This window comes from Cylindrospermopsis sp. CR12 (assembly GCF_001432185.1).
GTDB lineage: Bacteria > Cyanobacteriota > Cyanobacteriia > Cyanobacteriales > Nostocaceae > Raphidiopsis > Raphidiopsis raciborskii.
On the sequence record NZ_LMVE01000011.1, the window covers coordinates 1 to 57671 of the forward strand.

Consider the following 57671-nt stretch of genomic DNA (forward strand, 5'->3'; position numbering starts at 1 on the left):
ATTTTTGCGGTCAAACCATTAACATTTAGCTGTGCAGGAACGGTAAATAGTAGCTTTGTGAAAATGAGTGATTTTATTAAAGACTATAAACCAGCGGGAATTCAAGAAATAGAAATTTCTGTGACAGAACCCATGGACTATAGGAAGTTATTTACAGCTATTCCCCTAGTAGCCAAATTACCTATGTATATCAACCATATAGCCACAATTAGCTTAGAGGAGCAGTTTTTGAGATTGGAGTACCAAGGACCAGAGAAAGGATTTAAAGTTTTTCAGGGAGTGCTTAATAGTTTTTTAAATAATCCCCAGGTGAAAGCAGATCTACTATTGAAATTGGAGTTTAAATTTTTGTCACCAATTATGGTAGAAGGGGGAGAAATAAGAGATCTTAAAAAAGCGCTGGAACGGAATCCAGTAGACAATTTGAACTTAGTTGCCAAAGTTACCTATTAAGAGTTTTCACATGCAGGAATTTCAGTTGCGAATAGTGCCCACGGATAATAATAACTTTGCTGTTGAGTTATATCAATGTGCCTATAAAAAAGCAGGAGAAAAGAAACGTCCTGCTGCTAAACGAATTGGCAGGTTAAAAAGTAGTATATTAGTACAGGTTCGGGAGATGGTTTATGATTGTTTGAAAGCGAATAACTACGATCCAAAGACTTTAACCCATAATAGACAAGCTCATTATGTATTAAACGAGGAAACGGGAGTGAACCTAGCTTTATTATTTCAGACTATACAACCGCTTTCAAAAGTAGAAAGAATAAGTAATATTGCTCAGGGAATACAAGCTATGAGTTATGAAGAATCTCATTATTGGTTTGCTAAAGTTAGTAATGGGAAACGTAGCCAAGCTTTAAGAGCTATTAGGGTTTTGTTGGGTGACTAGATTACAAGTAAATCGAGCGATTGCGCAGCACTCGCAACCTGGAGACAGGGAATTCATTCCCTGTCTCCTCCTACGGTTTGAATCCTTCCGTGGGTCCACCAAATGTTTTCCAAGCTGGTAAACCCCCGGAAATAATCCCTACATTCCTAAATCCAGCTGACTCCAAAATATTAGCTCCTTGGGTGGCGTGCATATCATTTTCACCGTAAACGTAAATTTGACGGTCTTGATGTATACTGGATTTAGCACGTTCGGCTAAATTTCCCAAAGGGATGGAAATCGCTCCGGTTATTCGATGATGATTATAGGTGGGGCGATCGCGCAGGTCAACAATTGTTAATGCGGGCTGTCCCCATCGCAAACGGGCTATCAATTCACTAGCTTCAGCAGTTAAATTACTCATAAGCTGGCTTTGCTTATAACTTTAAACGCAATCTATCAGAAATAATTTTCTAGTTCTGTTTTTTTTGCTATTAATTGAAATTCCTCTAATTGTCAGTTACACTATCTATGATTCAATCTTTGCCAACGGAAGTAGTTTATTTAATCACAGCGGGAGAAGTAATTGATAGTCTAAGTGCTGTCGTTAGGGAGTTGGTGGAGAATTCCCTGGATGCAGGTGCAACACGCATAGTTATTTCCCTGTATCCAGAACAATGGCGAGTACGCGTCACAGATAATGGTTTGGGAATGAGTCTGGAGGATTTAGAACAAGCTGCGATCGCCCATAGTACAAGCAAAATTCACCATGCTGCTGATTTATGGAAAATTAAAACTTTGGGGTTTCGTGGTCAAGCACTACATAGCTTAACTACCTTGGGGGAACTGGAAATTTTCAGTCGCTGTGCAGGAGAAAACCAAGGATGGCGGGTGGTTTACAATAAAAATGGCAATGTGACTAAAACGGAAGTAGTGGCGATCGCACCTGGTACTGTAGTAACGGTGGATAATTTGTTTGGTAACTATGCTGAACGTCGACAAGGATTACCAAATAAAAATCAGCAGTTAAAAAAAGTCCAAGCAACAATCCAGCAAATTGCTTTGTGTCATCCCCAGGTAACCTATCAGGTATGGCAAGATAAAACGGAATGGTTTACAATTTACCCAGCACCTGCTGTGGAAAGAATAATCCCGCAAATTCTCAATCAAGTTAAGCCAGGTGATCTAAAAGGAATAAATTTAACAATACCAGAATTAGACTCGACAATTAACTTAGTAGTGGGCTTACCCGATCGGTGTCATCGACACAAACCTGACTGGGTGAAAATAGCCATTAATGGTAGAATAGTCAAGTCACCAGAGCTAGAAGAGGCGGTTTTTGGAGCATTTTATAAAACCCTACCACGCGATCGCTATCCAGTTTGTTTTGTACATTTGACTATCCAACCGGATCAAATTAACTGGAATCGCAACCCTGCCAAAAACGAAATTTACCTGAACAAAATGACTTATTGGCAACAAAAAGTTACCGAGAGTATTGATCAAGCACTTAGCATTGCTAGTTCTACTATCAAAGAGTCGGTGCAGACAGGTAGGATAACCAATTTATTCAAATTGGCTGAAACCAAGGGTGATTATAATTTTTCCCATTCCAACCCAGAAGAGAACAAAGGATCAAATTTAATAGACTTAAAAGTAATTGGTCAAGCAAGTAACACCTATATTGTTGCCGAATATTCAGAAGGTATGTGGTTAATAGAGCAACATATAGCCCATGAAAGAGTGATATACGAAAGACTCTGTGATCAATGGCAAATTGTACCTGTAGAATCTCCTATTGTACTTTATCAATTATCTACCGAACAGGTCAAACAACTGGAAAAAATTAATTTAGATATTGAATGTTTTGGAGAAAACCTATGGGCGGTACGCAGTGTACCGGAGATGTTAAAAAATAGAGAAGACTGTGGAGAAGCATTGTTAGAATTGAGCATGGGGGGAAACTTAGAAGCTGCCAAAGTTGCAGTTGCTTGTCGAACTGCGATTCGCAATGGTACACCTATGACCTTAGTGGAAATGGAACAATTGATATATGATTGGCAACGCACCCGTAATCCCCGCACCTGTCCCCACGGTAGACCCATTTGTTTAACATTAGAGGAGTCAGCTTTGGCCAGGTTTTTCCGTCGTCATTGGGTGGTGGGTAAGAGTCATGGGATTTAAAGAAACCGGATTGAAGGGTGTTCTGATTTTTTAAAAACTATAAATAAGGTTATAAATAAAATTATAAATAATTAATAATGGTAAATGATAAGTTTCCTGTCTATTGAAAATCCTCATAGAAAAAATTAGAATAAGTGGGTGGTTGGAATTAAATATAAGATGAACGTAGGTTGGGTTGAAGTATAAAACCCATCCTACAAATAATTGTGCCTCCCTACTTATGGCAGATAAATAAACTTATCCATGAAAAAGATAGCACTTATGAATAACAATCAGTATTATCTTTATGTTAGTAAACATGAAAGTCCAATTCCATGGAATATATATGATGCTAAACCACCCATAGAATTTGCTCTAACTGGTTATTTTGGGCAGATATTTCAGAAGATAGAAGAAAGTTGTTTGCTCAGTGGTCTGATTTTTTATATCACCTGGAGTGAAATTGACGAACTACCATCATACGGAAGCAATGTTGTGGTTTTTGTTTTAGGAGATGAATGGTATCGTATACCCAACTATGCTCATAAAGTCAGAGCGGTATTTAAGTGTATAGGAACCCAGACTATTCTAGGGTGTAATCCTTTTTTAGAACCTTCTCGTTTGAACTTACTGACATTAATTCAGTTTTTAAGAATTCTATTTGTTGGTATACCCGGATGGATAAATTACTGTTGGCATAAATCTAAACATTGGTTATTAGGTCAAGAAAAAATTCCGCCAATTTATGATGTTCCCCTAGGGTATAATAACTCAGAGTATTTGCCCATTAAAAATTTGCAAGAACGGATTTATGACACCTATTTTTCGGGGAGTATAATGCACAGAAAATACGGAATAATGTCAGTCAAGTTCTGGTTAGGAACCCCTAAAATCTTGTCTCGAGAATTGATGTTATCAACCCTGAAAAAGTTGCGAGATAACCATCCTAAACTGAAAATAGAATTATCCATGACAGGTGGTTACCACGAAAGAAGTAAACAAGATGAACAAAGTTATAGTCAACTGATAATGGATACAAAAATCTGTGTTGTCCCTAGGGGAACATCCTGGGAAACAACCCGTTTGTTTGAGGGGATGAAATATGGTTGTGTGTTGGTAACAGAAGCATTACCTGACCGCTGGTATTTAAAAGGAGTGCCAACAATTCAAATTAAAAATTGGCGACAATTACCCCAGGTCTTAAAAGAGCTATTAGATAATCAAGATTTGATGCAAGAAATGCACCATAAGTCATTAACTTTTTGGCAAGATAAATGCTGTGAGACTGTGGTAGCAGATTATATAATTGGTAAATTAACTCCCGGGGAAAACCTTAACTTTACCAAATTCTCAAAATATTAATAAATAACCAACAAAAAACAAAAGAATCAACTCTAATTCTGTGCTAAATTTGATATAACTGGAGCGTTAGCTCAAATATAATGAAAATACACTTCTACCAAGTGTGAAAACCCACGGTGCCAAAATAAGGGCGTTAAACTGCTTTAACGCTCACTCGCTTCATTTATTGGTTAATCAGGATGATCACAAAATCTGCCAGTTCAAAATACATCACAAACTGATTTGTATTTGGTGTGAGGAATAGTAGAAATGTCTAATAATTTTGTGTGGAAATCCATGGTAGTTAGTCCTGCGGTTTTAGGAGTAGCGCTGTTAGCATCTGGAACAGCGATCGCTTCTACCACAGAAGCTCCCCAATCTTCTTCAGAACTAGCTCAATTTACCCCTGTTTCTCAATTTTCCGATGTTCAACCTACAGACTGGGCGTTTCAAGCATTACAGTCCCTGGTAGAACGTTATGGTTGTGTTTCTGGTTATCCAAATGGTACCTTTCGTGGTAAAAGGGCATTAAGCCGTTATGAGTTTGCTGCAGCATTAAATTCCTGTTTAGGGAGAGTAAATGAATTAATCGCTACAGCAACAGCAGATATGGTGACTAAACAAGATTTAGTTACTATACAGCGATTGCAAGAGGAGTTTTCCGCTGAACTGGCAACTTTACGTAGTCGTGTAGATACTGTGGAAGAGCGTACTGCGCAGTTAGAAGCTAATCAATTCTCCACCACCACTAAATTAAAAGGTGAGGCAATTTTCGTCCTCACTGATTCTTCAGGAAATGATTCTGTTCCTGGAGAGACAGTTTTGCAAAATCGAGTCCGTTTGAACCTGCAAAGCAGTTTTACCGGTAAAGACGTGTTAGATACCCGTTTAACTGCGGGTAATGCCCAGGGATTTGGCAATACGGGGGAAACTAAACAAACCTTTGAAATTGGCAAAACTAATCCAGGTAATAACGTTGAACTGGATCAACTCACCTATCAAACACCTTTAGGTAGGGCGCGGATTTATCTAGCAGCTACAGGTGGTCAACATAGTGATTATGTAAAAGTTAATAATCCCTATTTTTCTGATAAAAATGATGATGGTAGTCTAAGTACATTTACGGCTGAAAACCCCATTTATCGGATTGGAGGTGGTTCGGGTGTTGCGGTAAATATACCTCTGGGTGAAGGTGGTAGTGGGGTTAAATCCAGCTCCGTGAGTATAGGATACTTAGCCTCGGGAAACAGAACCTCTGGCGCGGAAAACCCTGCTAGTGGAGGTGGTTTGTTTGATGGTAACTATGCAGCTCTGGGTCAGTTAAACTTCAACTTGAGTAATCGTTTAGCCTTGGCTGCTACTTACGTACATGGTTATCATGGGGTGGGTAGTACCCTATTCGACTCGGGACGGGATAATGGTGCAGTGGTGGGTACTCCTCAAGCCAATAGTTTGGGTCGCAGTGCCCTAACTGGTTCCCAAATTAGCGCTTCCTCCAGTAATTCCTACGGACTGTCCGCAGCTTTCCACCCCACTAATAAATTAGCCATTACTGGTTTTATTTCCTACCATGATATCACTGGCTTTGGGGTGAATGATGATTATGAAGCGTGGAGTTATGGCATGGGTGTAGCACTACCTGATATGGGTAAAAAAGGGAACGTTTTGGGAATTTTTGGCGGAGCCCAACCCTACTCCTTTAGTAATGATGGTGGTGTAGGAAATCGGAATATTCCCTACCAAATTGAAGGTTTCTATAGGTATCAGGTTTCTGACCACATCTCCGTTACTCCTGGTTTAGTTTGGCTACCTGCAATTGGTCAAAACGATAATCAACCAGATACTTTTATTGGTACGCTAAGAACAAAGTTTTCTTTCTAAATCATTTATTAGCATTAAGATTAGAACCCGTCCCCAGGCGGGTTTTTTTATGACCTTGACTTGTAAGATTTCCCCGATTCTCCATGGAACAAGTGGAGTACAATAAGAATAAGCAAGTGTAAAGTTCAGTAATTTTCTTGTTTTGTTCCTTTATTGTAAAAATTTCATCCCGTGGAACTATCCTGTAAATCTGAATACGCAATTCTGGCGTTATTAGAAATGGCCACCCATTACCAAAATGGTGAACCGATGCAAATTCGACAAATCGCTAACCAACAAAACATACCAGACCGGTATTTAGAACAGTTACTGGCTACTTTGAGACGCGGAGGTATTATTAAAAGCCAACGAGGGTCTAAAGGTGGTTATCTCTTGGCGCGAGAACCACGAAAAATCACTCTTCTTGATATTTTGGAATGTTTAGAAGGTTTAGATATCAAGATAGCAGAAGATAATACCAACCCGAAAACTGCCCCCAAAACTGCTGATAGTGGGATTATTGATGAGATTTGGAAAGAAGCTCGTCAAGCTGCCAATTTAGTCCTGGAAAAATACTCCCTGGAAGATCTTTGTGAAAAAAGAACCCTCAGAAGACAGTTAGATATCATGTACTATATTTGATTTAAAGGAAGGAAAATGATGCAGATTGCTAAAAACATTACGGAACTAATTGGTAGAACTCCTTTAGTGCAGTTAAACCATATTCCCCAAGCGGAAGGTTGTTATGCACAAATTGTGGTTAAGTTGGAAAGTATGAACCCCTCAGCATCCGTCAAGGATCGTATTGGTGTTAGTATGATCAATGATGCGGAAAAAGAAGGTTTAATTACCCCTGGTAAAACAGTATTGGTGGAGCCAACATCTGGTAATACGGGTATCGCCTTAGCTATGGCAGCTTCCGCAAGAGGATATAAGTTAATTTTAACAATGCCAGAAACCATGAGTGCGGAAAGGCGGGCAATGTTAAGGGCTTATGGCGCTCAGTTGGAACTCACACCAGGTATTGAAGGAATGAGTGGCGCTATTCGTAAGGCCCAAGAAATTGTGGAAAAAACCACACACTCATATATGTTGCAGCAATTCCGTAACCCCTCTAATCCTAAAATACACTGGGAAACAACAGCTCAAGAAATCTGGCAAGATACTGATGGTCAGGTTGATATGGTTATCTCCGGTGTGGGAACCGGAGGTACTATTACTGGTGTCGCTGAGTTCATTAAGTCAAAAAAACCCAGTTTCCAAGCGATCGCAGTGGAACCAGCAAATAGTCCAGTATTATCTGGTGGTAAACCTGGGCCCCATAAAATTCAGGGAATTGGAGCTGGTTTTATTCCTCAAGTATTAAAGGTAGAATTAATTGATGAGGTAATTGCTGTAACTGATGAAGAGGCGATCGCCTTTAGTCGGAGGTTAGCTAGGGAGGAGGGTTTATTATCTGGAATTTCTAGTGGAGCTGCTTTATGTGCAGCGGTTCGTGTGGCCCAACGTCCGGAAAATCAAGGGCGTTTAATCGTCATGATTCAACCTAGTTTTGGGGAAAGATACCTAAGCACACCCCTATTCCAAGATCTGGAAATCAGCTAATCTATTGTTAGGGGAAGGGGACAAAAAGTCAGAAAACCATAACAAATACCGTAAGGAATCAAATTACCACCAGATAAAAAAATCCGCCACCAGATCGCTCAATCATGCATGATTCGAATCATTATCAAACACTACAAATAAACAATAAGGCGACTGCTGCTGAAATAAAAAAAGCGTATCGCCGACTAGTCAAGATGTTCCACCCTGATAGTAATCAGGATACTGCTGACCACGAAGAGATTATTAAGATTAATGCAGCTTATGAAGTTTTAAGTGATGTTGAGCAGAGGGTAAAATATGATGAACAAATAGGGAACACATCACACCCACGCACTGGAAATAGGGAAAATCCACGCCAAACTAAAAAACCAGGGGGAAAAGAAGCAGATGAAAAGGTAGAAGAGTGGTTAAAGTTAGTTTATCAACCAATTAATCGTTGGCTTTGTAGTATAGTGTCTTCCCTAGAGCAGCAACTAGAAGATTTAGCAGCGGATCCCTTTGACGAACAATTAATAGATGAATTTCAAGCATATTTAGATACTTGTCGAGACAAGTTAAAAAAAGCGCAAACTGCCTTTCGTTCTTTACCTAATCCTCCCAGTTTGGCCACATCTGCTGCTCATCTTTATTATGCTCTAAATCAGGTTAGTGACGGATTAGAAGAATTGGCATATTTTCCCCTGAGTTATGATGATCGTTATTTGCATACTGGTAAGGAGATGTTTAGAATTGCTAAACATCTACTTGACTTCTCCCCAGGTTCAAACACCAGGGAGAAGTGAAAAATAAAGGCAAAAATTAAGTTCGTACCGCTTCTGGCCAAAGTTCTCGCAAGCAAGGGGGTAGTATTCTTACCACATCTTCAATTTCCCCACGGGAGATCCTTTGGGCAATAATTTTAAAAACAGCACGCACCAAAACTTCTGGGTCAATGTCAGCATTAACATTGCGGAAATAGTCACGAATGTGCTGGAGAAAAGCATCCTTAGTTCTATCCTTGGGTAATTTTGCACCAGGTCGCCAATTTTCATAATAAAATCCACCTAAAAGAATAGGTAATTGGGCCCCCAAATGAGCAGCTTCCTCCACTGTCAGGCGATCGCGCAGAGCATGTAAAGTAGCTCGTAAACCTTGAAAAACTTGGTGTTTATTTTCCCAACCCAACTCTTTTGCTAAATCATTGATCCAAGGAATTGTTTTGTGTAAAGTTGCATCAAAGGTATCTAATCCAGTTATAGTCATGATAATTGCTCCGATTTAACTGATGTTTACCAACTCACTTAGGATTGCGAATCCATGACTTGATCAACTCTAGTCCATGAACTGAAATTTTAAAGGGATTGATATTTTTCAACTTCTAGCCAAAGTCGTATATTCTTGCTTCGTATAATTGTATGTAAGTAAAGTCTGATTAACTTTTTACCAGAAAATTAATAAATTGTAAATTTGTACACTTTTTTCTCGTAAAATTCCATACTAATATCTGTTGTCTAAAGATTAAACCCAAAATTTATCAATAGTTATGACTACACAATTTAACCGGAGAAAATTCCTCATCTATGGTTCTGCTGCTCTTGGTAGCTCGGTATTACTTAAAGCTTGTGCTAATAATACACAAACAACTACACCCGCTGATTCCTCCGCAGGTGGTAACACCATCAAGGTAGGGATTTTACACTCTTTAAGTGGTACAATGGCCATCAGTGAAAAAAGTGTGGTAGACGCAGAAAACCTAGCAATTAAGGAAATTAACGCTCAGGGGGGAGTATTAGGTAAACAGATTGAAGCCATTACGGAAGATGGCGCTTCTAACTGGGATACTTTCAGAGAAAAAGCTACTAAACTAATTGAACAAGATAAGGTAGCTGTAGTATTTGGTTGCTGGACCTCTGCTAGTCGTAAAAACGTCAAGCCAGTGTTTGAAGAAAAAGATCACATGCTGTGGTATCCTGTACAGTATGAGGGTCAGGAATGTTCTAAAAACATTTTTTATACCGGAGCAGCTCCCAATCAACAGATCGAACCTTCTGTGGACTGGTTGTTGAAAAACAAGGGTAAGGAATTCTTTCTAGTTGGCTCAGATTACGTTTTTCCCCGCACTGCTAACACAATAATTAAAGCTCAATTAGAAGCACTTGGTGGTAAAACAGTTGGTGAAGATTATTTACCCCTGGGTAATGTGGAAGTTACTCCTATCATTGCCAAAATTAAACAGGCCCTACCCAAAGGTGGAGTAATTTATAATACCTTAAACGGGGATAGTAATGTGGCATTTTTTAAACAATTAAAAGGTGCGGGTTTGACCCCAGAGAAGTATCCATCTATGTCCGTGAGTATTGCGGAAGAAGAGGTTAAGGCCATTGGAGTGGAATACTTAAAAGGACATTATGCAGCTTGGAATTACTTCCAAACTGTAGATACACCAGCCAACAAAAAGTTTGTAGAGGCTTTCAAGAAGGAATATGGTGCAGATAGGGTACTTAATGATCCTATGGAAGCTGCTTACATTGCCGTCTACCTTTGGAAACAGGCGGTAGAAAAAGCTGGAAGTACGGATTTAGTCAAGGTGCGCCAAGCTGCTTATGGTCAAACCATAGATGCACCCGAAGGTAAAGTGACCATGAATGGTAACCATCATATATCCAAGATTGTGCGTATTGGTGAAGTTAGAGATGATGGCTTGTTTAATATTATTTATTCTACCCCTGCACCGGTAGAACCTATTCCCTGGAATCAATATGTGAAAGAGACCAAGGGATTTGCTTGCGACTGGTCAGATCCTGCCAAAGGTGGCAAGTACAAACAAACCTAGTCTGATTAAATTAAAGCTTGTGTAAGGGTTCGTGGTTACAAGTGTGGGTTAAGCATTCCCCCTTAGACCTAATTAAGTTTTCATGGGTCATTTTAAAAATGACTCATGAATTTTTTGAGGATAAATAGGTGTTAACAGGATTTTTAGAAGCAATATTTAATGGAATTAGCATTGGGGCGGTACTATTAGTTGCAGCGCTAGGACTTTCCATTATTTTTGGACTGATGGGCGTGATTAACATGGCCCATGGAGAATTGATGATGCTGGGAGCTTATACTACTTTTGTAGTACAGCTTGGTTGTAAACAGTTAGGTGGTATTTGGTTTGATAGTTATATTTTCCTGGCTTTAATTATTGCCTTTTTAGTCACTGCTTTAGTAGGTTTAGTCTTGGAGCGGGGGGTGATATCCCATCTTTATGGTAGACCCTTAGAAACCCTTTTGGCTACTTGGGGAGTAAGTTTAATTTTTCAGCAGTTTGTCCGCAGTGTAAATTCAGTGCTAGTGATTGGTATCCTCTCATTTTGCGTACTATTCTTTGGGGGGGTAAGAATTTTAAATTCGCGTCAGCGGTTCCCCCAATTTGGTTACAGAGTGAAGGGAATGATCTTAGTTTTATCCTTGGGAATTGCCATGAGTTTGGGACAGTTATTTAGTCAACAGTCCTCCATGGTTCAACCTTGGTTTGGGGCTCAAAACGTTGATGTGACCGCCCCTAGTTGGTTACAATCCGGTGTATCTTTGGCCGGTGTGCAGTTACCCTTTGCTCGCTTGTTTATTATCTGTTTAACGGGAATTTGCGTAGCAGCAATTTATTTATTCTTACAGCGTTCCCCCTGGGGTTTAAGAATTAGAGCTGTGACTCAAAATCGTGCTATGAGTTCTTGTTTGGGTATACCTACGCAAAAAGTTGATGCTCTTACCTTTGCCCTGGGATCCGGATTAGCTGGTATAGCTGGTTGTGCTATTAGCTTACTTGGTTCCGTGGGTCCGAATACCGGACAGAATTATATTATAGATACCTTCATGGTAGTGGTTGTGGGGGGGGTTGGTAACTTAGTAGGTACGATTGTAGCTGCTTTGGCTATTGGTACTGCTAACTTTATTGTGGGATCGGGAACTCTAGCTTTTTTATCTTCTGGTGTTCAACCCTTGGTGGATTTTTTCAATTTTTTTGCCACTACTAGTATGGCAAAAGTGATGGTTTTTGCACTGATTATTGGTTTTTTGCAGTGGAAACCAGCGGGAATTTTCCCCCAAAAAGGTCGGAATATTGATGTTTAACCAAGGTCAGAAGATGATGAAAGATCAGGCTAAAAAGTCTATTTTGGTGGAAATTGCTGTAGTAATGGCGATCGCATTATTGCTACTTGTAATTATGCCACTTGTGTTGACAGAATTTCGCCTAAATTTACTAGGGCGATTTTTATCCCTAGCGATTGTGGGTTTGGGGTTGGATTTGATTTGGGGTTACACAGGTTTACTCAGTTTAGGCCATGGCATTTTTTTTGGTTTAGGTGGTTATGCCATAGCCATGTACTTAAAACTGCAAGTTCCCTCCGGTGAATTACCTGATTTTATGGGATTATATGGGGTAACAGAATTACCTTGGTTTTGGCATCCCTTTTACTCCTTCGGTTTTGCTGTAATTGCAGTAATTTTGATTCCAGGTTTATTAGCAGGGGTTTTGGGTTATTTAGTCTTCCGGAATCGCATTAAGGGTGTGTATTTTTCCATTCTGACACAAGCAGCGGTGATCATATTTTTTAACTTTTTCAACGGACAACAGAAGCTATTTAATGGTACTAATGGTTTAACGGCGTTTAAAACCCTGTTAGGTATAAATTTGACTGATAGAGGAATGCAACTTGTTTTGTATAGCCTAACAATTATATTTTTAATATTTACCTATGGTCTATGTCGTTGGTTAACCACTGGTAGATTTGGAAGATTGTTAATGGCAATTCGAGATGATGAAACTCGCGTCAGATTTTGTGGATATGATCCTACAGAGTATAAAGTTTTGGTATTTGCAGTTTCCGGTGCGATCGCGGGGATAGCAGGAGCATTCTACGCCATTCAAAGTGGTTCTGTGTCACCGAGAGCAATGGATATTGGATTCTCTATTGAAATGGTAATTTGGGTAGCGGTGGGGGGAAGAGGAACCCTAACTGGTGCGATTTTAGGAACTTTACTAGTTAACTATGCACGAACCTTTTTAAGTGAACAATTTGCGGAAATCTGGTTATTTTTTCAAGGTGCGCTGTTTTTGGTGGTAGTTACAGTTCTCCCAGATGGAATGATGGGATGGTTAAAAACTCAAACCCTAGCCTTTGTGAATAGGTCAAGCAAAGTTATTACATATCCAAGTTTAGAACAGGATGCAGAAGTAGAACATGAACGCAAAAATCTTGGAAACTGAAAATGTAACCGTGAGTTTTGATGGATTTAAGGCCATAAATCGCCTGAATTTCACCATGGAAAAGGGGGAATTGCGAGTGGTGATTGGTCCTAATGGTGCGGGTAAAACCACTTTTCTCGATGTGATTACTGGTAAGGTTAAACCAACCCAGGGTCGAGTTTTATTTAAGGGTAGAAATCTACGTAATTTGAGTGAACATGAAATTGCTCGCCTAGGAATTGGACGCAAGTTCCAAACGCCCAGAATTTACTTAAATCTCACTCCTCGGGAAAATCTAGAACTCACTAGCAATAGACAGAAAAGCGTTTTTTTTACCCTATTTGGCAGTCCTCATTTTCGTGAACAACAAACTATTAAAGAGTTATTGGTAACTATCGGGTTAACTTCTAAAGCTGATATTCCTGCTGGATTGCTTTCCCACGGTGAAAAACAAAGATTGGAAATTGGCATGTTAGTTGCTCAATCCCCTGATTTATTATTGGTGGATGAACCTGTAGCAGGTTTAACAGATGAAGAAACCTACAATATTGGGGAATTATTGTTAACACTTTCTCAAGATCACTCTATTTTGGTCATTGAACACGATATGGAATTTGTCAGGCAAATTGCTCGCAAAGTCACCGTATTACATGAAGGTTCCGTATTATGTGAAGGGGATTTCAAACAAGTGCAAAATGACCCCCGTGTCATTGAAGTATATTTGGGACAGCAACAGGAATAGAGAATTTATGTTACAAATCTCCAATCTCAATGTTTATTACGGTGAAAGTTATATTTTGCGCAATGTTGATTTAAAAATTGCGTCAGGAGAAATGGTTTGCATTATTGGACGTAATGGTGTGGGTAAAACCACCTTACTCAAAACCATTATGGGATTACTAAATCCTAGAGATGGTCAAATCCACTTTGCTGGTAATATGATTAACAATCAGTCACCAGATCAACGGGCAAAAATGGGTATTGGTTATGTCCCCCAAGGTAGGGAAATTATCCCCCGACTCACAGTAAAGGAAAATCTTTTACTGGGTTTGGAAGCTAGGAGAAAAAGACCAAAAAAAATGGAGATCTCTGACGAAATTTTCAGCTTGTTTCCTGTTCTAGCAACCATGCTTCATCGTCAAGGTGGTGATTTAAGTGGTGGACAACAACAACAATTAGCGATCGCTCGCGCTCTCATGGGGGATCCCCAATTACTGCTCTTAGATGAACCAACGGAGGGTATTCAACCCTCTATAGTATTGGAAATTGAGTCCGCAGTGCGTCGGATTGTGGAAACTAGGGGAGTTTCTGTTCTGTTGGTGGAACAGCACTTACATTTTGTTCGTCAAGCTGATTACTATTATGCTATGCAAAAAGGTGGAATTGTAGCTTCTGGACCTACCAATGAATTGAGCCAGGATGTAATTCAAAGCTTTTTGGCAGTTTAACAAACTACTGATCAATGCTGATCATACTCTAGGGAACTGAGGAAACCCGTAGGGGGTACTTCCCTGATGAGTATGGGAAATAGCAGCTTCCATAAAACCTTTAAACAGGGGGTGGGGGTGACTAGGACGAGATTGAAATTCCGGATGGAACTGACAAGCAATGAAAAATGGGTGCTGGGGATATTCCACAATTTCCACCAGACGTCCATCCGGGGAAGTACCACTAATCACATAACCGGAATTCAACAGGTGATTACGATAAAGGTTGTTGAACTCATAGCGGTGACGATGACGTTCATAAATCACCTCCTCTTGATATAAATCAAAAGCTAGGGTATTTGGCTGGACATGACAGGGATATAATCCTAATCTCATAGTACCGCCTAAATCGATTACGTCTTGTTGCTCCGGTAAAAGATTAATTACTGGATAATCAGTTTTAGGATCAAACTCAGCACTATTGGCACCTACTAAACCCTCTACATTCCGTGCCCATTCAATTATTGAACACTGCATACCCAAACATAATCCTAAAAACGGAATTTGTTGGTTTCTAGCATATTCAATGGCACTAATTTTGCCATCCACACCCCGAATGCCAAAACCCCCAGGGACAATTATACCATCTACTCCCAAAAGATAATTATCTGGTGGTTCTACTTCTAGTATTTCCGAATTGACCCATCTTAAACGTAAATCCCCATAAGTGGCGATCGCTGCATGACGTAGGGATTCTACTACAGATAGATAAGCATCTCCTAAACGTACGTATTTACCAACTATGGCAATTTCTACAGGAGATTGGGGATGAGACATACGCTCTACCATGGTTTCCCAGTGGGTTAAATCCGGTTCTCGCTGTTCCATTTGTAATAGGTCTAGGGTTTGTTGAGCTAGTCCTTCTTTTTCTAAAATTAGGGGTACTTCATAAATACTACTAGCATCTTGACAGGTAATTACACACTCCACAGGAACATCACAAAACTCTGAGAGTTTTTGTTTTAAACCCACCGGAATTGGGCGATCGCATCTACAAACTAAAATATCTGGTTGAATACCAATAGATCGTAATTCCTTAACAGAATGTTGGGTAGGTTTAGTTTTCATTTCTCCTGCTGAAGCAATCCATGGCAAAAGTGTCACGTGCATGTACAAAACATTTTGTTTGCCCACTTCTTTGCGTAATTGGCGGATAGCTTCTAAAAACGGTAGGGACTCAATATCACCCACCGTGCCACCAATTTCAGTAATTACCGCTGCAGGATTTGTTTCTTTAGCAACTCTAATTACCCGTTCTTTAATTTCATTAGTAATATGGGGAATTACCTGAACAGTGCCACCATTATAGTCTCCACGACGTTCCTTATTAATTACAGACTGATAAATCAAACCAGTAGTAACACTGTTTAGGCGAGACATAGAAGTATCCGTAAATCGTTCGTAATGGCCCAAGTCCAAATCTGTTTCAGCACCATCTTGGGTCACAAAGACCTCCCCGTGTTGAAATGGGCTCATTGTTCCTGGATCCACATTAATGTAGGGGTCAAGTTTAAGAATAGAGACAGAATAATCTCGAGATTTCAGCAATCTTCCCAAACTTGCTGCTACAATTCCCTTACCAATACTGGAAACAACGCCCCCAGTTACAAAGATAAACTTAGTCATAGTATTTTCAATAAATCTTGTGTGTTTGCCGTGAAAAAGGTCATAGGAATAATAATATTCGGTTGTTTGCTTACCTCCTCTGTTACTGTGGCTCAGAACTCACTTCTAGTAGTTTTTCCACCGAAAAATCACCAAACCAGTACAGAAAAAATATTTTTTATCGGTACAGCACCACCCCAAGGGGAGGTAGTAATTAATGGTCGGAAGGTTAAACGCAGTCAATCTGGACATTTTTCTCCTAGCTTCCCCCTGCAATTAGGAGAAAACCTGTTCAAAATCCGTTACCAAAATCAGGAGCAGGAGATTAGGGTGACCAGGGTTTCCACCCAACCACAACTACCAACAGGTTTAGGTTTTGCTCGGGATTCTCTCCAACCTGGAGTTGATCTAGCTAGACTCCCAGGAGAACTAATTTGTTTTAGCGCCATTGCACCTCCTCAAGCTACTGTGTTTGTCAAGTTAGGGGAGCAGATGGTTTCTTTGAAACCACAACCGTTACAGGCTAATTTACCCGCCAATTCCAGCGTGCTAACCGGAAGAAACCAACCCACTGGCTATATTCCTAACAAATACCAGGGTTGTACAACAGTCACCAGTGTTGCTGATTTAGGACAACCCCAATTTAGTTTGACATTAAATAATCAAACCATATCTCAAACTGCTCCTGGCAAAATTCAGATTCTTCATCCTGCTCAGTTATCTGTTGCAGAAGTCACATCAGAATCATGCGTAACTCGCACGGGTCCGAGTACGGATTATTCTCGAATGACTCCCTTACCCAAGGGTACAAGAGTAATGATTACAGGTCAGGAAGGTGATTGGTTCAGATTAGATTATGGGGTTTGGGTTAATAGGAAGGAAATCCAAATTATACCCGGAGCAGCACCGCTAAAAACTATTATTCGCAGTGTGGGATATAGTCAATTGCCCAAAATGACCGAGATACGATTTCCCCTACAAGTACCTGTACCCCTGAAAGTTCAACAAGGCGATCGCACTTTTACTCTTACTCTTTACAACACTACTGCTCAGACTGATACTATTCGACTAGACGATGATCCTTTAATTTCTCGTCTGGATTGGCAACAGGTCACACCAGATCAGGTAAATTACACTTTTAACCTTAAAAAGTTGCAACAGTGGGGATATAAGTTAAGATATGAGAATAGTACTTTAGTTTTAACTTTACGTCACCAACCAACTATTGCTTTAGCAAGACGGTTACCATTATCAGGTATAAAAATAGTAATAGATCCTGGTCACGGTGGTAAAGAGTCCGGTGCTATTGGTCCCACAGGATATGCGGAAAAAGATGTAAACCTACTAGTCTCTAAACTACTGCGAGATGAATTGGTCAAGCGCGGTGCTGTTGTAGTTATGACCAGAGAAGATGATCGAGAAGTATCTTTAGTAGAAAGACAAGAGATCATCAGTAGGGAAGAACCCGCGATCGCCTTGTCCATACATTATAATTCCTTACCTGATAATGGTGATGCAGAAAACACTAGAGGTTTTGGTAGCTTTTGGTATCATCCCCAATCGCACAGTTTAGCAGTGTTCTTGCATAATTATGTTGTCAGTCAACTCAAACAACCATCCTATGGGGTATTTTGGAATAATCTAGCTTTAACTCGTCCTAGTCATGCACCAGCGGTTCTATTAGAATTAGGTTTTATGAGCAACCCTCAAGACTTTGAGGAGATAGTCAACCCCCAGACACAGAAAAAGATGGCGAAAACCCTAGCGGAGGGTGTAACTAAGTGGTTGAAATCACAAGAGAAAAAGTAGAATTTCCAGATGTCATCAAGTTACCATAATTGCTATAATGATGGTAGTCTTTCAACCACTCAATTATGGGATTTACAATCACCGAAACACAAAAACAGTACAAGACCTATTCCCTCTCGGACAGTGATGCTGATTCCCATCTGGAGGTAGTCCCAGAAAGAGGTGGTATTGTGACCCAATGGTCATTAAAGGATCGCGAAATTTTCTACTTGGACAAAGAAAGATTTACCCATCCTGACCTCAGTGTGCGAGGTGGGTTACCAATTTTATTTCCCCTTTGTGGTAATCTACCCGATAACACTTACAGCCACAACGGGAAACAATATACACTCAAGCAACATGGTTTCGCCCGGGAATTACCCTGGGAAGTAACCAGTAATGCTACAGAAAATGGAGCAAGTCTTAGTTTAGTCCTAAACAGTAGCGATGCAACCCGTACCGTCTACCCCTTTGACTTTCGAGTAACTTTTACTTATACGCTAAGAGCCAATTCTTTGACGGTTGATCAAGTTTATCACAATCTCTCAGATGAGACAATGCCTTTTTCAACTGGATTTCATCCCTACTTTCAGTGTGGAAATAAATCTCTGCTAGAGTTTGACATTCCCTCTGGACAATATCTGGATCAAAAAACCAAGCAAATTTACTCCTTTGCGGGCAAATTTGACCTTGAACAGGAGGAACTGGATTTTGCCTTTGGGGATTTGCGCAGTCAATCAGCCAAGGTCAAAGATCACGACCGTAAATTAGAATTAAGCCTCGAATATGATCCAACCTATGTGGTGCTGGTCTTCTGGACCGTGCGGGGTAAAGACTTTTATTGTCTAGAACCCTGGACTGCTGGACGTAACTCCCTCAACACCGGGGAAAATCTTACCCTTTTGGCTCCCCACACTAGCAAAACCACTTCTATAAAATTGACCGCAAATTTTCTCTAACAAGTCCTTGACAGAGTGACGAGAGGTTGGTATATTGAAAAAGTTGCAAAAAACGAAAGGGTCACTAACTCAACGGTAGAGTACTCGGCTTTTAACCGATTAGTTCCGGGTTCGAATCCCGGGTGACCCATACAGTTGTACAATTTGGTTGTCCCAGTTATTTACCATACAAAAATGTGGCAAAAAATTAAAAAAATAAAATTCATCCTGGTTCTTACTTTGGCTATTACTTTCATCACTATTTACCCTGATATGGCCATAGCTGCTGGATTTAGGAGTTTTGTGGACACGGAGGATGGTTATCAATTTTCCTATCCTAATGGTTGGTTACAAGTGAAAGTGGCTAACGGTCCTGATGTGGTGTTTCATGATTTAATAGAAGTCTCTGAAAATGTATCCGTGGTCATTAGTCCCGTTCCTCAAGGTAAGAGTTTAACAGAACTGGGAACCCCAACAGAAGTAGGATATAAACTGGGTAAATCTGCTCTTGCTCCCGAAGGTTCTGGACGTTCAGCAGAATTAGTCAATGTGGCACAAAAGGAAATTAATGGTAATAATTACTACTTTCTAGAGTATGCTGTTAAACTGGGCAATGGTCAATCAAGACACAATGTAGCCAGTGTGGCGGTTAGCCGTGGTAAATTGTTTACATTTAATGCTTCCGTACCAGAAAGACGTTGGCGAAAATTACAACGAACCATTGATGAGGTTGTCAGTTCTTTTCAGGTGTATTAGTGGATTAGCAAATGTCCCGGGTCAGGAGTGTGATCCGCCTAAGAACACAACTCCTGAAATTAACTGGTGAAGTATTGAAATTATAAATTAAATCATGAACTGAATCATGAACATTCCCGAATTTGTGCTTGCGTCTGCTTCTCCTGCTCGTCATCGCTTACTACAAACCGTGGGGATTGAACCAATCATTTATCCCAGTGATTTTGATGAGTCACAAGTACAACTGAGTAACCCGCAGGAATTAGTCAATAAACTGGCTCAATGTAAAGCTGAAACTGTTTCCCCGCGTTTTCCTGCTGCTTTGATCATGGGGTGCGATTCCGTATTAGCTATGGATAATCAGATTTACGGTAAACCAGAAAATGTGGAGGTAGCGATATCTCGTTGGCGCTTAATGCAGGGGAATTGGGGTGATTTGTATACGGGTCACGTGTTAATGGATAACCTACAGAAAAAGACCATTATTAAGTGTCAAATAACTAGAGTTTATTTTGCGACAATGACTGACCATGCTATTATCAACTATGTGAGAACCGGTGAGCCACTAAAATGTGCTGGTGGTTTTGCTTTAGAAGGTTTTGGCAGTTTATTTGTAGAAAAAATTATGGGTTGCCATAGTAATGTAATTGGACTAAGTTTACCCTTACTAAGGCAAATGTTAGGGGAACTGGGTTATGAGGTAACAGATTTTTGGCAATAGGATATACTAATAAAAAAATAAAAACAAGATACAGAACAATATGTCCTCTCAACCTTCTCTACGGGAAAAACAACATCCTTTAATTCAGCAACTAGCTAATACAATCGAAGAAGTTTGGCATGAACACCTCCAGTTATCACCCTATGAGTTACCTGAGGATTTGGGGTATGTGGAAGGTAGATTAGAAGGGGAAAAACTGGTAATTGAAAATCGCTGTTACCAGACTGTTCACTTCCGCAAAATGCACTTAGAACTAGCGAGAGTTGGCAATATCTTAGATATCTTACACTGTGTGATGTTCCCTCGCAAGGAGTATGATATACCCATGTTTGGTTGTGATTTAGTGGGAGGTAGGGGTCAAATTAGTGCAGCTATAGCAGATCTTTCTCCTGTAAATTTGGAGAGAACCCTACCGGAAAATTATCATCATCAATTAGGCAATTTAACCCCAGTTAATTTTTCCCAACCCCGGGATTTACCTGAATGGGGGAATATATTTTCAGATTTCTGTCTGTTTATTCGTCCTAGCTCTTTAGAGGAAGAATTGTTGTTTTTAAATAGAGTGAGAGAGTTTTTAAAAATCCATTGCAGTCAAGCAATTATCTCCGTTCCCGTCCCAGCAGAAAAGATTCCCTCAATTATTGCGGGACAACATAACTATTGTACAAAACAACAACAAAATGATAAGACTCGACGGGTCTTAGAAAAAGCTTTTGGTGAACAGTGGGCGGAAAACTACATGACTACTGTATTATTCGATTTGCCTTAAAGATCCCAGTCTTTGATTTACTAACTCTATAGCTAATTCTATAGCTGCTTGCATACTGCTTCCATCAGCAATACCTTTACCAACAATATCAAAAGCGGTTCCATGATCTGGTGAAGTTCTGACAAATGGTAACCCGATAGTGGTATTAACAGCTCGGTCAAAAGCCATTAATTTAACTGGAATTAAACCCTGATCATGATAAAGAGCTAAGTAGCCATCAGCAGGATTTGTAACTAAAGAATGACCGTACCAGGCCTGACCGGGTTTTACCCACATTGTGTCCGGTGGTATTGGTCCTTCCAATTGTAAATGTGGTCGTTTTTCCCTTTCTCTTTGTAACCAGGGAATCAACCAGTCTATTTCTTCTGTCCCTAACTGTCCCATTTCTCCACTGTGGGGATTTAAACCCGCAACCACTATTTTACCTGTTTTAATCCCAAAGTCTGTTGCTAAACACTCCTCGAGTAAATCTAACTTTCCCGTTAATAACTCTGGTGTTAGGGTTTGACATACTTGGTTTATGGGAATGTGGGTGGTAGCTAATAATGTTCTTAAAGTCCAACCAGTAAAGGGCGATCGCCCGACAAATAGCATACCAAAACGGTCTATACCTGATCTTTGAGCCAGAAGTTCGGTTTGTCCGGGATAATGGTGCCCAGCTGCTTTCCAAGCGGATTTAGCAATAGGAGCGGTAACAATCCCATCAAATTCACCTGCTAAAGTTTGAGCGATCGCCCGTTCCATATAAGCAAAACTAGCTGCACCACTAGCTTGATTACCCACTCCAGGGATAATGTCTGTGAGACTGGGTAGATCCAGGTTAATAATATCCAATTGACGGGGATTGGGTAAAAGTGGGTCAGTCTTTTCTGTCAGAGAGGTTAAATTTTCATAGGTCCTGGTCAGTAAATCACGATTGCCAACCACTACTAAATGGCAGTTTTTATGGAGTTGGGGATTGGCCAGAGCTTTTAAAATCACCTCGGAACCGATACCAGCTGGATCACCCTGAGTGATTGCTAAACGGGGAATGGAATGGGTTTTAGTCATTGTTCAAACCAGTTATGAAACCAGTTATTGTTGATATGGTAATTGTAAGCCAGATTACGTTTTTAAATAAATAAAAAATGTAGACTTTATTTAAATAATTTATTTAACCTTTATTTGATGGAGCGTAAAACCATAAGGAGTGAAAAATGGCATGAAAAAAATTTAAGTTATTGGAGGAACAGTTTTTAAATACATTTGAAAAAATATGGCACAGTTAAAGGCAAATTTCGGAAGATTTGTCACAAATCTACATTTGAGAATTTAGGCCACTCTTATTTGCACAAATCATAACTTAAACAAAAAGGCAAGATAGCATGTCAAGAGTGAGCGAAAAGCCAAAGTTAACAGAACAAATTCTGGAATCACCAATTTGGTTAAAAATTGCTCTGGCAATGCCAGTAGCTATTGCAGCTGGATTTTTAGCAACAGCAAGAATCGAACAATTAAAAAAACTAGCATCTCCCACATCTATCTCCCAAACGCCCAATACAATTACTGCTGTAGGTAGACTAGAACCACGGGGAGAAGTAATCAAAATAGCTGCACCTAACTCAGGACTTTCTGCAGGTTCTCGAGTTCAGGAACTGTTGGTAAAAGAGGGAGAAAAAGTACAAAAAGGACAGATAATTGCAATTTTAGATAGTCGAGATTCTAACATGGCCGCTGTGGAAGAAGCAAGAGCCAAATTACAGGAGTCTCGCGCTAATTTAGCGCAGGTCAAATCCTCCTCACCAAGAGATATTCAAACCCAGAACGCGGTGATTTATAGGTTGCAAGCACAATTACAGGGAGAAGAAAAAACCCAACAAGCTACCATTGCTAGAATTGCTGCTGAATTGAGTGGGCAAAAACTTGTCCAATCTGCAACGGTTAAAAGATTAGAAGCAGAATTGATTGGACAAAGGGATATACTGAGAGCTTCTGTTGAGCGTGTACGTGCAGAACAGCGTAATGCTCAAGTTGATGCTGGACGCTATGATTTTTTATATAAACAAGGTGCTATTTCTCAACAAGAAAGGGATAGAAGAAGTGTCAATGCTATAACTACTACCCAGCAGTTACGGGAGAGTCAAGCTAGTTTAAAACAGGGAATAGCAACATTACAGCAGCAAATATCTGAAGCTAGAGCTAACCAAATGAGAACTATTGCTACTTTACAACAGCAATTATTGGAGGCTATTGCTACCCGTAATCAAACCTTGTCCACATTACAAAGACAAATTGACGAAGAAAGGTCTAGATTAAACAAACTACTAGATGTTAGTCCTATGGATTTACAAATCGCACGGGCTCAAGTTAGTAGTGCCATTGCCTTAATTAAAAAAGCACAATCAGATTTACAACTGAGTTATGTAAAAGCACCAACTAGGGGAGAAATTCTCAAGATCCATACCAAATCAGGAGAGGTAATGAATCTTAATGGGATTGCGGAAATTGGACAAACTGATCAAATGTTTGTGGTGGCTGAAATTCCGGAGGATAGTATCGGTAGGGTTAGTATGGGACAGCTGGTTACTGTCACTAGTGATAATGGTGCATTTAGTGGGCAAATTCCAGGAAATATCACGGAAATTGGCAGAAAAATCGGTAAAAAGGATGTGTTAAATACAGATCCAGCAGCGGATATTGATGCTAGGGTGGTGGAAGTGAAAATTTCTCTTTCTCCTCAAGATAGTCAACGAGTTTCTGGGTTAACTAATGCCAAGGTAATGGTGGAAATTAATACGGATCAATCCAGTCGAAAAAAATAGAGTAGTCATTCTACCAATCACTTCATCATTTTTCACAATGTTACAGAAAATACCTCTATCTTGGCTACAACTAACAAGAGAAAAAACTCGCCTAGCTGTGGCTTTATCAGGTATTGCTTTTGCTGATATTTTGATGTTTATGCAGTTAGGTTTTCGAGATGCATTATATTATAGTAATGTGAGAATGCACAGCAGTTTAAAGGGTGATATTGTGATTATTAACAATCAATCTAATGCTGTGTTGGCCATGAAACCTTTTTCCTCGCGACGGCTATATAAGGCTTTAGATGCACCCAGTGTTTCGTCTGTTCATCCTATCTATTTAGATTATACTAGCTGGAAAAATCCAGTTACTGGTCGTTCCCGCAGTATTCTGACTTTTGGATTTAATCCAGAATATAATGTTTTTGATTTACCAGGAGTCTCTAACAATATTGATAAATTAAAACTTCCTGATGTGGTATTATTTGACCGTTCTTCCAGAGTAGAATATGGTCCAATTGCTAGTGATTTCGACCAGGGTAAAACTGTTACAGCAGAGATTAAAAGACGACGGGTTCAAGTAGTGGGATTATTTACTTTGGGTGCATCCTTTGGAGCAGATGGTAATTTAATTACTAGTGATGTGAATTTCTTGAGGATATTTCGTAATCGTCAACTGGGATTAATTGATATTGGGTTAGTCCGCATTAAACCAGGAGCAGATGTTAATCAAGTTGCCACCTATTTGCGAGGCTATTTACCACCAGATGTGAATGTTTTAACTAAGCAGGAATTTATAGATTTTGAAAGAAACTATTGGGCAACTAGTACTGCTATCGGGTTTATTTTTACTTTGGGGACAATCATGGGATTTATTGTGGGAACTGTGATTGTTTATCAAATTCTTTATACGGAGGTAACAGATCATCTATCAGAATATGCCACTCTTAAAGCTATAGGTTACACCCAAAACTATCTATTAAGTGTGATTTTACAAGAGGCTTTCATGTTGGCAATTTTAGGCTATGTCCCTGGCTTTTTTTCCGTTCTATTCCTTTACCAGGTCGCTAAAAATGCCACACTTTTACCAGTAATGATGAGCTACGGTCGAGCAATCATGGTATTGATATTAACTATTATTATGTGTTTTATTTCCGGAGCTATTGCCATTAGAAAGTTACGCTCGGCCGATCCAGCAGATATTTTTTAAAAACTCTCCACAACATCACTCATTAATATTAGGAGTCATATATGAATTATAAGAAACCAGTAATCTCTGTTAAAAATCTTAACCACTACTATGGTAAGGGAATCCTCAAAAGGCAAATTCTCTTTGATATCAATCTGGATGTATATTCGGGAGAAATTGTCATTATGACTGGTCCTTCAGGTTCAGGTAAAACTACTTTATTAAGTCTCATTGGTGGTTTACGCTCGGTTCAAGAGGGTAGTCTCAAGTTTTTGGGCAAGGAATTATTGGCAGCTCGTCAAGATCAATTGGTACAAATTAGACGCAATATCGGGTACATTTTTCAAGCACACAATTTATTGGGTTTCTTAACTGCTAGACAAAATGTGCAAATGGCAGTGGAATTAAATGACAATATTTCTCCACTCCAGGCTATGAAAAAATCAACTACCATGCTGGAAGCAGTTGGTCTGGGTTCACGAATTAACTATTATCCCGATAATTTATCGGGGGGGCAAAAACAAAGAATTGCTATCGCCCGTGCTTTAGTCAATCATCCCCCCCTCGTTTTGGCTGATGAACCTACAGCGGCGCTAGATAAACAGTCCGGACGTGATGTGGTAGAAATTATGCAGCGCTTGGCTAAGGAACAAGGTACTGCTATTCTACTGGTTACCCATGATAATCGCATCCTCGATATAGCTGATCGCATTCTAGAAATGGAAGATGGTTTATTGACCCGCGACTCCTCCACCATAACTTAATGAATGATCCTCCTTAACTTCTATTACCAAATCTACTGGCAATGATTTTGGGGGTGATTTTATTAAGAGCTCCATAAATAATTCTGGATGTAATGATCGCCAAAAATACTTGACAAATTCTTCTATTTGTGCATCATTCATACCTGAAAAACCCGCAGCAATCATTTTATGTTCTGCTTCTTTACGCCACTTTAAAGAAAATCTGTAATCAGTTGGTTTAACTATTATTAAACTATCTATTTTTTCCCACAGGGGTACATAAGCTCCTAACTGCTGGTTCCTAGAACGGGCAAAAGCCTGATCTTCTGGGGTGATAATCGGTGCTGGTGCATTAGTAAATGTTTCTGGGTCTATGGGTAACACCCCCACAAACCAACCTTCAAATAACACTATATCAACTTGATCTATTATTTCTGGGGTAGTGCGATCGCCTATTCCACAAAGGGCGGATTTATCAAAACGGGGAACTGTCACGGGAAACTTGTTTTGGAGAATCTGATCCAGTAGGCTTAAACCTAGGTGAATATCGTGGGTTCCTGGTGGACCTCGCCAAATCAATCGGGGGTCTTGCTCTCTTAACTTCACGCGATCGCTGTGAGTTTTATATAAATCATCCAATGATAGACTTAAACTAGAGTATCCCAAGTGTCGGAGAACCAGGTTGAGGATCTGGCACATTGTGGTTTTACCCGTGCCCTGGGGACCTAAAATCCCCTGAATCATAGGCCTCCCTAAACTTTTTCTGCTCGAGGCAATTTTTACCCCCAGGGGTAGCCATAAGTCCCATAATGCCTGTAACATGGTTTGGGTGGGTATTTGCAGGTTATTTTCGCACAGTTGCTTAAAATCCGGAAAAACACACCTAAGAAGAGATAATCGCTCTTCCACAACCTGGTTTACATTCTCAGGGGTAATGCCAAATAGCTTTGCCCCAGCTTCCCATGTCCTAACTTCTTGTGCTAAAACTTGCCAATGTTCCCTTTCACCCGCAAGTAAACTTGCCAGTGAGACTTGACTGAGCCAACTGTTGCTCATAACTGACACTCACGAACTTACTCAAAACAACTTTCTACCCTAGGAACCTAATTTGAAGGCCTCTAAAAACAGACTATATATTAAACCAATCTTGAGCCAATTGAGGGATTCGACCCAAATGGCTCGTTGGGAAAAAAACCCACGACTATAGAACAATCTGCTGGCAACTTCCGTCAGTAAAACCAAGACAGCAGCGGCCCATATATCCAGTTGAGCTTGTTGTCCTGCGGTGGTGGAAACTACTGATCCCAAAAAAAAACCAAATAGCCAACTAATCAACAACAGACATAATCGTCGCCAAGGGTTCATGAACCATTGTGCCACATTTGTGGCAATGGTATCTAACAAATTGTTAAGACGAGTATTCTGCATATAGATTGGGGGATGAATGAAATGGGACAAGAGTTAATTATCTAATGTCTAACTGCTATTCGCAAACTATTGCTGAAAACTATGATTATCAAATCCCCCGCACATCTTAAATTCACAGTTATAACTTTTACATTAATTATGCTAGGGCTACTGGGGGGATGTTTAGGACTGACTGTGTCCTTTGATTCCCAACCCTCCGATAGTATATCGCAAGCACCAGAGAAATCACCACTTTTGGAAAATGATACAGCTACACCAAGTCCCCAGTTCCAGCAGGTTGAACCTAAGACAATTAGTGACCGAACACTGGAAAAGAGCAAATTTGGCAATTTACGCATCAGTAATAAGACATATCAACCAATTCGTTTAGCCTTGTTGTTACGACATTCCCCATCCTCTCCTTCAGGGAAAAAAGGTTTAATTCCTGCTCATTGGGACTTTGCTCCCCAAGAAGGTAGTCAGGGAGGTTTAATACTGTCCTTACCAGATGGTAGTTTGAAGTTGGAAAAAGGGGATATTTTGGTAGCTTTTGCTCAAGATGGCTCACGACGTTATTGGGGACCGTATATTGTGGGGGAAACCTCTGATCCATTATGGGATCCCAAAACTGGAGAATGGCAATTAACACTTGTCCCTTAATTAACTCAATTCATTTTTAGTTTGTATTTGCGGGTCGTGACTTTATGAGGCTAAAATCAATTAATTTATCTCCTATAAGATACTGGTTTCAAAACGTGGGCGATAATTCCATATTGATAACAATTTTTACCCTAATCTGGTTGTTAGGAATTAATTTTATTGCGTTTATATGGAACCTGGGAAGTGTGGGACTAATAGATGAAACTGAGCCATTGTTTGCTGAAGCATCCCGACAAATGTTGATCACTGGAGATTGGATCACACCTTTTTTCGATGGTCAAACACGGTTTGATAAGCCAGCTTTAATTTATTGGTTCCAGGCGATCGCTTATAAGATTATGGGTGTCAATGAATGGGCAGTACGCATACCCTCAGCTTTAGCTGCTATTAGTGTCACGGTTATGGCTTTTTATGTGGTAAAGTGGCACTTGACCGAAAAAGACCGATTAGACCAAACAACGAACCTCCCTCGTCGTTATTTTATAGCCACCCTGACATCGGGTATGATAGCTCTCAACCCAGAAATGATTGTTTGGGGAAGGGTAGGGGTTTCAGATATGCTACTCACTGGTGGTATTGCTTGTTCTTTACTCAGTTTTTTTGTGGGTTATGCCCAGAATTCTCCCCCCTCCCGCTGGCCTAATCCATGGTATGTCACCAGTTATGTTTTGATGGGTGCAGCGGTTCTCACCAAAGGACCTGTGGGTATAGTTCTCCCTGGATTTATTCTCATTGCCTTTGCTTTATATCTAGGCAAGTTTAAACAACTATGGCAAGAAGCTCAACCAGTCCTTGGCATATTCATTGTTGTAATCATTAATGCCCCTTGGTATGTTTTAGTAACTTGGCGCAATGGATGGAACTTCATTAATACCTTCTTTGGCTATCACAACATAGAACGTTTCACAGAAGTGGTGAACGGTCATTCAGCTCCTTGGTATTTTTATTTCCTGGTGGTGTTATTTGGTTTTCTACCCTACTCTGTATTTCTCCCAGCAGCTTTAATCAAATTCATGGGGTGGAAATTTTGGCAGAACTCCTGGCGCTCTTACATAATATCACAAGAACGTTCTCAACACTTGGGTTTGTTTGCCTGTTTTTGGTTCCTGGGTGTATTTATCTTCTTCACCATTGCTACCACAAAACTTCCTAGTTATGTATTACCCCTTATGCCAGCTGCAGGTATTCTTATAGGTTTGTTTAGTAGCGATTTATTTACTCATAAACCAACTGATAAATCTTTTCGTCTCAGCAGTTGGGCAAATGTGGCTTTTTCGTTAACCATTGCGATCGCTTTACTTCATGTTTTACAACTTTTGGGTACAGATTCAGCTGCTCCTGAATTTTATCAACAACTGCAACATTCAGGTTTGACTAACCTGGGGGGGTGGATTTGGTTGATTGCGGCTATTGCGGTTGCCTGTTTAAACTTAATTCGTAGTTATAGAATAGTTCTTCCCACCAATATTCTGGCATTTGTAATATTCCTAGCACTTGTGCTTATGCCCGCATTATTTATGATGGATGAACAACGTCAAGCTCCTTTGAGACAATTATCTGCACTTGCTGTATCTGAAATAAAACCCCATGAGGAATTAGTCATGGTAGGTTTTCAAAAACCAACCGTAAGTTTTTATTCCCGAAAAGCAGTCACCTACCTTGAGGATGCACAGGAAGCGTTGGATTACATTCGCACCCAAAGTGTCACTACTAAAAATTCACATTCCTTACTGCTTTTATTGGAACACCAAGAATTCATGACCATGAGTTTACCACTAGAAAATTATAAACCTATGGGTAAAAAAGGTGCTTACCATCTAATTCGTGTACCTTTACCACCCATAAAAAAGAGTCATTCTCTTTCTAAGGCTTGATTAATTTCACCTAATAAGTCTTCCATGGAAATAGAACGAGGTAATAGCTGAGTAGCAACACCCTGATTAACCTTGCCCAACCTTCCCAATAAATTCACATTAATATCACTCGTCCTTTTATCAAGCACTAAAATTGGAGGTAACTTCACCTGCAAATTTGCAAGGGAATTTAATACATTTTCTATTTCCTGAGTTGCTGTAGCTTCCCCAATACAGAGTAATATCAAATCAACACTCTGATGAATGATTTGTTGCACTAACTCCCGCCAACAGTTACCTATCCCCGCCTTAAAACCAGCAGTTTGTAAATATTGAATCAGTGCTTGAAACCATTCTCCACCCACTTGAACCTTACTTGTAGAGTTTTGCTTTGCCACCAATTTCTGTGACTGCATCATATGCTTTAAAGAATATTGGGGAGAGTCTGATCTCTGAATGTTACTTACTCTACTATGAGCGTGTTTACTGTTCACATCGGGTAAATCACTTAACATGGTTATATCCACTACTAATATATTTGGAGGACAACCAATACCAGAGGCAATTTCCAATACGGATACTAAATGATCTAAATTATGACCATGTATCGTTTCTTTGCCCATAGGTGTCAAGCAAGGAAAGACTCCCAACCCAGGTATTTGAGATGCTGCTAGGGTAGTAGCTGCATCACAGGTAACTAGAGGTATTTTGGCCAATCTGGGATATTGAGGTAACTGCTGTAAATACTTCTGCGCATTGACATTATCAGTATCTAACAAAATCACATCAAACTGCCATACCCTGGCCAAAATTTCCGCCTGTTCTAAATCATCCACTTCTATTACCCGATGCTCTGTTAAAGAGGGATGGGGATTGGATTCCAGTTCTGCACTAACTAGTCTAAGGATTTTTAAGGTTTTTTGTGTGGGTAAGGGTTCCTCCGACGGAGAATCTATCTTCTCTGATTTTGCTACCATACACCATCTTTCTACTATGGGAACCATAGCCGAATATTCCACTGGTAAGCTCAAAAAATCATCCGCTCTATTTAAGTAAGCCTGTTCTTTTTCTGCACCTGTAGCCGTAATAATTACGGGAATGTGTCGAGTCGCACTGTCTGATTTTAGCAGAGTTAGCACGTCCCAACCAGAAAGTAGAGGTAGTAGAGGATTTAAAAATATAGTCTTCGGTTGTAATCGTCTTGCTTTTTCCAGCGCTTCAGTTCCAGAACGAGCAATTACTACCCGATATCCCAAACTTTTCAGGTGTTGGGTAATTTCCTCTATATATCTACTGACTGCTTCCACAATCAAAATTAAACGCTGGGAAGATATTAATTGAGGTGTTTCCCCATTTCCCCCCGATGTGTCTGTAAAACTTGTTTTTGGCGGGGAGGGTGGCAATAACAAGGTAAATTGACTACCTTTACCTTCACGAGATAAAAAACTTACATCTCCTCCGTGTAACCGCGCCAATGCCCGGGTGAGGACTAATCCTAACCCAGTACCCTCAAACTGGCGATTTAGAGGGTTTTCTAACTGTTGGAATTTTTGGAAGATTAAATGTTGTTGGTGGTCAGGAATACCAATTCCCGTATCCCATACTGTAAAAGCAATCCATCCTTCCCATCTATTTACTCGCAGTCCCACTTTCCCAAAACTTTCGGTGAATTTGAAGGCATTGCCCAGCAAATGCACTAACATCTGTCTTAACCTTAGTTCATCCGCCACTATTTCTTTTAGTCCTGGTTCAATGCTCAAGCTAAATTCATGACTGGGCAATGATTCACCCTTTCTTCCTGTTTGATTATGTACCGATCTGGCTTCTACCAAAGCGCGATCGCACACTTCCTGAATTCGTACTGGTGATGGTGTGAGTTCCATCTGTCCAGTTTCCATGCGTGTCAAATCTAAAATATCATTCACCACACTCATCAAATGACGACCACTTTGATGAATGAGTCCTGCATAGCGAGCTTGTCTTTCGTTTAATTCTCCTAAATTCTTATCCACTAAAAGTCTTGACAAACCCAAAACTGCTGTTAGGGGAGTTTTCAACTCATGGCTAATACAAGCTAGGAATTCATCTTTTAACCGGTTAAGTTGAATTAAATCCGCATTTTTAGCAGCTAATTCCTTAAAAAGTTGTTGTTGTTCGGTTACATCTGTGGCCAAGACTAACCATAGGTCCTTGGTTAAAAGTTGTGAATTTTCCTTTGTTAATGTCAATTGTGATTCCGGACCCCAGATTTTCAGTTCTCGACTATCTAGGGGGATTTTAGCAAACTGCCAAATTCGTTCCTGGCCATTTTGCACCTCTACCACACAGATACAAGTACCCTGTTGAGAGTCTAGATAGCAGTAATTGGGGGAATCATTGGCTTTACTGTAGGATTCCTCTATTGTGTTTAAATCTGGTTGATAATCTTGTGTATGTTTTAAATTAAGTTTATTTATCTCTAAAGGTTTTTCTATAGAGAAACTAGATTTTACATATTCACTGATACGGGTGTGATTATGAATAGGTTGTGGAACTTGCATTTTAACTGCTGTTAAAATGCTTTCCACCTGCATTCTAATCCCTTCAGGATCCTTCAAAACTCCCAATTGTTCCCACCAAGCAGGATTTTTAGTTAGGATCTCACCGTTTCCGGTTTGCAACATCAAGGGCCAAGGTAATCGCTCTAACAATTGAACAAAAGGATTTCTTTGCCAGGGGCGAGTTGTTTTCCTCTGAATATCATCAGTTTTCTGGGGAGGATTGTCTTCCTTAATAACCTTACTATGACTAGTAAAAAAAGCTAATAGGCGTTTACTGTCAAGTAAACCCAAGAACTTCCCATCTGAGTCAACTAAGGCCCAGTCTAAACTTGAGTTCTTTTGATGTTTTGGATACCGTAACAACAGGCCCAGTTTATTTAGGGAATTGGATGCTACAATAGTCTCTAGTGGGGAAATAAGATTAGAATGGCAGATAGAGATAGGTTGTTCCAGATTTAAAAGTGTTTTTTCACCAGTGGTCAACAATTTACCCATTAATTTAGTGGTAGACAACATTCCCAGGGGAGAATGTTGGGAATTGAGCACCACTAGACGGTCACACTGCTCCTTGGCAAAAATTTCCATAACTACTGCTAGAGTAGTTGTTTCGGAGCAGGTAGGTACAGTTGCCAGAAAATCATAAAGTGGGCATTCTAGCATTAACATAAGCCTTGGGGGTCTTTTTTGCTGTAGTTAGTATCCACAGGCACTTTGACCGGGTCACTGACTGCCAACACACTAATGTCATAGGAACTGCGTCAGCAACGGTCATGGCTAAAACAATTATTACTCCAAATATTGGTTTTAGAACCTTGAGGAATTATAATGATTAATATTGAGACAATACTTCAATTTTGTTTATTTATCTTATCAGTGTGGTAATCTAATGACTATGAGCTGGCGATTTCATTTGGGAGAAAAGTGCGGCTATGGTTATCTCCATATTAACCAAATATACAAGCAAACCAACATAAATGATATTAGTTATATTATTCCTATATCCTGCACTGGAAAAACTCCTCTATAGTTTAGTTACACACTATGATAATCTAATCAACACTCTTATAAATCTAACACCGGGTTCATTTATAAGCGTATCCATGAGTAATGTCTCTATAAATAATAGATCAGGCATATCAGGATTAGAACTACCTGGAACTTACTTATTAAATTATACTAAAGAAAAAAGATACCTAGGTCTTGATTACAAAGAAGGTTACACACTTGTTCTGGCTTGTGAAAACTCACACACAAATCAACAGTTTCAAGACATGACCGATGGAGAAAGACAGGAGCTATTAAAAAAGCTAAAGTTGGATTACGGGAGGATTTTGCTCAACTATTTTAGTGTGGACCAGAATTTAAAAACAACAATTGACCAGTTTATCAGTACCCTATTTTGTGCTAATATTCCTGTGCCTCAGGTTATAGAAATTCACATGGAGCTGATTGACGAATTTTCTAAACAGCTAAAATTAGAGGGGAGGAGTGATGAAACCTTACTAGACTATAGACTAACACTCATAGATGTACTAGCCAATTTGTGTGAGGTTTATCGATGTTCAACTTCTAGGATAACCTGATGAATAAAACCAAAAAGACTTATGTATTAAAGCTATATGTAGCTGGTAACACGCCCAACTCTGTGAGAGCATTAAGCACATTAAAAAACATATTAGAGAAAGAATTTGAAGGAGTCTATGCTTTAAAAGTGATAGACGTTCTCAAGAGTCCACAATTAGCAGAGGAAGATAAAATTCTAGCCACACCCACACTGTCAAAGATTTTACCACCGCCGGTGCGCAAGATCATTGGAGATCTGTCTGATCGGGAGAGGGTGTTAATAGGTCTAGACTTACTCTATGAAGAGCTGAGCGAGGAGGAGTGGGATAACATAGATGATCACAAAATTGAGGAAATAAACTAGTCCGTATGGGACAATTAACCATTTAAGATCAAGTATACAATTGGCAATGAGCGACCAGGAGAAACAAGAACAAAAAGAACAGCCAACCCCTACCAGCGCTGGAGTAGAGAAAATTCGCACTATGATAGAGGGGTTTGATGATATTAGCCATGGTGGGTTACCAATTGGCAGAACCACTCTGTTAAGCGGTACTTCTGGAACCGGAAAGACCCTATTATCATTACAATTTCTCTATAATGGCATTACCCACTTTGATGAACCGGGAGTATTTGTTACCTTTGAGGAGTCTCCCAGTGACATTATCAAAAACGCCCACATTTTTGGCTGGAACCTGCAGAAACTGATTGAACAGGGAAAACTGTTTATTCTGGATGCTTCCCCAGATCCTGAAGGACAGGACATAGTGGGGAACTTCGACCTTTCAGCTTTGATTGAACGATTACAGTATGCCATTCGTAAATACAAAGCTAACCGGGTTTCTATAGACTCAATCACCGCCGTATTTCAACAGTATGAAGCCATAGGGGTAGTAAGAAGAGAAATATTTCGGTTAGTAGCCCGTCTAAAACAGCTGAATGTCACCACAATTATTACTACAGAAAGGGGTGAAGAATATGGACCAGTAGCTTCCTTTGGGGTGGAAGAATTTGTGTCTGATAACGTAGTGATTGTTCGTAACGTTTTGGAGGGAGAACGCCGCCGACGGACCATTGAGATTCTCAAACTGCGCGGTACAACCCACATGAAAGGTGAATATCCCTTTACGATTACCAATGCGGGGGTGAATATATTCCCCTTGGGAGCAATGCGGTTAACACAAAGATCTTCTAACGTTCGGGTTTCTTCAGGGGTTAATACCCTAGATGAAATGTGTGGGGGAGGTTTCTTCAAAGACTCAATTATTTTAGCTACTGGGGCTACTGGTACTGGAAAAACCCTCCTGGTAAGTAAATTTATCCAGGATGGCTGTGTTAGCGGTGAAAGAGCCATACTATTTGCCTATGAAGAGTCTCGAGCCCAACTGTCGCGTAACGCTTATTCTTGGGGGATTGACTTTGAAGAGTTGGAACGCCAGGGTTTATTAAAAATAATTTGTACCTACCCCGAATCTACCGGTTTAGAGGATCACTTACAAATTATTAAATCAGAGATTGCCGACTTCAAGCCAGCTCGTATTGCTATTGACTCTCTTTCAGCCTTAGCTAGGGGTGTAAGTAATAATGCCTTCCGCCAATTTGTCATTGGTGTAACTGGCTATGCTAAACAAGAAGAAATCACCGGTTTCTTCACTAATACCAGTGACCAGTTTATGGGATCTCACTCGATCACCGATTCTCACATTTCTACTATTACCGACACAATTATTATGTTACAATATGTAGAAATCCATGGGGAAATGTCCCGGGCAATAAATGTATTTAAAATGCGTGGTTCTTGGCATGATAAGGGAATTAGAGAATACAACATTACAGCAGATGGACCCAATATTAAAGATTCCTTTAGGAATTACGAGAGAATCGTCAGTGGGGCACCTACCCGAGTTAGTATAGATGAGAAAGCAGAACTTTCTCGCATTGTTAAACGGTTCGAAGATAAATAAACTGTGAAATGCCAAAATGAAGTTATGTTTGGTATAGTAGCATGTTATTTGTTTCCTTGGTTATGATGCTATATTCTGTGGGAAGACAACTTTTTTTGCTCGCAGATGGTTCTTTGTGTGAGGGGATGCGGTGAAAGGACAGCAATTATTTCATAGTTTCTTGCCCGGTGTGACAGCAGCAGTATTAACAACTCAGCCTGCTTGGGCTGGAACCTTCAAGGCTAATGATTTGAAACTGGTTTCTTCTCCTGTTGTATCGACTGCGACGAATCCTAAAGTTTCTGTTGTGGAAAACAACTGGCAGCTGGCTGCAACTACGGTTGATCATGCACCACTTTTTGACTATCAGCTTGATTTTGGTCAAGCTGTTTTACCGGAACTGCCTAGTTCTAGTCCACTCCCGGTGGTAAATGGTGCTAATGTACCATCGCCAACCAAGCTCAAAACAGTTTTGTCCTTATCCCCTGTTAACCCCAAGGTGATATCAGGGAAAACTTATAATCAGGTAGCTCAGATAACATTACCTCAGGACAATCCTTCGGGAATAGCACAAACTAATTCCCAATCTGTGAACCCTACATCGGATTCTCCTCAGACGATTTTGGAACGTTTTAAACCTAACCCCAACTTTTTGGATGTACCTCAAGATTCTCAAGGAGTTAAGGTGCAGACAACAGAGGCAATTAGTTTAGAACAGGCTTTGGAATTGGCCAAGCAGAATAATAATGATTTACAAGTGGCTGTTTTGCAGTTACAACGTAGTCAATCCTCTTTAAGGGAGGCACAAGCTGCTTTGTTGCCTAGCTTGAATGTACTCGGTGGTGTGACCAGAAGTCGTAGTTCCAGTGCTACTCTCCAGGAAAGACAAACCGCTAAACGCCTCAATATACCCTCTGAAAATCCAGACGCTACCTCCGTATTTGATTCTCAGGCAGAACTACGGTATGACTTATACACATCAGGTAGAAGAACGGCAGCTATTAAGGAAGCCGAAGAACAAGTGCGTCTCCAACAATTTGAGGTGGAAAGGCAATCGGAAGAAATTCGTTTAAATGTTGCTACGGAGTATTATGGCTTGCAACAGTCAGATGAGAGCGTGAGAATTGCTCGCTCCGCAGTGGAAAATTCCCAAGCCAGCTTACGGGATGCTCAAGCATTAGAGCGAGCAGGTGTGGGAACCAAATTTGATGTGTTGCGATCGCAGGTTAATTTAGCCAATTCTCAACAAGAACTGACAGATGCCCTATCCCAGCAGGCTATAGCTCGTCGTCGTTTGTCCCTGAGATTGAACTTACCTCAGTCTGTGAGTATTACCGCTTCGGATCCGGTGCAGTTAGCGGGATTATGGAAAAGCAGTTTAGAAGATAGTATTGTTCTAGCTTATGAAAACCGTGCCGAACTGCAGCAAAAATTGGCAGAGAGGAATATTAGAGAACAACAAAGAAAACAAGCCTTAGCCACACTAGGTCCGCAAATTAGCTTCATTGCCAGATATGACTTATTAGATCAATTTAACGACGGAGTGGCGATTAACGATGGTTATTCTGTGGGATTGCGAGCCAGCATGAACCTATATGATGGTGGTGCTTCCCGGGCCAGAGCAGCTAGGGCTAAAACTGAAATAGCCATTGCGGAGACTGAATTTGCTGAAAGGCGTAATCAGGTTCGTTTTCAAGTGGAGGAAGCCTATTCCAGTCACCTAGCCAATTTGGAAAACGTGCAAACTGCTGCTACTGCTCTAGATCAAGCTAAGGAATCCCTGAGACTGGCTAGACTACGTTTCCAAGCTGGTGTGGGAACTCAAACCGATGTTATCAATGCCCAAAGTGAACTTACCCGTTCGGAGGCTAATCGTGTTCGGGCTATTTTGAATTACAATTTAGCTCTAACCAGATTACAGAGATATGTCACCTCTAGGGCGGTTCAAAAGTCTTGATCCATGGGGGATTTCAGGAAATGGGGAAAATTGTGTTTTCATGAATTTTATATGAATTATCTTGTTGCTGTGCTACCAGATCGTATCCAGGCCGAATCGGCCTACTTGAGTTTAGAAAAGGAGGGTATTACTAGCTCCATTTTGGGTAGGGGATATAAAACTGCTGATGAGTTTGGGTTAATAGATCCCAATGAAGAGGCTAAAAAACAAGTTAAACTCATGGCATTTTGGTTAATACCATTTGGCTTTTTTGCTGGGTTTACATTTAGTTTAATTACTGGCTTAGACACGTTTATCTGGGCTGGGGAAATTGGTAATCATATAATTGGGGGTTTACTGGGCGCTGCTAGTGGTGCTATGGGTAGTGTGTTTGTGGGAGGTGGTGTAGGTTTGATTTTTGGTGGTGGTGATGCTTTACCCTATCGCAACCGGTTATCCGCTGGGAAATACCTAATTGTAGTTCAAGGTTCAGAAGCTCTGACTCGCCAAGCTACACGCATTCTCCGTCAGTATGATCCAGAGAATATTCAAGGTTATGCAGATAATGGTTAGTAAAGCAGCTTAAAAACTAGTCAAACCCCACTTTGAAGATTAATTATGTTGCCAAGAGAAGAACTGTTAAAGGGTGTTGAAAACCGCGATATTATTGCCCATGTAATTGACCAAGCAGAACAGGCTATAAAGACCTGGGAAGTGGTAATAACTGACTTTTTATCTCCCCCAGAGTTAGCTGAAATTGAACGAGTTTTTAGCCGGTTAATGGAGGTGCATTTAGTAGCCTGGGGTGGATATCTCCAAGCTGAACGTCAACGAGTGGCTATCGCTCGTTCTGAAATGCCTTTAGATATATCCCAAGTGGTTGTTACCGTTTTAGACATAGCTGGAAATTTTCTGTTTGACACTGCCACCCACCGGGATTTTTTAGGGGCTATGCTAGGTACGGGGATTGTGCGAGAAAAAACAGGAGATATCATTATTTTAGGGGAGAGGGGAGCCCAAGCAATAGTAGTTCCAGAACTGGCAGAATTTTTAACCATGAATTTGCAACAGGTGCGTTCTGTGCCAGTGAAAACTCAGGTCATAGATTCTAGCGAGTTAAAAATTAGGGAACCCAAAAAGAAGGAATTAACTACAGTAGAAGCTTCTTTAAGATTGGATGCCATTGCTTCTGCTGGTTTTGGTATGTCTAGAAGTAAAATGGTTGATTTAATTGATTCCGGGGATGTGCGTGTCAATTGGAAGGAGATTACTCAAAGCAGTTACCAGTTAAAAATGGGAGACTTAATAGCAATTCGCGGTAAAGGGCGTTTGCAAGTGGGCGAAATTGCTGTCACCAAAAAGGACAGATATCGAATCCAGTTGACTAGGTATATGTAGATCTGGTTAACAACCTTAAATATAAGCTAAATAAATAGAAATTTTCTATAACTTCGATTCATAATTGAATGGGTAACTGCTAAAGGTGTGACAGTGGTTGGTATTGTTATTGTTTCCCACAGCAAACAATTAGCTCTAGGAGCACAAGAACTAGCTGCACAAATGGTACAGGGAAAAATTTCCCTTGCTGTCGCAGCGGGTGTGGATGACCCCACAAACCCATTGGGTACAGATCCAATTCAGGTTTATCAAGCCATCTCTTCTGTATTCTCTGAGGATGGGGTCATTGTATTGATGGATTTGGGTAGCGCTCTTATGAGTGCAGAAATGGCATTGGAGTTTTTACCACCAGCACAACGGGATAAAATCTATTTGTGTGATGCTCCCTTGGTGGAAGGTGCTATTGCTGCTACTGTTGCTGCTAGTACTGGCAAAAATGTTCAGGAGGTTCTAAGGGAAGCTCAAGGTGCTTTGCTGGCTAAATCTCATCAATTAAATTTAATCGCTCATCCCTTACATAACGATTCTAACAATATTGACGGTACTGTTCCCACAGAGGAACTTCGCATTCAAATCAAAAACCGTCTTGGTCTACATGCTCGACCTGCAGCTCAGTTTGTCGCTACAGCCTGCCGTTTTGAAGCGAAAATTCAGGTGCAGAATTTAACTAGAAATACGGAAGCAGTTAGAGGTGATAGTATTAACCAAGTTGCTACCCTGGGCGTACGTCAAGGACATGAATTATTAATTACTGCTAGGGGTAGGGATGCTCAGGAGGCAATTACAGCTCTACAGTCCTTAATTATCCATAATTTCGGAGAGCAAGATGCTGTTCTGGAATTGCCAACCCACCCCATCTCCCCCCTCCCCGACAATCCTGGTCAATTTACGGGAATCGCCGCTTCTCCTGGCATTGCGATCGCTCCTGTAGTTCATTATCAATTAGCTCCTGTGTCTATTACGGAATACCACATAGAGAATGTGGAAATTGAGTGGCAAAGACTACAACATGCTATCCAAAGGGCGAAACAGGAGATTACGATGTTGCTTTCCCACGCATCGGTGCAAATAGGTGATGCGGAGGCGGCAATATTTGATGCTCATCTTTTATTTCTGGCAGATCCAGTAATGTTAGATGCTGTTCGTAGGTATATTATAGAAGATAGATTAAACGCTGAGGCGGCATGGCAAGCGGTAGTGGAAGAGGTAACCAACTCCTATCGCCAACTGGAAGATGCTTATTTGAAGGAGAGAGTGGATGATGTGGTAGATGTGGGAAGAAGGGTATTGAGAATTCTGCTGGGTAATTTGCCCACGGAATTACATATCTTGGAACCATCAATTGTAGTGGGGACGGATTTAACTCCCTCGGATACAGCTAGGTTGGATCCTCGCAAGGTATTGGGGATTTGTATGACTGCTGGTAGTGCTACTTCTCATAGTGCTATTATTGCCCGAACTTTGGGTATTCCTGCAGTGGTTGGTGTGGATTCCCAGGTTTTGACCGTGGAAAATGGTGCTGTAATTGCTCTGGATGGTGAAGGTGGTAGGGTGTGGATAGAACCAGAGGGATCTGTATTGACTGCTCTAGAAAATAAACGTCAAGTCTGGCAAACTAATCAAGCTGAAGCTAGAAAGAAGGCCCACCAACCCGCAACTACCCGCGATGGTCAAAGAATTCATGTATTCGCCAATATTGGCAGTGTGGCTGATGCTAAAGCTGCTGTTGGCTATGGTGCAGAAGGTGTGGGTCTGCTACGAACAGAATTTTTATATTTGGAACAGATTAAACCACCCACGGAGGAAGAACAGTTACAAGTTTATCAGGATATTGCCCAAACTTTAGGGGAACTTCCATTGATTATCCGCACTTTGGATGTGGGAGGAGATAAACAAATACCCTATCTGGGCTCTACTCTCCAGGAAACTAATCCCTTTTTGGGTGTGCGCGGCATTAGATTTTGTTTGGAACATCCCTATTTACTCAAAACTCAATTAAGAGCTATTTTACGAGCCAGCGCTAAACACCACATTAAAGTTATGTGGCCTATGATTAGTACTTTAACTGAGTTACGTGCCGCTAAATCAATTTTAAACCAATCCATGGCAGAGCTTAAAAAAGATGGTATGGAGTTTGATGCCAAACTGCCCGTAGGAGTTATGATTGAAACCCCAGCCGCTGTAGCTATTGCCGATCACCTGGCCAAAGAAGTAGACTTTTTTAGTATTGGTACAAATGATCTGAGTCAATATGTTATGGCATGCGATCGCACTAATCCTAAAGTAGCAAATTTAACTGATGCCTTACAGCCAGCCGTGCTGCGGATGATTCAACAAACGGTAGAAGCCGGGCACGCAGCCAATATTTGGGTCGGACTATGCGGTGAAATTGCCGCTGAAACCGCAGTTGCACCTATTCTTATAGGTTTGGGAATAGACGAACTGAGTACTAATCCCCAGGCGATCGCACCCTTAAAGCAGGTCATTTCCCAACTGACTACCACTGAATCTCAGGTTTTAGCCAGGGTGGCATTGAACCAGGATTCAGCTTCCAGAGTCAGGGAGTTGGTTTATCCCATAGGTTAAGGGAAAAGAAATTGGAAGTTAACGGAGAAAGCTACTAACAAACCACATTAAAATAAATGTTAGCACAGCCGAGAACTGGTTAGGAGAAATTGACTTTCCTAAAATTGACAGGCTATCCAATGGTATTCCCCCAGCTATCAGACCTCCCATCATTAAACCCAGTACCAGAGTTACCAATGTCAACAAAACCGCCCTCAGAAATTTGTTTTCCTTGCGATTAATGAAATAAATACTTAGAACTAACCCCACAAGTAATGTTAACTGTAATACTTGTGCTGTATTATAGTCGACGAACATACTGATAGAAATTAACCCTAAATAAGAACCTGCTGGCCATAGTATGTCGGAGACACTGGGCTGATCCCAAAATCTTTGTAGCCAAGACGGGGAGTAAGCGCTGGGGTTAACAACTTGTTTTTGGGGGGATGGCATTCGCATTTCAGGAAAGCGAATTCCTTCAGGAACCTTAATTTTGCCCTCCTGACGCATTCGCAGACGCTCCATTAGAATTGCATCATAAGCTGCTTCAACAATTTCCCGAATCCTATTATCACTACCATACTGTTCTAACAGGCGATTTCGAGCATTTTGAATCTCATCGAAACTAGCATCTTTTGACACCCCAAGATTTTCGTAGGGACTTTGATCGCTCATAGCTGTTTTTGGCTTAGATCTTATTGATACTTTTTCCGTTTAAAGAGGATAGCACTCTTGATAGAGGGGAACAAAACTGCCAAACACCTCGTCAAGTGTTTTGAATAGACTGAACGTAGCTGTTTGGAATGGCCAACTAGAATTTAGTTATCACTATTAATAAGAAATGAGGTTTAAGTGGGTGGAATTAAATATAAGATGAACGTAGGTTGGGTTGAAGTATGAAACCCAACGCCCGCATGGGTCTCGTTCCTCGACCCATCCTACAAATAATTCTGTCTCCCTACTCAGGTTTAGTTCTAGTCATGTAATATAGTACCATATTATGCCATACAATTAAGATTATGCCATATAATTAAGTAACTGAAGATAAGTTTCGTGAGGGGTGATGTTATGCGTGTCCTACTGGTTTATCCCATATTTCCCAAAACCTTCTGGTCCTATGAAAAAATCCTCGACCTGGTAGATAGAAAAGTCCTACTACCACCTTTAGGCCTCATTACAGTAGCTGCTATTTTACCCCAGGAATGGGAGTTTAAGCTAGTAGACCGTAACATTCGTCCCGCTACAGAAGAGGAATGGGCATGGGCTGATGTGGTTATTTTCTCAGCTATGATTGTCCAAAAACAAGACCTGTTAGATCAGGTACGCGAAGCAAAACGTCGTGGTAAATTAGTGGCCTTAGGTGGGCCCTACCCCACATCCACACCCCAAGAGGTACAAGAAGCGGGAGCGGATTTTCTGATTTTGGATGAGGGGGAAATTACCCTACCCATGTTTGTCACCGCCATAGAAAGCGGTCAGAAATCGGGCATTTTTCGGGCTACGGAAAAACCAGATGTCACAAGCACACCAATTCCTCGATTTGATTTGCTAGACTTTAGTGCCTATGACATGATGTCAGTGCAGTTTTCTCGAGGTTGCCCTTTTCAATGCGAGTTTTGTGACATTATTGTCCTCTATGGCAGAAAACCCAGAACTAAAACTCCAGAACAACTTTTAGCTGAGTTGGATTGTCTTTATCGGTTAGGTTGGCGGCGTGGTATATTCATGGTTGACGATAACTTTATTGGCAATAAACGTAATGTTAAATTATTGCTTAAAGAGTTAAAGGTTTGGATGGCAGAACATGAGTATCCTTTCCGGTTTGACACGGAAGCATCTATAGATTTAGCCCAAGATCCCGAATTAATGGAATTGATGGTTGAGTCTGGTTTTGCCGCAGTATTTTTGGGCATTGAAACCCCCGATGAAGATAGTTTACAACTAACCAAAAAATTTCAAAATACCCGCAGTTCCCTAGCAGAATCGGTACAAACTATTATTAAGACGGGACTGCGACCCATGGCAGGCTTTATTATTGGTTTTGATGGGGAACAAAAAGGTGCAGGCGATCGCATTGTCAGATTTGCAGAGCAAGCTGCCATTCCCTCCACCACCTTTGCCATGTTACAAGCATTGCCAAACACTGCATTATGGCATCGGTTACAAAAGGAAGGAAGACTAAGGGAAAATCAGGATGGGAATATTAATCAGACAACTTTAATGAACTTTATCCCCACCCGTCCTTTGGAGGACATTGCCAAGGAATATGTTGATGCTTTTTGCGCCTTATATGATCCCATTAAGTATTTAGATCGTACCTATAGGTGTTTTCTACTCATGGGTTCACCCAAGTGGAAAGCTCCCTTCAAAATGCCTGATTGGGTAATCGTAAAAGCCCTGTTAATAGTTATTTGGAGACAGGGAATTAAAAGAGAAACCCGGTGGAAATTTTGGCATCATCTATTTAGCATTATCAAACATAATCCCCAGGTGGCAGAACATTATTTGGCAACTTGCGCCCACAACGAACATTTCTTGGAATACCGCCAAATTGTTCGAGATCAAATTGAAAGTCAATTAGCTGTTTATTTAGCTCAAGGAGCAGAAAAACCTTATGTGGTCCCACAAAAGGAAAAAGTAGGGGTTTAGGGACGGACCATCCCCCCAATTTTAAAACTCTTTTACCATCAAAGTCCAAACCTCCTCCCCCGGATGGACAATGGTTTTACCCACGGGTAAGATTGCCAAAGCGTTAGTTTGAGCTAAGTTGACCAAGTTTGCTGAGCTGTGTTTACCCTCAGCTTGGCGAAACTCACATTCACCATTTCTCAGCTTCAACTCGCCCTGAATATAAGTTTCCATTTTGCCATTGGATTGTAATTCTGACGAGGATTTTACCTTGAGTAATTTCCCCTCCCACCCCCTAGCCATTCCCGACATTTTTCTGACCGCTGGCTGCACAAACCGCCAACAAGTCACTAAAACGGATCCAGGATTCCCTGGTAAACCAAAATATAATTTCTGTAATTTGTCGATTCCCGCATAGTTTAGTCCTTCATTTGGGAAAGTAGCAAAGGTTAGTGGTTTTCCAGGACGCATTTTAACTCTGTTAAAATGAATTGTTGCCCCCAAAGAAGCTAACGTTCTGTATATATAATCATAGTCACCTACAGATACCCCCCCAGTGGAAATTACAATATCTGCACTGGTAATTGCGTAATCTATGGTTTGTTCTAGGGCGATGGGATCATCTGGTACGATCCCTAATAATAACACTTCAGCCCCCAACTGGCGCATCAAGGTAGCCAGAGCATACTGGTTAGAATCAAATATCTGTCCAGGTTTTGGTAGCTCCTCCAATGTTACCAACTCATTGCCTGTGGAAAAAATAGCTACTCGTATATTGCGAAAAACACTGACTTTTTCCCTACCAGCAGCAGCTAAAAGGGCAATTTCCGTAGCACTCAAGACGATTCCGGAAGGTAAAAGATCATTTCCTGCTTGGTAAAATTCCCCTTGATGGATGACAAACTCATGGGATTGGGGTGCAATGAACACTAAAACCCGGTTTTCCTGACGGTGGGTTTTTTCTTGCATGATTACCGTGTCAGCACCCTTTGGTATCATAGCACCGGTAAAAATTCTTACAGCTTGTCCCGATTCAAGGGTTACAGAAGGTTCATCACCAGTTCTAATTTCCGCTACAACTTGCAAAATAACTGGTTTATCTGCCCTGGCATGCTGTACATCATGATAACGCACTGCATAACCATCCATTAGGGCATGGTCCCAATGGGGGAAACCCCGAGAACTAACCACGGGACTGGCTAAAATTCGTCCATTTGCGGTCAATAAGTCTATGTACTCTATATCTCTTTGGTTGTCTAGTGGTTTTACTGCATTTAAAATAGTAGATTCCGCATCTCTAACTGATAGCATTGTTGGTTATTATAGATTCACTTTATAATACCAGATAGTACCACAACTTTCTCCTTTAGGATTATGGTGAAAATAGTTTCTCGCCGATATTTAGGAAAAGCGGATGTTTATGACATTGGAGTTGCCAAAGACCACAATTTTATCATCAAAAATGGCTTGGTTGCTTCCAACTGTTTCAATAAATCTCACTCTACCGCCTATGGTTATGTCACTTACCAAACAGCATACTTAAAAGCTAATTATCCCTTGGAATATATGGCAGCACTGTTAACAGCTAACAGTGGGGATACGGACAAAGTTCAGAAATATCTCAACAATTGTAATAACATGGGGATTGAAATTGATCCACCAGATATTAATCGTTCTGGGTTAGATTTTACACCAGCAGATCAGAAGATATTATTTGGATTTTCCGCAGTGCGTAATGTGGGACAAAATGCGATCGCTGGTATCTTGGATGCTCGTCAACAAGGAGGAGAATTTACATCTCTAGGTGACTTTTGCGATCGCATTGATTTACGGGTTGTCAATCGTCGCACCCTAGAGTCATTAATTCAATGTGGAGCATTTGATAAAATAGAGTCGAACCGCCATCAATTAGTTAAAGATTTAGAATTAGTATATGAATGGGCCCAATCCCGTGCTAAAGATAGAGCTATTGGTCAAGGAAACCTATTTGACTTCATGGGTACTGGCATTAGTAACGTGTCCACAAGTAGTAAAAATGGATTTAAGTCCATACCTAAAGCCGACCCAGTGTCAGACTATCCCCCCCAGGAAAAACTGCGAATGGAAAAAGAATTATTAGGTTTTTATGTATCAGCCCATCCTTTAAAAAATATTAAACAATCTTCATCTTTATTAGCGCCCATTAATCTTGTCGATTTAGGAGAGCAAAAGGATAAAAACCTAGTTTGTGTAGTGGTGATGCTGAACCACGTCAAAAAAGTGATGACCAAAAAAGGGGAGCAAATGGCAATTTTGCAAATTGAGGATTTAACCACAACCTCAGAAGCAGTTGTGTTTCCCAAAACCTATGAGCGGATTAATGGAATACTAGAAATTGATGCCAGATTAATTGTGTGGGGGAAGGTAGATAAACGGGATGAACAGACCCAATTGCTGGTGGAAGATGCAGAGCAGGTAGAGAAAATTCAGATGGTAGTAGTGGAATTAAATCCCCACGAAGCCAGTAGTATTGATACTCAACATCATTTACGCTCTATTTTAAAAGAACAATCGGGGGATAAAGATAAAGCCAAAGTTCCTGTGATTGGAATTGTTCAAGCGGGAAGTTACCGTCAAGTGGTTAGGTTTGGTAAGCAGTATTGGGTACAAGATGCAAGTCTTACCGTCCACTCCCTCAGAAATGCTCAGTTTAGTGCTCATGGTAAACAGTTAAGTGATTAGGGGAGAAATATTACGGTAATTCGAGGTTAAGAGAAATTTTCTATATCACCAAACTAAAACAATGAACAAAGTGACTAAATGGTTTAACACAGCAGGTCCGTGTAAATCAGATATACACTATATGCTCCCCACAATGGAAAGACTACCACAGTTAAAGCGGTTAATTGACCAACAAAACTATTTTGTCATCCACGCACCGAGACAAACAGGAAAAACCACAGCCATGTTAAACCTGGCCCAGGAGTTAACTGCTAGTGGGGAATATACGGCAGTGATGGTATCGGTAGAGATAGGTAGTGCTTTTAATCATCAACCGGATGTTGCTGAACAGGCAATTTTAGGTGCTTGGCAACAAGCAGCAAGATTCTGGTTACCGCAAGACCTGGAACCACCCACATGGCCAGCAGCATCACCCGGACAGCGAATAAATGCTGCTTTAACCACTTGGGCAGAAATATCACCTCGTCCACTGGTAGTATTCATTGATGAAATTGACTCTCTCCAGGGCGAAACATTGATTAGTATGTTACGTCAATTGAGGGATGGTTTTCCCCGTCGTCCCAAAGGATTTCCCCAGTGTGTAGCCCTAATTGGTATGAGGGATGTGCGGGATTATAAAGTTGCATCTGGAGGTAGTGATAAATTAAATACTGCCAGTCCTTTTAATATTAAAGTAGAATCCCTGACCCTAAATAACTTCAGTTTAAAAGATGTAACTAACCTCTATCAACAACACACCCAAGCTACGGGACAGATATTCACACCAGAAGCTGTTCACCGTGCTTATTATTTGACTCAAGGTCAACCCTGGTTAGTTAATGCTCTAGCTCGTCAAACTACAGAATATTTAACCACAGATCCCCAGATTCCTATTACTATAGACCTGATTGATCAAGCCAAGGAAATCCTAATTCAAAGACAAGATACCCACCTAGATAGTCTAGCAGAAAGATTGAGAGAAAACCGGGTTCAAGCAATCATAGAACCTATTTTAGCGGGGGAAGAATTGCCCAATACTCCCGAAGACGACCGGCGTTATTTAATCGATTTAGGATTAGTTATACGTAGTCAAGAAGGGGGATTAAAAATTGCCAATCCTATTTATCAAGAGGTAATTCCTCGTATGTTATCCCGGGGAACTCAAGACAGTTTACCCATGATCCAACCCACCTGGTTAACAACTACAGGTCTATTGAATATTCCAGCTCTGCTAGAGGCATTTTTAGACTTTTGGCGCCAGCATGGAGAACCACTACAAAAAAGCGCCGCCTATCCAGAAATAGCACCCCATTTAGTATTAATGGCATTTTTACATCGAGTGGTAAATGGAGGGGGAACTTTAGACAGAGAATATGCTATTGGTTCGGGAAGAATGGATATATGTTTACGTTATGGGAAAGAAGTATTAGCAATGGAATTAAAGGTGTGGAGAAAAGGTAGCTCAGACCCATTAAAAAAGGGACTGCAACAGTTGGATAAATACTTATCAGGATTAAATTTGCCCACGGGATGGTTGGTGATTTTTGACCGTCGTCCTAATTTACTACCTATAAGCGAAAGAACAACCACGGAAATGGCAATTAGTCCCCAGGGGAGAAATATTACGGTAATTCGAGGTTAGGAAGTGTGACACGGTTAATTATTAATTAAAACCTATTGCGACAAGCTTTTAATGTCTCCTGTTGTAACTACTGTAAGTTGATCAGGATTGAGAATCTGACGTGCTAACTGATTGACCTGATCCCTGGTAACTTTTTGGATCTTTGATGGGAAAGTTTGTAGTTCCACCTGCTCAAGTCCAAAAAATTCGTTCATTAAAATTCTGGTAGTTAATTCCTGGGGTTTAGCGAGGGAAAGATTATAACTACTGACCAAGGAGTGTTTTGCAACTGCTACTTCCTCATTGGTAACTCCGGTTTGATATATGTCTTGCAGAATTTCACGAGTTTTCAATATGGCCTGCTGAGTATGTTGGGAACTAGTTTGTATTTCTATAATAAAAGTCCCTGAGTTTTTTCCCCCTTGAAAATTACTATAAATGCGATATGTCAAGCCTAATTCGTCTCTTATTCGTGAACTCAGCTTACCAGATACCGTATCCCCTGTCAAAATTTGATTTAATACTAAAGCTGAGTAAAATCTTAGATCTTGACGTTTTACACCCAGATTTCCCATATAGGTGACGGTTTGTGACTTCCCTAGTAATGGGTAATTAATCTGGAAACCTCGTTTTTTTCTTGCTACTTGTGGATATTGTACTGCTGGTGCTTTCCCACCAACTCGCCAATTGGCAAACTCCATTTCTAATAGTGATTTAACTCTTGCAAGTTCAAAATCACCTACTATTGCTAAAACCATATTATCTGGACGATAATACATTTGTCTAAAATTCAACGTATCCTCCCTGCTCAGTTTTTGTATACTTTCTAAGGTGGGAAAGATGTGTAATGGATGATTTGACGGATAGAGTGCCTGGATAAATTTGCGGTTTGCTACTTCATCAGCATCTTGTAAGTCTGACTTTAGCTCAGTTATGGCCTTTTGACGACTGATTTCTAACTCTTTGGCGGGAAAGTTACTATTTTTGACTACGTCAGCAACAGTATGTAACAATATGGCTAAGTCTTCTCTCAGACTTTTTCCTAGTAATCGGACTCCCTCCCTAAATACAGTAAATTCTAAACTCGCTCCTCTACTGTCTAAGGTTTCTGCAATCACAGACATACTTTGCGTTGTGGTTCCATTCATCAAGCTATCTGCTACCAAGGATGCTAAGCCAGCTTTTTGTGCTTGGTCAAATTCTTTGCCACCCTGAATATATCCACTTACTGTAATTGTAGGAGTGCTCCTGTCTGCTAATAATAGTACCTTTAAACCATTATTTAGCTTTAACTTTTGGGGAATTATAGCTCTCACTATGGGAATCTCACTGTTATTGCTAGATGGTAAATACTTGGTTACCTCAGCATCACTCACTTGCTCTCTACTGTTTAAGTGTTCTAATGGTACCTGTTCTAAGAATTCCTCAGTTTTCACACCCGGAGTTTGATAAGAACTATTTGAGGTGTTTTGATCAGGTACAAAAAAACCAATTACTGCACTTTTAGTTAAGTATTTTTTTGTAACATTAATAACCTGATTCGCATTTACTTGACTAACTCCTTCTAAATATTTTTCTGTATATTCGTAATCATTAGCAATTAGCTGGTCATTAGCCAATTGCATGGCTTGACTAGTTACATCTTGTCTGTTGAAAATTACTGATGCTATGATTTGTCTTTTAGCTCGTTCTATATCTTGGTTTTTAATACCTGTTTGAACAAGTTTGGTGATTGCGCTTTTAATAGTGGAGTATACGGTTTGTAAATCTTGATCTGGTGCAGGAATCACCGATAAATCATACCAACCACCTTGTCGCAAGCTCACAACACGAGCAGAAAGGTCTGTAACCAAACCAGAGGAGACCAACGTTTGATAAAGATGGGAATTTTTTCCCCCAGTCAGAATATAGTCCATTACTCCCAAAGCAGGAATATCTGGATGATGCAAATCGGGAAGTGGATAAATTACTTGCAAAAGTTTTCTCCCCCCGGGTTCCCGCAGAATTATCGGTGAACTGGAAGGTTGGAAAACAGGAGAAGGGGGAAATGAGGGTAATTGTTGACTCGGGGGAATTTTACCAAATATTTCTTTAACAGTTTGCAAGGTTTTGCTGGTGGTAAAGTCTCCCACAATTACTAAAATAGCATGGTTGGGATGATAGTGTTTTTCATAATGTTCCCTGAGCTGCTCAACGGTCAAATTGACTACATCGCTTTTAGTGCCACCCGTGGGTAACCCATAACCATGATGGGGAAATATGGACCGCATTACAGCCCTTTTGAGACGGTATTTGGGACGGTTTTCATAACCTTCTAATTCGGAAATTACTACTTGCTTTTCGCTGGCTAAATCTTGACTATCAATTAGCAGATTCGCCATTCTATCCGCTTCTAATTCCAGTAATGCTTGTAGTTGATTTTTGTATACAGTATGATAGTATGCTGTTTGTTCATAACTGGTAAATGCATTTGAGTTACTACCTAACCTGTTAAATATTTTAGAAAATTGTATGGGACGTTTTTTTGTACCTTTAAACATTATATGCTCTAGTTGATGAGCAATCCCACTCATCCCTGAACTATCCTGGGATGAACCTACATTATACCAAACTTGTACTGTCACAACTGGAGCGCTGTGTACTTCTCTGGTTAATACTGTTAACCCGTTGGATAGAACTATTTTTTGGACGTTGCCAACCATTCTACGATTATTTATTTCCAGTGCTTGTGGGGGTATTTTTTCTAATCTTGCTTGGTAGGTTTCTGATTTCGGTTCCATAAACCCCAGGGGAATATGGAATATATCTCCCAAATACAGTCCTAGGGTAAGGGAGAATGATAATATAAATAACAGTAAGAATAAACGAGACCGGTAAAAGGCAAAAATCGCAAGCATACATTTTAAAACATATCACTAAATATACTATTCGTAGTATTTAACCTTTATTCTCTACGCTTAAACTATTTGGCAAAAAACGGATAAACTCTAATGGTAAATTATCCATGTCAGCAATAAAAGTTACCTCTAAAATGCGATCGCCTATTTGTTGTTGAGTAGGTTCTAAAAGAACTTTCAGGGGTGATAGTTCCAAAACCAAAGACATTTTCTGTTGCAATTCTAACAGCCAAGCAGATAAATCTGACACTCGGGAAGTGAGATCAAAGGAAAGATGATAATAACCCACATAATTTTCATCCGTAAAAGCATCCGGTGCGGGTTTGGGTTGAGGAATTTGAATCAATTCGATGCGACTATCTAATCCCTCCAACCAACAAGCTAAAGTATAACCTGTCGTGAAGCGAGTGCCAACTACAAAACCTAGTTCTTGATAAAATGCGATTGCCCGATGAATATTACCCGTTCTAATAGAAACATGATGCATAGTTTGGCATAGTTTAGGGATTTGAGGACGGAATAATGACTCACCTAATCAGGTTAGGTGAGAGACGAGCTGCACGACAGCTTACTCAAACAGTCGGAAATAGGGGTAACGCACGGGAGCGCCTGGTTCCTTATCCAAATCAAAGTTAATCACATCCCAGCATGGCTCATCAAGCGGATCTGGTCCAAACTCCACTGGTAAACCATACAATCGAGCATTACCTGTTTCCGGTTGTTCTGACCGCCAAGAACTACTTCGCTCCAAGTAACCACTCATTAGCTCTTGATAACGCCGGGCAATAATCACTCTTGTAGCACGATAACCCTGAGTATAGAGCTTATCTAGCGCCTCATGAATTTCAAAGCGTATGCCATCAGGATGAGTATGTTGTCTATACCATTCATTACCCCATTTGCGCCAGTGACGACCCGACTGGAGATGTACTAACTCCTCAGTTTTGGGATTAGCTTCAAAAGCACCGTGCCGTATGCACAAGTAAGTATCAGTCAAAGTCAGCGCCGGAATGGTCTGGCGACAGTGTGGACACTGTATTTCAGGTCCAAATATTGGGTACTGTAAGCCTGGATTCATCATGAAGTGTGTACAAGCATAGTTTTATATTTAGCAGCACCAATAGGTTGGATTTAACACCCTGGGTCAAAAGATAAGGATAAGCAATCCCCAGCAGTTATTACTGATTGTACAGGACAAATGACTGTGATATGCTAATTATGCAACCAATTTCTTAGGTTGAAGTTTTTCCAGTGTTCCTGGTTACCATATCAAAATTCTATCGTGTCTACTGCTTCCTATTGGACATCTCCGGATTTTTCTCAAGCCGCTTTTATAGCCACCAATGCCATTGTAATTGGATCGGTTAAAGTTGCAGCAAGGTCGAGTATTTGGTATAGTGCAGTGGTTAGGGGAGATGTGGAACGGATTGAAATTGGGGAATGCACAAACGTACAAGACGGAGCTATACTACATGGAGATCCTGGTCTACCTACTATTTTAGAAGACCATGTTACTGTAGGGCATCGTGCTGTGATACATTCTGCCCACATTGAACGAGGTAGTTTAATTGGCATTGGTGCAATAGTTTTAAATGGGGTTCGTATTGGTCATAGTAGCATCCTGGGAGCAGGTGCGGTAGTAACCAAAGACATACCTCCCTATTCTCTTGTCGTTGGAGTACCCGGTAAAATAGTCCGTCAAGTAACAGAAACTGAAGCGGCGGAACTTTTTGAACATGCCGAAAAATATCATCAGTTAGCCCTAGTCCATGCAGGAAAGGGGAAGGACATAGGTTTTATCCCACATTCTGCTCCCTTGGAAAAATGACCAACTTGAGGTAAAAATTAAGAAGGGAGCGGATAAAGTATCCATCCCCTCACGAACATTATTGTTCCGCTGTCACCTTCGGGTTGACGCTCCACCCCTTTAGGGCTGGAAAAGTTACAAACACTTTAATTCCCATATAACAGAGGTTTTCTCGATATGAACATTGATACCCGCATAGTAATTGTCCTAGCACCCTTAGTTATTGCCGCAAGCTGGGCTGCCTTTAATATAGGTGCTGCAGCTCTAAGACAAGTACAAGCCTTTTTAAATAAAGAAGCCTAAATTATGCAAGCGGTTGAACGCACCCCATCTATAATCAATGAGTGGTGCGTTCAATTACCTAACTGTCAACTTGCCATCTACTCCTTACTTAGTTCCCTATTATGCCGTGGATTCTTTACTTCAACCTTTCAAGCACTTTGGTGTTAACTTAGGACTTACCCGTATTGTCAAGTTACTAGAGACCTTAAATAGTCCCCATAGACAGGTTCCCATAATTCATGTTGCGGGAACTAATGGTAAGGGTTCAGTTTGCGCCTATTTATCCTCCATTTTAACAGAGTCAGGTTACAAAACAGGTAGATACACTTCGCCTCATTTAATAGACTGGAATGAACGTATATGTATCAATGAAAAGCCCATTGCAAGTGAAGAACTAACTAAATTAATCGAAAGAGTGAAAGCTGTGATTAACTCAAATGAAGAGCAGCCCACACAATTCGAGATAATTACAGCAGCATCCTGGCTATACTTTGCCCAGGAGAAAGTGGATATAGCAGTAGTAGAAGTTGGACTGGGGGGGAGATTAGACGCTACTAATGTTTGTGATCAACCATTAGTAACAGTAATCACCTCAATTAGTAGGGATCACTGGCAGCAGCTAGGTTCAAGCATCAGTGATATTGCCAGAGAGAAGGCGGGGATCATTAAAGCTGGATGTCCGGTAGTGATAGGGAAATTGCCAGAGGATGCCAAGAAAGCAGTGATATGCAGGGGTGTAGAACTGGAAAGTCCAATTATGGTCGTATCACCTGCAAGAGAAATTAGTCCTGGGTGGGCAGAATATCAAACCGTAGAACCGGGGGGGCATATTAAAGCAATTAAATATCCATTACCATTGAAAGGGGAAATTCAACTCACTAATTCCGCTCTAGCATTAGCGAGTTTAGGAATGTTGCAAAAACAAGGATGGGAGATTTCTGGTCAAGCCATAATTAAGGGTATGGAGAAGACTAAATGGCCAGGAAGAATGCAATGGTTTAATTGGAAAAATCACCAACTGTTAATTGATGGTGCACATAATCCAGAATCAGCAGAGGTTTTGAGGAATTATGTAGACAGTATAGGAGATAGAAACAAAAATATAACTTGGGTAATGGGGATGCTAACTACAAAAGACCATAAAGATATTTTCAGAGAGCTGTTAAAGACAAAAGATAGATTATACCTAGTACCAGTACCGGAGAGTGATTATGCAAACCTAGATTATTTAAAGGCTCTGGCTTTAGAAACTTGTCCGGACTTAGATTTTTGTGCAATATATGAGGATATATTTTTGGCATTAAATGCTGCCTTTGGTTTGTTAAAAACTAAAGATAATACGAATAATAATAGAAATAATAGTACAAATATAAATGGCCCGGTTGTTTTATGTGGTTCTTTGTACTTAATTGGTCACTTCTTTTCCCAGGTTAGTCCTGCAAAATAGGCAGCCAGAACATCCCCTCAAGTTTTGAGGTATTCTGGCAGTTATATTCTTTAGCTTTGGCGAATTGTGACCAATTCCTACCTACTATCCCATTGTTTGGCAGCATCAGCAACAGCTTGATCTACAGTTTTTCGTCCCAACATTGCTGCTTGAAGATTTTCGTAAATTGCCCTTTGTAGCAATTTAAAATCCTTCATTTTAGGAGTTAAAACCTGAGCCTTTTGCATTTCTTGCGCACTGATAATACGTGCTTTTTCCACAGTAGAAGCATTAGCAGGAACTTCCCGAAAATAACTGTTAGATAATGCTCTAACAGTTGATGGTAAAACATTAGCTGCTTTTGCAAAACCTAATTGATTGTCATCATTGGTAACAAACAAAGCAAATTTGAGTGCTGCATCCGGATTTTTACTGCTACGAGGAATAACAACATTCATCACAGCTACATTTTTTTTACCCGTATTACCCGTAATTTGGGGAGCTATGGTAGAAGACTTAGCGATTTGTGGAGCATTGTTGGCAATAGTTTTTAAAAACTCAGCCCCCGATGCCAAAAATGCAGTTTCTCCCGACTGATATAGATCAATAGCGTGACGATGACCCTGAGTTAAACATTCCTTAGGTAATAGTCCCTGCTGATATAGATCCACCCAGTATTTAAAACCAGCCCTACCCTCGGGTGTATTAAAAGCCGCTTTCTCTTGCTTATCCACTAAATTAACACCCATTTGCACAAGAGATTCTAAAACCTCACCTGAGTCTTGAGGAACAAAGGTGGTGAAAAAGGCATACTTGCCCGTTTTGTCATGAATTTGTCGTGCTGCTTGGGCTAGTTCCTGATAGGTTGCTGGTGGTTTAGAGATACTTGCTTGTTTGAGTAAATCAGTGTTATAAATAGTTATGCGGGTGGTCAAATACCAGGGAATGCCAAAACTCTTACCATTAAGAGTGCTGGCTTGCCATATGTTTGGCAAATAGGATGAACGAACCTCAGGTGATACCTTGGCATCCAAATCTAACCAGGCATTTCGTCCCGCTAATTGGGCAGCAAAATCTGGGTTTAAATTAACCACATCTGGTGGGGTTTTTGCGGATACAGCCGTTAAAATCTTACTTTCCATGGCAGCCCAAGGCACATCTACCCATTTAACCTTAATACCAGGGTTTTGGGATTCAAAGGTGGAAATTAAACCTTGGAAATAACTGGTGAATTCCGGTTGCAGTTGCATAGTCCAAAATTCAACAGTCGTTCCCACATTTGCTGTGGTACAACTAACTACCCAGCTGGCTAGTAATCCTACTAGACCTAAAACAGTGAGCCGTGAAAATTTTGATGATCGGATTTTTGGCATAAATTTGTTAAAATTTCTACAAAAGTAGCGTAGATCAATGGTAAAAAACTTAGGTTTTAGTGACTTTTTAAGTTACTGGGGTAATTTTCTGGGTAAGTCTACTAGGGGTGTGGGTGTGGAACTGACAGGAGATAGGCTAAATATAGCCCAACTGCACAGGGTGCGTCAGGGTTTAAGAATAGAGTCATTGAGCACATTTCCTATTCCAGAAGGGATAATGGTCAATGGTGAAATTTGTGATTGTCCCAGGATGGGAGAAATTATCTCACAAGCAATAGTGGAAAGTAAAATCAAAACCACTCAGATTAGAACTTGTATACCCGAAAAACATGCTATTGTGCGTATAATTCCCGCACCATTAGAGTTGGAGGGCCAAGAGTTATATGATTTATTTATCAATCAGGAAGCTGGATTATATTTACCCTATCCACGAGAGGAAGCGGATATAGACTATCAAAAGTTGGGGTATTTCATAGATCAAGATGGCATAGAAAAAGCACAGGTTCTCCTAGTTGCTACCCGTAGGGAAATTACGGACAGTTATATTCACACTTTTGCTCTAGCTGGACTGAAAATAGAGGTTTTAGAAATTAAAAGTTTTGCTACTATTAGAACTATCCAAAAGCACCTATTAATATTGAGACCTGAAGAAGCTGTAGTGTTAGTCAATATTGAATTTGACCATACAGAAGTTGCCATGATTATCAATGGTGTGCCACAGTTTTCCCGTACTATTGCTATTGGTACGTTTCAATTAGAAACTGCTATATCTAGGGAGATAAGTTTACCTGCACGGGAAATGATGTTAATGACTATTCCTTATAGAGCAGAACCAGAATTAGACATGCTAGAGCAATTAGCAGCTGAGATAGGTCGTACTATTGATTTTTGTATTAATCAAATTGAGTCTATGGAGGTATCCCAAATTTTTCTAACTGGTGCTGGAGGAGGGATGGAACAGCTAGATGAGTTTTTGACTGATAGATTGGGTTTTACAACCAGTAGAATTAATCCTTGTGAAGATCTATTAGTGGACAGGGATAAATTTCCCTCGTCACAGGATCCTAGTTTAGCAGTGGTCTTAGGTTTAGGGATGCGTCAAATATAGATAGTCCATTATATATATAATATTTTCCTATGTACAATTTAGAAATTAATTTTCTCCAGCATCGCTCAAGTAGCAAATTAAAGGTAGAGTATGGGAATGAGGTTAACTCAATAAATCAGTCAATCAATAAGAGAAATTTTATCCCCATATTTGT

At 40.4% G+C, this 57671-nt stretch carries 50 protein-coding genes, 1 tRNA gene and 1 pseudogene (1 of these 52 running past the window's edge); 39 read left to right on the forward strand and 13 right to left on the reverse strand.

Translation table 11 applies throughout. The annotated features are described in order from the left end of the window. A pseudogene (locus ASL19_RS00945) lies at nucleotides 1-453 on the forward strand (AAA family ATPase); the annotation flags it as partial. A 10-nt stretch (nucleotides 454-463) separates the two neighbouring features. Continuing rightward, entirely contained in the window at nucleotides 464-892 is a 429-nt protein-coding gene (locus tag ASL19_RS00950) for a hypothetical protein (protein WP_057176928.1), read from the forward strand. Nucleotides 893-962: 70 nt separating this feature from the next. Here the strand turns inward: ASL19_RS00950 and ASL19_RS00955 are convergent, their stop codons facing one another. After that, nucleotides 963-1295, reverse strand: coding sequence for a rhodanese-like domain-containing protein (locus ASL19_RS00955; protein ID WP_006276160.1), 333 nt, complete (start codon nucleotides 1293-1295; stop codon nucleotides 963-965). Nucleotides 1296-1402: 107 nt separating this feature from the next. Here ASL19_RS00955 and mutL point away from each other — a divergent pair, with 107 nt between their 5' ends. The 6 genes from mutL to ASL19_RS00985 all read left to right on the forward strand — a co-directional run bounded on the left by mutL (nucleotide 1403) and on the right by ASL19_RS00985 (nucleotide 8622). Then, nucleotides 1403-3055: a DNA mismatch repair endonuclease MutL gene (mutL, locus tag ASL19_RS00960; protein ID WP_057176929.1), complete on the forward strand. Its 1653-nt coding sequence runs from the start codon at nucleotides 1403-1405 to the stop codon at nucleotides 3053-3055. A gap of 243 nt (nucleotides 3056-3298) precedes the next feature. Next, complete coding sequence (locus ASL19_RS00965; RefSeq protein ID WP_057176930.1) at nucleotides 3299-4396, forward strand: hypothetical protein; 1098 nt, start codon at nucleotides 3299-3301, stop codon at nucleotides 4394-4396. A 249-nt stretch (nucleotides 4397-4645) separates the two neighbouring features. After that, on the forward strand, nucleotides 4646-6256 hold the full coding sequence (locus ASL19_RS00970) for an iron uptake porin (RefSeq protein WP_057176931.1): 1611 nt from the start codon (nucleotides 4646-4648) through the stop codon (nucleotides 6254-6256). Nucleotides 6257-6427: 171 nt separating this feature from the next. After that, nucleotides 6428-6877 carry an Rrf2 family transcriptional regulator gene (locus tag ASL19_RS00975; RefSeq protein ID WP_006276156.1) on the forward strand — a complete coding sequence of 150 codons (450 nt, stop codon included), beginning with the start codon at nucleotides 6428-6430 and terminating at the stop codon, nucleotides 6875-6877. 18 nt (nucleotides 6878-6895) lie between these two features. Continuing rightward, nucleotides 6896-7840, forward strand: a complete 945-nt coding sequence (cysK, locus tag ASL19_RS00980) for a cysteine synthase A (protein ID WP_057176932.1) — start codon at nucleotides 6896-6898, stop codon at nucleotides 7838-7840. Between the two features lie 104 nt (nucleotides 7841-7944). After that, a complete protein-coding gene (locus ASL19_RS00985) occupies nucleotides 7945-8622 on the forward strand; it encodes a J domain-containing protein (protein WP_057176933.1) in 678 nt (225 codons plus the stop codon). 16 nt (nucleotides 8623-8638) lie between these two features. Here ASL19_RS00985 and ASL19_RS00990 read toward each other — a convergent pair whose 3' ends face one another. Next, nucleotides 8639-9082, reverse strand: a complete 444-nt coding sequence (locus tag ASL19_RS00990) for a DUF2267 domain-containing protein (protein ID WP_057176934.1) — start codon at nucleotides 9080-9082, stop codon at nucleotides 8639-8641. 280 nt (nucleotides 9083-9362) lie between these two features. Between ASL19_RS00990 and urtA the strand changes: the two genes are divergently transcribed. The 5 genes from urtA to urtE all read left to right on the forward strand — a co-directional run bounded on the left by urtA (nucleotide 9363) and on the right by urtE (nucleotide 14500). Further along, nucleotides 9363-10652, forward strand: coding sequence for an urea ABC transporter substrate-binding protein (gene urtA, locus ASL19_RS00995; protein WP_006276152.1), 1290 nt, complete (start codon nucleotides 9363-9365; stop codon nucleotides 10650-10652). 128 nt (nucleotides 10653-10780) lie between these two features. After that, nucleotides 10781-11935, forward strand: a complete 1155-nt coding sequence (locus ASL19_RS01000) for a branched-chain amino acid ABC transporter permease (RefSeq protein WP_057176935.1) — start codon at nucleotides 10781-10783, stop codon at nucleotides 11933-11935. After that, entirely contained in the window at nucleotides 11928-13073 is a 1146-nt protein-coding gene (urtC, locus tag ASL19_RS01005) for an urea ABC transporter permease subunit UrtC (RefSeq protein ID WP_082604629.1), read from the forward strand. Before ASL19_RS01000 ends, urtC begins: the two co-directional genes overlap by 8 nt. Next, entirely contained in the window at nucleotides 13048-13794 is a 747-nt protein-coding gene (gene urtD / locus ASL19_RS01010) for an urea ABC transporter ATP-binding protein UrtD (RefSeq protein WP_057176936.1), read from the forward strand. The genes urtC and urtD overlap by 26 nt, the downstream gene beginning before the upstream one ends. Before the next feature lie 7 nt (nucleotides 13795-13801). Next, nucleotides 13802-14500 (forward strand): urea ABC transporter ATP-binding subunit UrtE, encoded by a 699-nt coding sequence (gene urtE, locus ASL19_RS01015; RefSeq protein WP_057176937.1) that lies wholly within the window; start codon nucleotides 13802-13804, stop codon nucleotides 14498-14500. Between the two features lie 21 nt (nucleotides 14501-14521). Here the strand turns inward: urtE and ASL19_RS01020 are convergent, their stop codons facing one another. Next, nucleotides 14522-16165 (reverse strand): CTP synthase, encoded by a 1644-nt coding sequence (locus ASL19_RS01020; RefSeq protein WP_057176938.1) that lies wholly within the window; start codon nucleotides 16163-16165, stop codon nucleotides 14522-14524. A 30-nt stretch (nucleotides 16166-16195) separates the two neighbouring features. On the opposite strand from ASL19_RS01020, the gene ASL19_RS01025 reads away from it, so the two are divergent. The 6 genes from ASL19_RS01025 (at nucleotide 16196) to ASL19_RS01050 (ending at nucleotide 21095) form a co-directional block, all read left to right on the forward strand. After that, a complete protein-coding gene (locus ASL19_RS01025) occupies nucleotides 16196-17953 on the forward strand; it encodes an N-acetylmuramoyl-L-alanine amidase (RefSeq protein ID WP_057176939.1) in 1758 nt (585 codons plus the stop codon). Nucleotides 17954-18018: 65 nt separating this feature from the next. Beyond that, nucleotides 18019-18891: an aldose epimerase gene (locus tag ASL19_RS01030; RefSeq protein WP_057176940.1), complete on the forward strand. Its 873-nt coding sequence runs from the start codon at nucleotides 18019-18021 to the stop codon at nucleotides 18889-18891. A 58-nt stretch (nucleotides 18892-18949) separates the two neighbouring features. After that, nucleotides 18950-19021: transfer RNA gene (locus tag ASL19_RS01035), tRNA-Lys, on the forward strand. Nucleotides 19022-19065: 44 nt separating this feature from the next. Further along, nucleotides 19066-19626 (forward strand): photosystem II reaction center PsbP, encoded by a 561-nt coding sequence (psbP, locus tag ASL19_RS01040; protein WP_006276144.1) that lies wholly within the window; start codon nucleotides 19066-19068, stop codon nucleotides 19624-19626. Nucleotides 19627-19732: 106 nt separating this feature from the next. Next, nucleotides 19733-20326, forward strand: coding sequence for a nucleoside triphosphate pyrophosphatase (locus ASL19_RS01045; RefSeq protein ID WP_057176941.1), 594 nt, complete (start codon nucleotides 19733-19735; stop codon nucleotides 20324-20326). A gap of 40 nt (nucleotides 20327-20366) precedes the next feature. Then, nucleotides 20367-21095 (forward strand): phycocyanobilin:ferredoxin oxidoreductase, encoded by a 729-nt coding sequence (locus ASL19_RS01050; protein WP_006276142.1) that lies wholly within the window; start codon nucleotides 20367-20369, stop codon nucleotides 21093-21095. On the opposite strand, the gene pdxA is transcribed toward ASL19_RS01050, so the two are convergent. Then, on the reverse strand, nucleotides 21078-22145 hold the full coding sequence (gene pdxA / locus ASL19_RS01055) for a 4-hydroxythreonine-4-phosphate dehydrogenase PdxA (protein ID WP_057176942.1): 1068 nt from the start codon (nucleotides 22143-22145) through the stop codon (nucleotides 21078-21080). The genes ASL19_RS01050 and pdxA overlap by 18 nt on opposite strands. Nucleotides 22146-22459: 314 nt before the next feature. Here pdxA and ASL19_RS01060 point away from each other — a divergent pair, with 314 nt between their 5' ends. The 3 genes from ASL19_RS01060 to ASL19_RS01070 are packed head-to-tail and all read left to right on the forward strand — an operon-like array spanning nucleotide 22460 to nucleotide 25831. Next, nucleotides 22460-23896: an HlyD family efflux transporter periplasmic adaptor subunit gene (locus ASL19_RS01060; protein WP_006276140.1), complete on the forward strand. Its 1437-nt coding sequence runs from the start codon at nucleotides 22460-22462 to the stop codon at nucleotides 23894-23896. A gap of 37 nt (nucleotides 23897-23933) precedes the next feature. After that, nucleotides 23934-25088, forward strand: coding sequence for an ABC transporter permease DevC (devC, locus tag ASL19_RS01065; protein ID WP_057176943.1), 1155 nt, complete (start codon nucleotides 23934-23936; stop codon nucleotides 25086-25088). Nucleotides 25089-25129: 41 nt separating this feature from the next. Then, nucleotides 25130-25831: a DevA family ABC transporter ATP-binding protein gene (locus tag ASL19_RS01070; RefSeq protein WP_057176944.1), complete on the forward strand. Its 702-nt coding sequence runs from the start codon at nucleotides 25130-25132 to the stop codon at nucleotides 25829-25831. Here ASL19_RS01070 and ASL19_RS01075 read toward each other — a convergent pair. Continuing rightward, nucleotides 25799-26866 carry a hypothetical protein gene (locus ASL19_RS01075; RefSeq protein ID WP_057176945.1) on the reverse strand — a complete coding sequence of 356 codons (1068 nt, stop codon included), beginning with the start codon at nucleotides 26864-26866 and terminating at the stop codon, nucleotides 25799-25801. The genes ASL19_RS01070 and ASL19_RS01075 overlap by 33 nt on opposite strands. 39 nt (nucleotides 26867-26905) lie before the next feature. After that, nucleotides 26906-27238, reverse strand: a complete 333-nt coding sequence (locus ASL19_RS01080; RefSeq protein WP_057176946.1) for a DUF565 domain-containing protein — start codon at nucleotides 27236-27238, stop codon at nucleotides 26906-26908. A gap of 81 nt (nucleotides 27239-27319) precedes the next feature. Between ASL19_RS01080 and ASL19_RS01085 the strand changes: the two genes are divergently transcribed. Together ASL19_RS01085 and ASL19_RS01090 are read left to right on the forward strand one after the other, a co-directional pair. Next, a complete protein-coding gene (locus ASL19_RS01085) occupies nucleotides 27320-27877 on the forward strand; it encodes a hypothetical protein (protein ID WP_006276135.1) in 558 nt (185 codons plus the stop codon). A 44-nt stretch (nucleotides 27878-27921) separates the two neighbouring features. Next, nucleotides 27922-29751, forward strand: coding sequence for a glycosyltransferase family 39 protein (locus ASL19_RS01090; protein WP_057176947.1), 1830 nt, complete (start codon nucleotides 27922-27924; stop codon nucleotides 29749-29751). On the opposite strand, the gene ASL19_RS01095 is transcribed toward ASL19_RS01090, so the two are convergent. Next, nucleotides 29730-32936: an ATP-binding protein gene (locus ASL19_RS01095; RefSeq protein WP_057176948.1), complete on the reverse strand. Its 3207-nt coding sequence runs from the start codon at nucleotides 32934-32936 to the stop codon at nucleotides 29730-29732. The genes ASL19_RS01090 and ASL19_RS01095 overlap by 22 nt on opposite strands. Nucleotides 32937-33370: 434 nt before the next feature. Between ASL19_RS01095 and ASL19_RS16430 the strand changes: the two genes are divergently transcribed. From ASL19_RS16430 to ptsP, 7 genes are all read left to right on the forward strand, one after another. Continuing rightward, complete coding sequence (locus ASL19_RS16430) at nucleotides 33371-33853, forward strand: circadian clock protein KaiA (protein WP_235528893.1); 483 nt, start codon at nucleotides 33371-33373, stop codon at nucleotides 33851-33853. Continuing rightward, entirely contained in the window at nucleotides 33853-34197 is a 345-nt protein-coding gene (gene kaiB / locus ASL19_RS01105) for a circadian clock protein KaiB (RefSeq protein WP_006276131.1), read from the forward strand. Before ASL19_RS16430 ends, kaiB begins: the two co-directional genes overlap by 1 nt. Nucleotides 34198-34243: 46 nt before the next feature. After that, nucleotides 34244-35797, forward strand: coding sequence for a circadian clock protein KaiC (gene kaiC, locus ASL19_RS01110; RefSeq protein WP_006276130.1), 1554 nt, complete (start codon nucleotides 34244-34246; stop codon nucleotides 35795-35797). A gap of 130 nt (nucleotides 35798-35927) precedes the next feature. Beyond that, nucleotides 35928-37733 (forward strand): TolC family protein, encoded by a 1806-nt coding sequence (locus tag ASL19_RS01115; protein ID WP_057176949.1) that lies wholly within the window; start codon nucleotides 35928-35930, stop codon nucleotides 37731-37733. 51 nt (nucleotides 37734-37784) lie between these two features. Then, nucleotides 37785-38285 (forward strand): hypothetical protein, encoded by a 501-nt coding sequence (locus ASL19_RS01120; protein ID WP_040008162.1) that lies wholly within the window; start codon nucleotides 37785-37787, stop codon nucleotides 38283-38285. A 45-nt stretch (nucleotides 38286-38330) separates the two neighbouring features. Next, on the forward strand, nucleotides 38331-39110 hold the full coding sequence (locus tag ASL19_RS01125) for a photosystem II S4 domain protein (RefSeq protein WP_006276127.1): 780 nt from the start codon (nucleotides 38331-38333) through the stop codon (nucleotides 39108-39110). Nucleotides 39111-39197: 87 nt separating this feature from the next. Further along, nucleotides 39198-41696 carry a phosphoenolpyruvate--protein phosphotransferase gene (gene ptsP / locus ASL19_RS01130; protein ID WP_057176950.1) on the forward strand — a complete coding sequence of 833 codons (2499 nt, stop codon included), beginning with the start codon at nucleotides 39198-39200 and terminating at the stop codon, nucleotides 41694-41696. Between the two features lie 18 nt (nucleotides 41697-41714). On the opposite strand, the gene ASL19_RS01135 is transcribed toward ptsP, so the two are convergent. Beyond that, nucleotides 41715-42350 carry a CPP1-like family protein gene (locus tag ASL19_RS01135; protein WP_057176951.1) on the reverse strand — a complete coding sequence of 212 codons (636 nt, stop codon included), beginning with the start codon at nucleotides 42348-42350 and terminating at the stop codon, nucleotides 41715-41717. Nucleotides 42351-42743: 393 nt separating this feature from the next. On the opposite strand from ASL19_RS01135, the gene ASL19_RS01140 reads away from it, so the two are divergent. Beyond that, on the forward strand, nucleotides 42744-44324 hold the full coding sequence (locus tag ASL19_RS01140) for a B12-binding domain-containing radical SAM protein (RefSeq protein WP_006276124.1): 1581 nt from the start codon (nucleotides 42744-42746) through the stop codon (nucleotides 44322-44324). Nucleotides 44325-44345: 21 nt separating this feature from the next. Here ASL19_RS01140 and glp read toward each other — a convergent pair whose 3' ends face one another. After that, complete coding sequence (gene glp, locus ASL19_RS01145; RefSeq protein ID WP_057176952.1) at nucleotides 44346-45614, reverse strand: gephyrin-like molybdotransferase Glp; 1269 nt, start codon at nucleotides 45612-45614, stop codon at nucleotides 44346-44348. A gap of 63 nt (nucleotides 45615-45677) precedes the next feature. On the opposite strand from glp, the gene ASL19_RS01150 reads away from it, so the two are divergent. Next, the gene (locus tag ASL19_RS01150; RefSeq protein ID WP_006276122.1) at nucleotides 45678-47024 is read left to right on the forward strand and encodes a trans-splicing intein-formed DNA polymerase III subunit alpha C-terminal partner DnaE-C; all 1347 of its coding nucleotides are present in this window, start codon (nucleotides 45678-45680) and stop codon (nucleotides 47022-47024) included. 70 nt (nucleotides 47025-47094) lie between these two features. After that, nucleotides 47095-48645 (forward strand): AAA family ATPase, encoded by a 1551-nt coding sequence (locus ASL19_RS01155; protein WP_057176998.1) that lies wholly within the window; start codon nucleotides 47095-47097, stop codon nucleotides 48643-48645. 32 nt (nucleotides 48646-48677) lie between these two features. Here the strand turns inward: ASL19_RS01155 and ASL19_RS01160 are convergent, their stop codons facing one another. The 3 genes from ASL19_RS01160 to ASL19_RS01170 form a co-directional block, all read right to left on the reverse strand. Further along, nucleotides 48678-51521, reverse strand: a complete 2844-nt coding sequence (locus ASL19_RS01160) for a pitrilysin family protein (RefSeq protein WP_057176953.1) — start codon at nucleotides 51519-51521, stop codon at nucleotides 48678-48680. Between the two features lie 40 nt (nucleotides 51522-51561). Next, nucleotides 51562-52008 (reverse strand): VOC family protein, encoded by a 447-nt coding sequence (locus ASL19_RS01165; RefSeq protein ID WP_057176954.1) that lies wholly within the window; start codon nucleotides 52006-52008, stop codon nucleotides 51562-51564. 81 nt (nucleotides 52009-52089) lie between these two features. Next, on the reverse strand, nucleotides 52090-52602 hold the full coding sequence (locus tag ASL19_RS01170) for a TIGR02652 family protein (RefSeq protein WP_057176955.1): 513 nt from the start codon (nucleotides 52600-52602) through the stop codon (nucleotides 52090-52092). A gap of 201 nt (nucleotides 52603-52803) precedes the next feature. On the opposite strand from ASL19_RS01170, the gene ASL19_RS01175 reads away from it, so the two are divergent. The 3 genes from ASL19_RS01175 to ASL19_RS01185 all read left to right on the forward strand — a co-directional run bounded on the left by ASL19_RS01175 (nucleotide 52804) and on the right by ASL19_RS01185 (nucleotide 55057). Continuing rightward, a complete protein-coding gene (locus ASL19_RS01175; RefSeq protein WP_057176956.1) occupies nucleotides 52804-53349 on the forward strand; it encodes a gamma carbonic anhydrase family protein in 546 nt (181 codons plus the stop codon). 156 nt (nucleotides 53350-53505) lie between these two features. Further along, nucleotides 53506-53631: a photosystem II protein Y gene (locus ASL19_RS01180; protein ID WP_006276116.1), complete on the forward strand. Its 126-nt coding sequence runs from the start codon at nucleotides 53506-53508 to the stop codon at nucleotides 53629-53631. A 37-nt stretch (nucleotides 53632-53668) separates the two neighbouring features. Next, the gene (locus tag ASL19_RS01185) at nucleotides 53669-55057 is read left to right on the forward strand and encodes a folylpolyglutamate synthase/dihydrofolate synthase family protein (RefSeq protein ID WP_057176957.1); all 1389 of its coding nucleotides are present in this window, start codon (nucleotides 53669-53671) and stop codon (nucleotides 55055-55057) included. Between the two features lie 77 nt (nucleotides 55058-55134). Here ASL19_RS01185 and ASL19_RS01190 read toward each other — a convergent pair whose 3' ends face one another. Next, nucleotides 55135-56409, reverse strand: a complete 1275-nt coding sequence (locus ASL19_RS01190; protein WP_006276114.1) for a sugar ABC transporter substrate-binding protein — start codon at nucleotides 56407-56409, stop codon at nucleotides 55135-55137. Between the two features lie 37 nt (nucleotides 56410-56446). On the opposite strand from ASL19_RS01190, the gene pilM reads away from it, so the two are divergent. Next, on the forward strand, nucleotides 56447-57517 hold the full coding sequence (pilM, locus tag ASL19_RS01195) for a type IV pilus assembly protein PilM (RefSeq protein ID WP_057176958.1): 1071 nt from the start codon (nucleotides 56447-56449) through the stop codon (nucleotides 57515-57517). A gap of 29 nt (nucleotides 57518-57546) precedes the next feature. After that, nucleotides 57547-57671: the 5' end (the start) of a PilN domain-containing protein gene (locus ASL19_RS01200; protein ID WP_057176959.1), read on the forward strand. Its footprint extends 646 nt past the window's final position; 125 of the gene's 771 nt are visible here — the first part of the coding sequence; its start codon is at nucleotides 57547-57549; the stop codon falls past the right edge of the window.

Coding starts and splice junctions, on each gene's coding strand:
- ASL19_RS01135 (WP_057176951.1), bottom strand. CDS start 42,350: ATGAGCGATCAAAGTCCCTACGAAAATCTTGGGGTGTCAAAAGATGCT.
- ASL19_RS00985 (WP_057176933.1), top strand. CDS start 7,945: ATGCATGATTCGAATCATTATCAAACACTACAAATAAACAATAAGGCG.
- pdxA (WP_057176942.1), bottom strand. CDS start 22,145: ATGACTAAAACCCATTCCATTCCCCGTTTAGCAATCACTCAGGGTGAT.
- glp (WP_057176952.1), bottom strand. CDS start 45,614: ATGCTATCAGTTAGAGATGCGGAATCTACTATTTTAAATGCAGTAAAA.
- urtC (WP_082604629.1), top strand. CDS start 11,928: ATGTTTAACCAAGGTCAGAAGATGATGAAAGATCAGGCTAAAAAGTCT.
- ASL19_RS00990 (WP_057176934.1), bottom strand. CDS start 9,082: ATGACTATAACTGGATTAGATACCTTTGATGCAACTTTACACAAAACA.
- ASL19_RS01085 (WP_006276135.1), top strand. CDS start 27,320: ATGATTATCAAATCCCCCGCACATCTTAAATTCACAGTTATAACTTTT.
- ASL19_RS01170 (WP_057176955.1), bottom strand. CDS start 52,602: ATGATGAATCCAGGCTTACAGTACCCAATATTTGGACCTGAAATACAG.
- ASL19_RS01160 (WP_057176953.1), bottom strand. CDS start 51,521: ATGCTTGCGATTTTTGCCTTTTACCGGTCTCGTTTATTCTTACTGTTA.
- mutL (WP_057176929.1), top strand. CDS start 1,403: ATGATTCAATCTTTGCCAACGGAAGTAGTTTATTTAATCACAGCGGGA.
- ASL19_RS01120 (WP_040008162.1), top strand. CDS start 37,785: ATGAATTATCTTGTTGCTGTGCTACCAGATCGTATCCAGGCCGAATCG.
- cysK (WP_057176932.1), top strand. CDS start 6,896: ATGCAGATTGCTAAAAACATTACGGAACTAATTGGTAGAACTCCTTTA.
- ASL19_RS01185 (WP_057176957.1), top strand. CDS start 53,669: ATGAGTGGTGCGTTCAATTACCTAACTGTCAACTTGCCATCTACTCCT.
- ASL19_RS01080 (WP_057176946.1), bottom strand. CDS start 27,238: ATGCAGAATACTCGTCTTAACAATTTGTTAGATACCATTGCCACAAAT.
- kaiB (WP_006276131.1), top strand. CDS start 33,853: ATGAATAAAACCAAAAAGACTTATGTATTAAAGCTATATGTAGCTGGT.
- ASL19_RS01140 (WP_006276124.1), top strand. CDS start 42,744: ATGCGTGTCCTACTGGTTTATCCCATATTTCCCAAAACCTTCTGGTCC.
- ASL19_RS01095 (WP_057176948.1), bottom strand. CDS start 32,936: ATGTTAATGCTAGAATGCCCACTTTATGATTTTCTGGCAACTGTACCT.
- pilM (WP_057176958.1), top strand. CDS start 56,447: ATGGTAAAAAACTTAGGTTTTAGTGACTTTTTAAGTTACTGGGGTAAT.
- ASL19_RS01190 (WP_006276114.1), bottom strand. CDS start 56,409: ATGCCAAAAATCCGATCATCAAAATTTTCACGGCTCACTGTTTTAGGT.
- ASL19_RS00970 (WP_057176931.1), top strand. CDS start 4,646: ATGTCTAATAATTTTGTGTGGAAATCCATGGTAGTTAGTCCTGCGGTT.
- ASL19_RS00955 (WP_006276160.1), bottom strand. CDS start 1,295: ATGAGTAATTTAACTGCTGAAGCTAGTGAATTGATAGCCCGTTTGCGA.
- ASL19_RS01060 (WP_006276140.1), top strand. CDS start 22,460: ATGTCAAGAGTGAGCGAAAAGCCAAAGTTAACAGAACAAATTCTGGAA.
- devC (WP_057176943.1), top strand. CDS start 23,934: ATGTTACAGAAAATACCTCTATCTTGGCTACAACTAACAAGAGAAAAA.
- ASL19_RS16430 (WP_235528893.1), top strand. CDS start 33,371: ATGAGTAATGTCTCTATAAATAATAGATCAGGCATATCAGGATTAGAA.
- ASL19_RS01090 (WP_057176947.1), top strand. CDS start 27,922: ATGAGGCTAAAATCAATTAATTTATCTCCTATAAGATACTGGTTTCAA.
- ASL19_RS01070 (WP_057176944.1), top strand. CDS start 25,130: ATGAATTATAAGAAACCAGTAATCTCTGTTAAAAATCTTAACCACTAC.
- ASL19_RS00950 (WP_057176928.1), top strand. CDS start 464: ATGCAGGAATTTCAGTTGCGAATAGTGCCCACGGATAATAATAACTTT.
- ASL19_RS01075 (WP_057176945.1), bottom strand. CDS start 26,866: ATGAGCAACAGTTGGCTCAGTCAAGTCTCACTGGCAAGTTTACTTGCG.
- ASL19_RS01045 (WP_057176941.1), top strand. CDS start 19,733: ATGAACATTCCCGAATTTGTGCTTGCGTCTGCTTCTCCTGCTCGTCAT.
- urtE (WP_057176937.1), top strand. CDS start 13,802: ATGTTACAAATCTCCAATCTCAATGTTTATTACGGTGAAAGTTATATT.
- ASL19_RS01050 (WP_006276142.1), top strand. CDS start 20,367: ATGTCCTCTCAACCTTCTCTACGGGAAAAACAACATCCTTTAATTCAG.
- psbP (WP_006276144.1), top strand. CDS start 19,066: ATGTGGCAAAAAATTAAAAAAATAAAATTCATCCTGGTTCTTACTTTG.
- ASL19_RS01030 (WP_057176940.1), top strand. CDS start 18,019: ATGGGATTTACAATCACCGAAACACAAAAACAGTACAAGACCTATTCC.
- urtA (WP_006276152.1), top strand. CDS start 9,363: ATGACTACACAATTTAACCGGAGAAAATTCCTCATCTATGGTTCTGCT.
- urtD (WP_057176936.1), top strand. CDS start 13,048: ATGAACGCAAAAATCTTGGAAACTGAAAATGTAACCGTGAGTTTTGAT.
- ASL19_RS01125 (WP_006276127.1), top strand. CDS start 38,331: ATGTTGCCAAGAGAAGAACTGTTAAAGGGTGTTGAAAACCGCGATATT.
- ASL19_RS01020 (WP_057176938.1), bottom strand. CDS start 16,165: ATGACTAAGTTTATCTTTGTAACTGGGGGCGTTGTTTCCAGTATTGGT.
- ASL19_RS01165 (WP_057176954.1), bottom strand. CDS start 52,008: ATGCATCATGTTTCTATTAGAACGGGTAATATTCATCGGGCAATCGCA.
- ASL19_RS01150 (WP_006276122.1), top strand. CDS start 45,678: ATGGTGAAAATAGTTTCTCGCCGATATTTAGGAAAAGCGGATGTTTAT.
- ASL19_RS00965 (WP_057176930.1), top strand. CDS start 3,299: ATGAAAAAGATAGCACTTATGAATAACAATCAGTATTATCTTTATGTT.
- ASL19_RS01180 (WP_006276116.1), top strand. CDS start 53,506: ATGAACATTGATACCCGCATAGTAATTGTCCTAGCACCCTTAGTTATT.
- kaiC (WP_006276130.1), top strand. CDS start 34,244: ATGAGCGACCAGGAGAAACAAGAACAAAAAGAACAGCCAACCCCTACC.